Origin of the sequence: Rickettsia tamurae (genome assembly GCF_000751075.1) — a bacterium.
GTDB lineage: Bacteria > Pseudomonadota > Alphaproteobacteria > Rickettsiales > Rickettsiaceae > Rickettsia > Rickettsia tamurae.
The window spans coordinates 57672-115342 of the sequence record NZ_CCMG01000015.1 but is presented as its reverse complement, the minus strand read 5'-3'; the positions used below and the strand labels follow the sequence as shown (position 1 = coordinate 115342).

The following is a 57671-nucleotide window of genomic DNA, read 5'->3' as shown; positions in this document are numbered from 1 at the left end:
AGCAAGCGGCACACAACCTAAATGCGTGCAGATTCCGATAGTCACCAACCAATTATCATGCCCTACTTTCACACGTGCTTCATCAGTCTCAGGATCAATAAGTTCCGACATTTTTACGGCTCTTGCTTCAGCTATTTTATCAGGAGTACGGTTAGTGATAAAAACCGGTTTACCTTGCCATTTAACCGTAACTGTTTGACCTACCGCAATATTTGATAAATCAACCTCAATTGATGATAAAGCTAGCACGTCTGCAGAAGGGTTTAAAGAATCAATGAGAGGCCAAAGAGTACATGCTGCCCCAACCGCTGCAACACTACTAGCCGTTAGAACCATAAAATCACGACGTGTAGTTTGTTTGTTTTTATTATCTTCAGTATCCGACATATAATATTAAAGTGACATAAATTAACGATTATTATTACTACCGCTTGGGGTATTATTAAGATTATTTGGATTTTCTAGTTCTTCATAAGGATTTATTATAGGACGTTCAGCGTCTGCAGCACTATCTGCTTGTTTTGGCATAAGCTTATTTATTTCATCTTCTAACACTTTTGCTCCTGTCCCTTCTTCATGCTTATATTCTTCAGGATTACTTAAGCAATTCCAAAAACTAACTAAATGATTCCAATCAGGAGCGAGTTTTGTAGTACAATTTTGAGCAACTGCTTTAGTTGTATCTAATATCTCGACTGTAGTTTCAGTAAAATAATCTATAAACCCAATTTTTTTTAAGCCCAATACTGTATAATATAAAGTAATTAAGGAAGCAACTGCTATAATTAAATACCATTTAGTGATAATAGACCACAGAAAAAATCCCATAGGATTTGCTGCAATTAACCTTCGTAAAGCCTGCCACATATATTTTAAAAAAATTTATTAATAACATTCATCTTATTTTATATCACTACATTAGTAAAAATAAAGCAAAATCACATAATATTATAAATATTTTTAATTAAATAGGAACTCAAGAAGAATGAAATCGGTAAAAATACTAAATTAATTCCTATCATAATAAAAATTAATTGTAAGTTATTATCTTGTAATATTAAACCTATCATTATAATACTCGGAATTAATAACGGCATAATAAACGTACCGACAAAATTAGCATTCTTCTTAAAATAACATTGCACACTACCAGATAAAACTACTAAACTACTTGATAAAACTAATATCATCCATACACTAATGAAGAAAAATACTATCTCAAGCAAAGTTTGATCAAAAAAAACATAAATAATGGGTAAAACAAAAACAAGCCCTACCGTACTACTGATAAATATAGCAAAAAATTTAGCCAATATAATTTTTTCATGACTAACAATTGATAATAATAACTCTAAGCTTCCGTCTTCCAAATCAGATTTAAATATAACCGAAGAAAAACCAATTAATGAAATTAATAAACAAATTACCGAAAAAATTAAACCGAATTTGTTAATATCCCTTTCACTATTAATTAAAACAGTACTAATTATGCAAAATAAAAAAAATATAACTATATATTTAATTATATTATTAATGCGATTCTGCACTATAAATTCACGCTTAATTAATACAAATAGGTTATTCATAATTATTAAATACGTTGTAAATTAAGTACATAATAGCTGCGACAGTCAAACCTATACCAATTTCAACAATAACTATAGCAATATGCTGAGCAAGTAGCTTATCATTGATAAAATTTGTTAGTGAATAATAATTTAAATAATTATCATTAAAAAATAGTGATATTGTTCCTACAATTGCATATATTGCTACACCTAAAACAGCAATACAAATTAGCACATTAGGAGGAAAATACCGACTTAATTTTCGATTACCGTAAACTAAATCATAAGCAATAAGGCTAGATGCAAATATAACACCTGCTTGAAACCCACCACCCGGCGAAGACTCACCGTTAAGCTGAATATATATACTATATAAAATTATATAAGGTATTATAAAACTAGTGATATATTTTATTATTGGATTTGTCATACCGTGGCTTGACCACGGGATCTTGTATCGCTTGCTGTGTCCTGAGATACCGTGGTCAAGCCACGGTATGACACCCTCCTTTGAAAATACCAATAATACAGCAATTCCTGCAATTAAAATTACACTAGTTTCACCTAAAGTATCATATCCACGATAACTTGCAAGAATAGCCGCAACAAAAGAAGGTACACCTATATCTCTAGAGGTATTTTCGATATAATATTTACTTGAATGCATATGAATAGGAGCACTATCATCACCGTAATTCGGTAATTCTAGCCCCATATAAGCAAGAATTACTACAAACAATAAACATATTAAACTTGCTGGAATAATATTAGTTCTCTCAATATTCTTTAAATCCGAAGGTAATTTACGCAACAAATTCAAATATACGCATGTTGATAAGCAAGCTCCAAGTGCTGCTTCGGTCATTGCGACATCAGGAGCATCCATAATAAGATAAGATACACCGATTAATAAGCTAAATACAGAGGAAGCAATAACTGCATTTAGTAAATCTTTAGCAAAAATTATTTTTATGGATATTAAAATTAATAAAAAAGCAATTAAGTTAAGTAGGTAATTGCCGAGATCAAAATTTAAAGCTGTATTTACTGTCATATGGTTGTTAAAATTTAACGTCATTGCGAGGAGAAACGTAGTTTTGACGTGGCAATCTTATCAAGCATCCTGAGATTGCTTCGTCAATTATTTCGTAATTTTCCTTGCAATGACGGTACTATAAGCTCTAATTTTCATAAATAAAGATGCTTTACCAAGTGCATGAGTTGCTACCGGATTTAGTAGAAAAATCAATAAAGCCGCTAAAATTAATTTAATAGAGTTAACAATATTTGCTTCAATGCACGCAAAACCTATTAAGCAAATAGGCACTCCAAAACTCTCAATAACACTTGCAGCATGTAATTTAGTATAAAAATCAGGAAATCTAAAAAACCCGATTATCCCTGAAAATATAGCAAATAATCCAATAATTACTAATAATATTCCGATATAGTATAATGTCATTGTTTTTATTTCTTTGTTATTTCATTATGCACTTCTATGTCATTCCCGCGAGGCATTGTTGCGTGGATCGAAAAACGTGCTCGGTGTCATACCGTGGCTTGACCACGGTATCCAGTCTTTTTTAATTTTTTTCTGGACCCCGTGGTCAAGCCACGGGGTGACAATAATTCGTTCACTCACCCTGAGCCAAGCTATAACCTGCCACACCATCAAACTCAAATAAATTCTCTACTTTGATAAAGTCGATATTTGCTTTGCTTAAAGCTTCAAGCAATCTTGTTATATCTAAATGCTTTATTTCCATACCGTCTTTATTCATAAAACGACAACACCAATGATCGGAAACAGTTTCAAATCTTGCATCACGAGGCCATAATTTTAGCCCTTTGGAAGATATAGTTTTTAGCTCAAAATTACCAAGATCAAGCTTATTAACTTTATCTGCTATATCGTGAGCGGAAGATACATTTATATTCACAAAAATATCCGTACCAACCAATTTCTTAACTTCTTTGGTATCAATCTTACACTCTATATTATTTTCTTGTTTCTCTGCAATTAATGGATAATCTGCTTTAGGTAGTTTTGTCGGTATCTGTCCTAATCTTTTTGTTACTTCTTCGGCAAATTCTTTGGTACCGACTTTTTTACTAGAACTCTGCTCGTTATATATATCCGTCGTGTGAATTCCATCCTCTATAGTTCTTTTCCAAGCATTTTCGATTAATGTAGCGATATCACCCTGCCCTATATGTACTAGCATCATCATAGCAGCATTTAAAAGCCCTGACGGATTAGCAATATCTTTGCCTGCAATATCGGGAGCACTTCCATGTACCGCTTCAAACATAGCATAATGCTGCCCGATATTTGCAGAACCTGCAAGCCCTACCGAGCCTGAAATTTCAGCTGCTACATCAGAGATAATATCGCCGTATAAATTAGAAGTCACGATAACGTCAAATATTTCCGGTTTGGTAGCAAGCCTTGCCGTACCGATATCGATAATATAATGCTCATTATTAATTTGCGGATATTCTTTTGCAATCTCATTAAATACTTTATGAAAAACCCCATCGGAAAATTTCATAATATTATCTTTGCTTAAACACGTGACTTTTTTACGGTTATTTTTTACCGCATATTCAAAAGCATATCTAATAATTTTTTCACAACCGGTACGGCTAATTAACTTAACCGACTCATACATATTATGCGTTTGACGGTATTCTATACCTGCGTATAAATCTTCTTCATTTTCACGTATAATAGTTAGGTTTAGATTTGGATGCAGTGTTTTAGTAAAAGGATGAAACGAAACAGAAGGACGAATATTAGCAAAAAGCTGTAATGTTTTACGAATCGTGACGTTTAAACTTTTATATCCTCCACCTTGCTGAGTAGTAATCGGAGCCTTAAGTATAATACCGGTACGTTGTATTGATTCCCAACTTTCCTCACTTATGCCTGAAGTATAATGCTTCTTGTAAAGCTTTTCACCTACTTCAATGGTTTCTAAACGAATACGAGCTTCGGCTTTACGTAATATATAAAGCACTGCCTCCATTATTTCAGGCCCTATACCGTCCCCGTATGCAATTGTAATCGGTGTAAATTCTGCCATATTAAATATTCTCGTTAAATAATAGCACTGCTCGTGTGGATACCACCACGTCATTGCGAGCAGCCGTAGGCTGCGTGGCAATCTCGTCAAATATCCTGAAATTGCTTCGTCAATTACTTCGTAATTTTCCTCGCAATGACGTTAAAACTAAACCATACAACAACGCCATTAATAGTTTATAGTTACCTCTTTTAACCTTTCATTCAACATAAAAGTCACTTCGGAAGTTATATTCAAATTATTTTTGGCATATAAGACTTGAGCACTTGGAATTACCAAATTAAGGTTATATTTCTCAGCAAGTTCACTAATTATTGTAATAGTTGTTTCATGTATTCTACTCATAGCCTCAGCGTGGGCTTGTTCAAGCTTTGTTTTCTTAATCTGAATTTCTTTTCTAACGTGGCTAACTTTTGCATTAAATTCGTTTACTTTATGCTCAAATTCGGTTTCACTTAAATTAGAACGCTCATTTAGCAGCTTCTCTTCCAGCGGTTTAAATTTTGCTTCTTTTGCAGCAATATCCTCTTGAATTTTATGATTAAGCTTTTCGATTTTATTACGCAAATCTTTTATAGCTATCGAACCTTCCAATATAGATTGTACATCAGCAACAGCTACTCTAACTTTAAAATTATCTTCTTTAATCGGCACGTTTTGTGCCTCCGTGATCATTGAGAAATTTATTATGAATATGCATAAACATAATACTCGGTATATCATCCTTGATCCTATAATCTAGACTTAAGTGTTATATTTAAGGATGTCATTCCCGCCTACGCGGGAATGACATTGGAGCAACACCCCTATTAATCTAAGAATAAATAACATCAGGTGATTTGTCTATAATTAAAAACTTAACCTTTACCTAACATTGGCACATTCCCGCCTCCCCATGGTGTATATTCACTATCCAAATAATCCTCCCTTGAAATTGGATCAAACGGAATAGCTGTTATTGCTCCAGGACTTAAACAGGTATTCTCTTCATCACTCAGCGGTTCAGTAGCAGGTTCTTCTAGTTCAACATAAATTTCATGCTGTTCATTAAATTCATATAAAAAATTAAAAGCTTTATGAATATGCTCAGTTCCCTTGTTCTTAACCAAAACTGCTGCAATACCATAGTCTTTTGCAGCATTGACATGTTTAATATCATCATCCATGAAAAATATGTTTTTTTTATTAGTTATTTCGGTATTATTCATTATTTCTCTTATATATTCTTTTTTAGTACAATTTTGTATTTCTTCAAAATTATTAGAAGGTAAAGCTGATTTTATATAAATTTTTGCTACATCTTCCTTTTCTAGTAACCTTTCTAATGCATATTTTACAGCATGAGGATAACCATTAAATGATGCTATAGCTATTTTATGACCGGATATATATAATATTCTTAAAAAGGCGTGCTATTTGCTCTTCATTTTTCCAACCTAAATTTTCATTATCTAGGAACCTCTCCATCAGCTCTATAGAAAATTTTTGCTCAAGCCTAGCTATTTCCTTAGCACGTTCATTATCTGATCTAAAAAAGCGATTTTGTATATTACGTACTATTAAACCTCCTAACCTCTCCCCGATATAATTATGCGAATGTCCAACTAAAGTATTGTCAAAATCAAATATAAATAAAGCTGTATTATCGTTCATTAATTTCTCTTATTTTTAAGTTTAAAAATTCTTAGTAATTTTTATTCTGCGGTTAAATCAATTTCTTTTTCAAGAACTTTATTCCAATTTTTGGTATTTTAGTGTATAATACGGAAGACTATTGTAAACTTGTGAGAATTTTTAAAGATGACATCTATTCGTAATATAGCAATTATTGCCCACGTTGATCATGGAAAAACTACGCTTGTTGATAACATGCTTAAACAAAGCGGAACACTTAGAGCTAACCAAGCAGTAGCCGAGCGTGCTATGGACTCTAACGATCTTGAGCGTGAACGCGGTATTACCATACTAGCCAAATGCACTGCTCTTATGTGGAACGATATCCGTATTAATATCGTCGATACGCCGGGACATGCTGATTTTGGCGGTGAAGTAGAACGCATATTAAGCATGGTTGACGGTGTTGTGTTACTTGTCGACGCTTCTGAAGGACCGATGCCGCAAACAAAATTTGTGCTTTCTAAAGCGTTAAATCTCGGCTTAAAACCTATTGTCGTTATTAATAAAATAGATAGGGATGACCAAAGAATTAAAGAAGTTATCGACGAAGTATTCGAGCTATTTTTAGCGTTAGAGGCCAATAACGATCAGCTTGACTTCCCTATAGTTTATGCATCAGGTAGAGCAGGGAGAGCATCTTTAAACTTTGATGATAAAATTAATCCTTTAGACAATTTAGCAGATGATTTAGCACCGCTTTTCGACCTTATAGTAACACATGTACCTACGCCCGCAGCCGATGATAAAGCCCCATTTTCTATGCTTGTTACTACTAGAGAATATAATTCTTTCTTCGGTAGGGTTTTAACGGGACGTGTACAAAGCGGCACTGTTAAAATCAACCAAAACGTAAAAGTATTAAATCGTGAGAATAAAGTACTTGAAACCGGACGTATCACTAAAATATTAGCATTTAGAGGCTTAGAAAGAATAGCTATAGACGAGGCTACAGCCGGTGATATTATTGCTGTAGCAGGCGTTGAAAATGCCAACGTTACCGATACTATATGTTCACCTGAAGTAACTGAGGCCGTACCGTCTCTACCTATCGATCCGCCGACTTTATCCATGACTTTTAGCGTTAATGACTCACCGCTTGCAGGAAGCGAAGGGACAAAAGTAACATCGAGCTTGATTGGAGCTAGGTTAATGCGTGAGCTTGAGAGTAACGTTGCATTAAAAGTTACCGAAGCAGCTGAAAAAAATGCTTTCCAAGTTGCAGGACGAGGAGAATTACAGCTTGGTATCTTAATCGAAACTATGCGTCGTGAAGGATTTGAGTTATCTATCAGTAGACCGGAAGTATTATTCCAAACCGATGAGAAAGGTAATAAGCAAGAGCCAATGGAAGAAATTCAAGTTAACGTTGATGACGATTATGTTGGAGTAGTCGTAAAATCTTTAGCACTTAGAAAAGCCGAAATGACTGATATGAGGCCGTCAGGCGTAGGTAAAAGCCGTGTTACGTTTATTGGACCGTCTAGAGGATTAATCGGCTATCACAGCCAATTTCTAACCGAAACACGTGGTACAGGAATTATGAACCGTATTTTTCACGGATACGCTGATTATAAAGGAAATATCGAGGGAAGACGTAACGGCGTGCTTATCTCTAACGGTGACGGGGCAGCTGTCGCATATGCTCTATGGAATCTAGAAGAAAGGGGGAAAATGTTTATAAACCCTAGCGATAAAGTATATAGAGGTATGATTATCGGCGAACATAATCGTGATAATGATTTAGAGGTAAACCCACTAAAAGCGAAGCAATTAAGCAATGTTAGAGCAGCAGGTAAAGACGAAGCCATAAGACTAACTCCGCTGATGCTTTTAACGTTAGAGCAGGCAATCAGCTATATACAGGATGACGAGCGAGTTGAAGTAACACCGAAATCTATTCGTCTGCGTAAAGCTATGCTTGACCCTAACGACCGTAAAAGAGCTGCAAAGTAAAGAATTTTAATGCTGCATTTTTAAATTTTTTCTGTTATTATTAAAATATACTAAAAATATCTAAAGGTTGTTATGAAAACAAATTATGTAGCTATAACTAACAGAGGACAGATAACAATTCCTATTTATATCAGGGAAAAATTAAATTTATCTACCGGCAGTAAGCTAGAAGTAATAATACAAGATAATTCTTTTGTGGTAATACCTATAAATAAATCTCTTAAAAACTTGAAGAATATTTTACCTAAACCGAAACATACTCTTACAATAGAAGAAATGAACCAAATTATTAAAGGTTCATATGATAGGAATTGATACAAATATTTTGGTTCGTTACTTAACAGAAGACGATCTTGTACAAAGTGTTAAAGCTACAAAATTAATTAAAAAATACTTCGGTCAAGAAAATTCAATATTCATAAATAATATAGTTATATGTGAATTAGTTTGGGTATTAGAAAAAGGGTATAAATATTCAAAAGAACAAATAATTATGGTATTAAAAGAAATATTTAGCACAGTTGAATTTAGTTTTGAGAACCAACAAATCTTATGGCTATCTATTTTAGAGTATGAAACTCATAAGGTGGATTTTTCTGATATTTTAATAGGAAAGTTAAATATATTTAGCGGCTGTAATTACACTATTACTTTTGATAAAGCCACTAGTCAACTAACAATGTTTAGATATTGTTTATAATATTTAAATTTGCTATTTTTCTTTTATAATATGGAATCAAACACTATAATAACAAACCTTTTTAACGGCTTCTATTACATCGATCTCGCTCGGCAAAGCTAATTTTTCTAAATTAACGGCATAAGGAAGAGGAACATCTTTGCCGCTGACAATCTCTATCGGAGCATCTAAATAATCAAATGCTTCTTTCATAACAATAGAGGCTATACTTGCACCGACACCGGCAAAAAACCACCCTTCTTCGACTATAACTAAACGATTAGTTTTTTTCACTGATTCTATTATCGTCTCAGTATCAAGAGGCTTAATAGTACGTAAATCAATAACCTCGCAATCAATATTATCATTCTGCAAAATATTTGCAGCATCTAGGGCAAGTTTTACTTGAATTGAGAAAGTTACTATAGTGACGCTACTACCTTCTTTTAAAATTTTTGCCTGACCAAAGGGTATAGGCTCGATTGTTTCCGGTACGTCAAAACTATGACCGTATAAAACCTCATTTTCCAAAAAAATAACCGGATTATCGTCTCTAATAGCCGTGAGCATAAGCCCTTTATGATCTTCGGCACTATAAGGAACTACTACTTTTAACCCTGGAATATGAGAATAACAAGCTGTATAATTTTGGCTATGCTGAGCTGCTACTCTACTTGCTGCTCCGTTTGGTCCTCTAAACACTATCGGACATTTTACCTGCCCGCCTGACATGTAATGCGTTTTTGCAGCAGAATTAACTATATGATCGAATGCTTGCATAGCAAAGTTAAAGGTCATAAACTCCACGATTGGGCGAAGTCCTGCAAAAGCTGCCCCGACTGCAAGCCCTGCAAAACCATACTCCGTTATTGGCGTGTCAATTACTCTCTTAGGACCAAACTGCTCTAATAATCCTTGCGTTACCTTATAAGCTCCTTGATATTCTGCAACTTCCTCGCCTATGACAAAAACCTTGTCGTCTCTTATCATCTCTTCTTGCATCGCATCACGCAATGCTTCACGTACCGTTATTTGCATTTTTCTTTTTATTTGATTAAATGTTCTATGTCATTCCTATAGTACTTATGTCATTCCCGCGAAAGCGGGAATCCAGAAAAACAATAAAAAATACTAATATTTTTACCGGACCCCATGGTCAAGCCACGGTATGACAAATATTCGTATACAACCCCCTCTCATCAGGTAGAGGTGAATTTTCTGAGAATTCTACTGCTTCTTTCACAATTTCTTTTACCGACTGTTCTATTTCTTTTAAATCTGCTTCGGTTGCATATTTATTGTCGAGTATCGTTTTTCTTATTATTACCAACGGATCACGCTCCTTATATTGCTCAACTTCTTCTTTACTGCGATATTTTGCCGGATCGGACATCGAATGCCCACGATAACGATAAGTTTTCACCTCTAATATCAGCGGAAAGCTATTTTCTCTAACATACTCGGCTGCTTGCTTAGAGCCGTCATACATTTCTTCAAAATCCATACCGTCTAGCTGAAATCCTTTAATCCCAAACGATTCCCCTTTCTTATATAAATCACGCATAAAGGTAGAACGTGCTACAGACGTCCCCATCGAATATTCGTTATTTTCAATAATATAAACTACAGGTAAACCCCATAAAGCAGCCATATTAAAGGCTTCATATACTTGACCTTGATTAACCGCACCATCACCTAAAAAAGTAAAGCAAATATTATTCGTACCATTATATTTCTCGGCAAAAGCAAGCCCTGTACCTATAGGTACTTGGGCTCCGACTATACCGTGTCCACCGTAAAATTTGTTCGGTACGTCAAATAAATGCATCGAACCGCCCTTACCTTTCGAGCAGCCTGTAGCTCGTCCCATAAGCTCGGCAAGAACGTATTTAGGCTCTGTTCCCGCTAAAATAATATGAGCATGGTCACGATAGCTAGTAATTGTACTATCTCCTTTTTGTTTAACCATATCTACCGCAGAAATTACTGCTTCCTGCCCGATATATAAATGACAAAAACCGCCTATTTCTCCCATACCGTATAGCTGCCCGCATTTTTCTTCAAAACGACGCAGTAGGAGCATATCTTTAACGCTTTTTATATATTCTTCTTTTGTCGGCTTATATTTTCCTAACTTAATATCCACTAATTACTCCTTAAGACTATTGTCATCCCGTGGCTTGACCACGGGATCCAGGCTTTTTAAATTTTTTTCTGGATTCCCGCTTTCGCGGGAATGACATAAAACTAAAAATCATCAAAATTAAAATTCACAAAATACGGTACATGATCCGAAGGTGGCGGCCAATCACGTGTTTCTGGTAGTAAATGCATAGAAAATAATGCATCTTTTAAATTATCGCTAACCCAAATATGATCAAGCCTTCTACCTCTGTTAGATTTTTTCCAATCTATATTTCTATAGCTCCACCAAGTATAAAACTTTTCGTCAAACGGAACAAAATGCCTACTACTATCGATAAAACCTAACGAGTTTTGTAGCTCTACCAATAACGAGCGTTCAATATCGGTATGGCTGATAACATTTCGCAGCTGCTTACTAGACCATACATCATGTTCATGCGGAGCAATGTTCAAGTCCCCGACAATAATAATTTTATCGTTTTTAGTACGGTTAGTAGTTAACCATTCCTGCATTAACCTTACATATTCGAGCTTATGCTTAAATTTTGCATTTACCTCGATATCAGGTATATCACCACCGGCAGGAACATAAAAATTATGTATTTCTATATCATTAACTATAGCGGCTATATGCCTTTTATCACTATTATATAACTCCAATGAAAAAGCATTATTCAAAGGAAATTTTGAAATAATAGCAACACCGTTATATGATTTCTGCCCTGCATATATTACATGTTCATAGCCTATATTTTTAATAACTTCAAGAGGAAATAATGAATCAGCTACCTTTGTTTCTTGAAGTAAAATAATATCCGGCTGATGTTCATGTGCTAATTTTCTTAATAAATCGATCCGTAGACGCAATGAATTGATATTCCAAGTAACTATCTTCATTAGACTTCTTGTATAACCTCCTTCTAAAGGTAATTTGTATGTCAATCCGGTACTCGCATCCTCACAAGTGTACGCTGCGGTGCTGCGTTCCGTGTTTCCTTCAAATTCCTCTTTATAAGATAGGTTATACAAGAAGTCTATTTAATTTTTTATAGCTGCTCCTATTATTGCATCTCTGAAATAAATTATTCCAAGTTGATTTAAAGGATTTTTCATGTCAATTTTATCTTTTTCTTCTTCAGGAATTTTAATCATAGTATTACTTAACATAGCAAAATAAAGATTATCAGGCAAAACATATCCTGCTTCACTTTGTATTCCAAGGGCTTTTCCCGTATAATGAATCATTAAATGCTTAGAATCAAGATCAGTAAGGAAAATACCGTAACCCATATAAGACTTACGCCCTTCTATATCTTTTGCTAAAAAATACTTAGTAGTCATAAGTTTATACGACTTCTTAGAAAGAATTTTCCCCTCATTCAATGCCCTATACCATTTAATAAGATCAACCGGTGTTGATATTATACCGCCGTCAGCACAAGGAACTGCTAAAAAATCAGCAGTTACAGGAGTAAATATAGGTTTATTACTATTATTAGGCGTTAAAAAATATCTTACCGGATAATTAGAACTAATAACATTTTTTTGAATTCTAGCGGCTTCACTATATGAAGCAAAACTAGTAGATTTCATATTAAGAGGTTTAAAAAATTCCTCATAAAAAAAGTTAGCTAAATCTTTTTTAGCCACCTTTTCGATAATCATACCGAGTATAACAAAATTAGTATTACTATATTTAAATTTTTTCCCTATAGATATTTCTAAAGGCTTAGAAGAAACAAATTGTAATATTTTCTTATGAATCTCTTTCTTAGGCATATTTAAATCAAGTTTAACAAAACTAAAATATTCAGCAATACCGCTACTATGCGTTAATAAATTATGGATAGATATTTTATATGCCCAATCCGGCACTTTTCCTCCCCACATTTCCGGATCAAGATATTTATAGATTTTATCGTTAATATTTAATAATTCCTGCTCTTGTAATTTTAAAATTCCTGCAGCTGTAAAAGGCTTTGTAGCAAAAGCAATAGGCATCATTTCATTTGCTTTTAATTGCTCACCGTTTAAAGCAAAGATTCCTTTAGCACCGGTTAATAAAGTTTTATAATCATCGGCAAACATAAAAACGGCATTTAAAAATCTATTACTTATATATTCTTTTTCTGCTTCATTGATTCTTTGCTGTATATCTGCAAAACAATCAACACAATTAGTAATTAAAAAAAGCAGCAATAAAAAATATCTACGAATCATAACTTCAACACTCCACAAACTTATCAGTAGACGTCTACATAACGCAGCTAATAAAGAGGAATTTGAAGGAGACACGGAACGTAGAACCGCAGCGTACACTTAGTACGTGAGGATTCGAGTACCGGATCGACGTACAAACTACCTTTAGAAGCAAGTTATGTAAGACGTCTAGTAAAATAAAACGGTAATTTTGCTTCTAACTTAATCTCTTTACCAAAAATTTTTTCAGATAAACATATATTATTAGCATGCAAGAACATATATTTACTATACGGCATTATTTCTTTATTACCATATTTATCATCTCCAAGTATCGGGCAACCTAATAATTTAGAATGCAACCTTAATTGATGCATTCTACCTGTAACCGGCGTAAATTCAATTAAAAATAAGTTATTATCAAGCGATTTAAGTAATTTATAATAAGTAATGGCAAGTTTACCATTTTCACTATCAATATCAGTAATTTTAGGTGTACTTCCTTTACTCTTTTCTATATTACTTCTAACTTCACCTACATTTTTAATTGGCTTTCCATAGGTTACAGCAAAATATGTTTTTACAACCAATTTTTCTTTAAAAGCATCATGAAGTTTTACACTACTTAAATAATTTTTGGCTATTAAGAGTAAACCGCTTGTTTCTTTATCTAACCTATGTACTAGCTTAAAATCAGCACCTTTATAATTCAAATATTTTAATGCAGAGTCAATAGATAAATTTATTTTACTGCCACCTTGAGTAGCAAGACCTGCAGGTTTATTTATAGCTATTAAATTATCATCTTCATATATCAGATAATCGGTAGTAATTTTCTTCGCTAGCTTAATTTCAGCATCGGTAAAAACTAATTTTTCGGGTTGCTTAACAGGTAAATTAAACTTATCGTTAATAAAAATTTTATCGCCGCCCTTTACTCTTAAACTCGCTTCTACTTTCTGAGAATTAACGGTAATTTGTTTTTGACGTAATGCTTTCTCTATTACTCCTTGAGTCAATAACGGATATAGACGTTTTAAATATTTATCTAATCTAGAAGAAATAGGAGTATTGACATCGATGATCATTTAGAGCTTTTTATTGTGTTATTGCATGGCATTGGCACTATTGCATGGATCGAAAAACCTACTCGATGTCATCCCCGCGTAGGCGGGGATCCAGAAAAATAACTTCAAATATTGATATAGAAGTTATTTATTTAAAAAATAAACCTATAAAGTTTTTTATAGGTTTTACTAGATTCCCGCCTAGGCGGGAATGACATAAAACGATCCGCACAATAACGCCGACTGACCACGGTAATATTTTTAACTACTTTTTATTAAAAAATAGCACCAAATTATTATAGATAAAAGGATTATAGCAAAAAGCTGATGTATAGAGGCAATTATTATAGGTACAGAGTATAAAAGAGTAATTATTCCGGTAGATATCTGCATCAATAATGTAATCATTAGAAAATACGCTATCTTATTTAATTTTGGATGTTCTATTTTTAACAAGCAAATTACCAAAACCACAACAACCAAAAATACGTTATAGCCGCCTAAACGATGTATGAATTGTATAAAAACCGGATCATACCAATTTTTAAGATCAAAGAAATTATCTTTTACCTCCATCGGAACAAAACTATCACCCATTAGCGGAAAACTATTATATACCAGCCCTGCATCAAGCCCTGCAACTAAAGCACCTAAAAAAATTTGCACATATATTACAGTAATAGCAATACCGGAAAATATTAATGGTAATTTTAAATCTGTTTGTGACGGTATTAACAAAATATCACAACGATTTTTTATTAATTGATAAAAAAGTATGTGATAAATAATTACGGCGATAATTAAATGAAAAGCAAGTCGAAAATGACTAACAGACGGGCTATTCAACAAGCCGCTTTTAACCATATACCATCCCATAAAGCCTTGTACGCAAAACAACAACAAAGCAATTATATAAGGTAGCATTTCACGATTTTTTATAACATCTTTAAAATAAAAATATATTAAAGGTACAATATATATTAAAGCTGTAATTCTACCGAGTAATCGATGTATAAACTCTAACAGATAAATAAACTTAAACTGCGATAAAGTCATTCCGTAATTAACAGAGTTATATTCAGGGAAAGCTTTATATTTAGCAAATTCCGCTTGCCAGCTTTCAAAACTAAAAGGCGGCAAAATACCGGTTACCGGACGCCACTCAACTATAGATAAACCAGAACCAGTAAGTCTTGTTATCCCCCCTATAACAATCATCGCTATGACCATTATACAACTTATACACAACCATTTTGTAATAGACATCTTCCCAAATTCTACTTCTAGAGGTAATTTGTACGTCAATCCGGTACTCACATCCTCACGTACTTTTTCGTACGCTGCGGTGCTGCGTTCCGTGTTTCCTTCAAATTCCTCTCTATAAGCGAATTTGAAAAGATGTCTAATTAAACTTTTCTGCACTTTTATTTTAAGTTTATGTTTTTTTGCTTCATCATTGCGAGAAGAATTACAACGTAATTCGACGAAGCAATCTTATGAGTTTCTTATTATTTCATGAGATTGCCACGCAGCTTATGGCTGCTCGCAATGACGATTGAGGAGTCATACAACAATAACCTACCCACCCCTCAAATCAAGACTCTACATTCTTTTCCGTATCTTCGGCGGTATTAGCAGGACGTTTCTTATTTGATTTTTTATTACGATATCTACGTTTTGTCTTTTTTGGAGCAGCTTGTGCTTCTTCTAAGCCGGTATTACTTTCTACAACTTTCACCTCTTCCACAACGCTTACGGTTTGCTCTACCGGTTCTTTTGCCTCTAAACTCTTATCTTTTACTTCATTAGCAATATTATTACTATTATTAGCTGTTTTCCATTTATGTTTATTTTTGCGTAACTGTTCTTTTTTCGGCTCTTCTTCAGTATAATCGGCACTATGATTCTGAATTACCGGCTTAACAGGATTAACATTATCGTTATTTTTCTTCAACAGCTTCACTTTTTCAATCGAATAACTATCTGATGTAGCATTAGGATCGGAATAAAAATTAAGCTTTATATTATATTTTTCTTCAATAAATTTTATCTCAGCACGTTTATTATTAAGTAGATAAATAACTGAAACGATATTGGTAAAAACATTTATTACATCAATTCTTTCTTCAAAAATTTCATTCTCTATAGTACGTAAAATTAACATAGCATTAGCGTCACTCGCTCTAATGACTCCTTTACCATTACAATGAGAACAAATTGCCGAATTAGTTTCTAAGAAAGAAGAACGTAATCTCTGCCTTGAGAATTCAAGTAGTCCAAACTGACTAATATTACCGGTTTGTATACGAGCACGATCACGACTTAAAAACTCTTTAAAGGATCGTTCAATAATTTTACGATTCTTAGCTTCGCTCATGTCTATAAAATCAACAACTATCAAACCTGATAGATCTCTAAGCTTTACTTGCTTTGCTACTTCTTTGGCTGCTTCTAAATTAGTTTTTAGTGCCGTTTCTTCAATATTTTTTTCAGAAGTTGATTTACCGGAATTTACATCAATTGAAATAAGAGCTTCCGTAGGATTAATAACGATATATCCCCCTGAAGGTAGTGTCACGACAGGCTGATATAATTTAACTAATTGCTCTTCTACTTGAAACTTAGTAAATATAGGAGTTTTATTTTTATGTTCTTTAAGTTTTGAAAGCTCTGAAGATAATAAATCCTGCATAAATTTTGAAGCATCTTCATAGGCTTCCTGTCCTTGAATCACTACTTCTTTAACATTGTGATCACACATATCACGTATGGTTTTACGTATTATACTATCTTCCTCATGAATAAAACACGGAGCTGGAAATTTAATAGTACTTTTACGAATTTTATTCCATAACCTTGCTAAATAATTATAGTCTTTCTTTAAATCTAAGGTGCTACTTCCTCTACCTGCGGTTCTAACAATGACACTATAAGCATTTTTGTCACCACTTACTATTTTATTTAAAATATCTTTCAGTCTTTTTCTTTCTTCCCCGTTTGATATTTTACGCGATATGCCGTTTTGTGAACCTTTATTAGGCATTAAAACACAATATTTACCAGCCAAGGATATATAAGTAGTAAAAGCGGCGCACTTATTTCCTCGTTCTTCCTTAGTAACCTGCACCAATAATATTTGGTTTTTTCTTATTGCTTCTTGAACTTTATATTGTTTATATTGCGGAATATTTGACTCAGAGGTGCCGCTTTGAATAATTTCAATATCATCAGCTGCTTCTAAATTAAGTTCTGAATGGAATTTACTCTCTACTAAATCTTCTATGGTTTTTAGGTCAATTTCTTCACTATCAACCAAAGAATCATATATAGCTGCCGGTTTCTCTTTATCATCCTCAACCGTAATATTTGAAAGAGCTATTTCAGGAAAAGCATTAACCGGAAAATTTCTCTCCGAGGCAGGCAAATTGTAATAGTTAGGATGAATTTCACTAAATGGTAAAAATCCACTTTTATCCATTCCATACTCTATAAAAACAGCTTGTAGCGACGGCTCTATTCTTGTGACTTTTGCTAAATAAACATTACCTTTATTTTGTTGTCTTACGGTTGTTCGAAATTCAATATCTTCTATATTGTTGCTTTGTCCTAATAAAACTACTCTTGTTTCGCTTGGAAAATTAGCATCAATTATAATCTTTTTATTCATTTATCTTGCTCACTAACTTGAAGAACAAATAATTAATATAATGCTTGTATCTTAAGAAAAATCATTGCTTATCTTGTATTAATTTATTTAAATAGATAATTTATCTATGATTAAAGAGCAAAAATGAAATTCTAGATAAACTTCAAATAACACCTCTTTAAAATACTAAAAAATATATTATTATTTTTCTTACATTAAAATATTTTCATATTATTTAATTCATTAATTTTTTTAAAATTAAACAATAATTATATACAAATTATAAATAAGACTACCATACTTGATTAAAAGCTGATAATCTAATAACTATCCATATATACTTAAATAATGGAATTACGAATCTCTTTAATTTTTAAGATAATAATCTTAATCATTATAATTATGAGTTATATACCATGTATTTATTGTTTAGCAAACACTTAATTTATGACTTTAAAAAACGATTACAAAACTATTTTTTTCTCACTTTTGGGAATATTTATTTTTTCCTGTATCAATGCCATAAATTTTTATAATTTTAAAATCTTTTTACTGATAAATAAAAATCTAGGCGGAGAACAAATAAATCATATAAATCAAACTAAATTTATAGGTTCGATAATCGCAGGCTTTGCCTTAACACAGTTAATTAATAAGTTAAGTAATAAAAAAATTATTTTAATTAGCTTATCTTTATTAATTATTTGTACAATAAACCTAATTTTATTAAATAATTATACTTTAATTAAAATTAATTTTATTTTAATTAATTTTGGAACATTTTCATATTTCACTTCTATAACATTAGACATTATTGAGAGTAGCAAAGAAAAGAAATATTTTTTTTTAGCTTGTATAATGTTGTTATGGGCGGGTGGAAACTTAATGGTAGATTTATTAAATCCATTTATAAAACCGACAAATAATACTATAGTAATTTGTGCATTGTTATACTGTATCAATATACTAACCGAATTTCTGCATTATAATCCTACATCTCATAAATTAAATTTAAATTCAAAATTTTCATCCTTAATAAAAAATGTCGAATTACAATTATTGACAGGCTTAGTAGTTGCTTATGTCACCTTGGATATATTATGGTATTATGAAGCTTTTGCATTAAAGAAAGAATTAGCATTAATTAATTTAAGACTTATACTAAAATATATTTTCCTAGCAATATGTTTTTCTATAATTCCTATATGCTATATATTAAGCAAAGTAAATAAATATTTGGCTAATTTATCACTAACTATAATTCTACTAGTCTGCTTTATTTTACTACCGCTTCATGGAACTAATAAAAACCTTAATATATTATATATAATACTAATCGGTAGTTGTTTAGGATCCATTTATATTTGCAATATTTTAATACTAATTGATAAATTTAGGGATTACGAACTTAGAACAGCTTTATTTTCGTATTTTTCAATGTGCAGCATCGGTATATATGCCGGAGCTTTATCATCTCATGTACCTTACGGCACTATTAACGGCAGTGATTTCTTATTTTCCGTTTTTGCCGTAGTCGGTAGTTTTGTAGCTTATCATTTTTGGTATTTTATTAAGTATAAATTATATAGATTTTAACGTCATACCGTGGACAAGCCACGGGGTGACACCGAGCCGGCTTCTCGAGCCATGCAACAATGCTTTCAGTCGCTCGCAATGACGATTATGTAATATTTTGTAACATAATATAACTTGTATAATTCGGCATTAAATATTAGTATTTAAATATATTTTTACAATGCCTAAAATGCAGCAAAGTACATTATTAAAACCGGTTAGTTGTTACGGGATCGGGGTTCACTCAGGAAAACGCACCCAGTTAACTATAGAACCCGCTAAAGAAAATACCGGAATTATATTCATTAGAACCGATATATCTTCTGAAAATAATTATATTGAAGCTAGCTATTTCAATGTTTCCGATACCTTGTTATCTACCACTATAAGTAATGATCATAAAGTTCAAATTTCAACAATTGAACATTTAATGGCAGCGCTTTGGGGATGTGGCATTGATAACGCAATTATTAAAATTGACGGTCCTGAAGTACCAATTATGGACGGCAGTAGTAAACCTTTTGTGTTTATGATTGAATGTGCAGGTAAAAAATTACAAAATGCTCCTAAAAAATATCTAAAAATTTTAAAAGATATAAAAGTAGTTCATAAAGATTGTGAATTATATTGCACTCCTTCCGATCACATGACTGTAGATTTAACCATTGATTTTAGCAGTAAAGCTATAGGCAGACAAAATCTAAGTTTTAGGGATCAAGAATCTTTTACTAAAAATATTGCGGATGCTAGAACTTTTGGCTTTATAAGAGATGTTAATTATTTGAAAAGCAAAGGGCTTGCCCAAGGTGCCTCATTTGAGAATGCTATAGGAATAGATGAGCAGGATAAAATCTTAAACCCAAACGGCTTACGTTATGAAGATGAATTCGTTCGCCATAAACTATTAGATTTATTCGGTGATTTATATACCAGCGGCACTAACGTTGTAAGTGCAATCAAAGGCTACAAAACCAGCCATGCTCTTAATAATGAATTATTGCATAAAATATTTAGCGATACTACCTCTTACAAATTTGTAACTAGCAGTGAGTTATAATAATCATTTCATATTGTTAAATTTCGCTTTCTTTTTTGCATCCTTCTTAAATTTTCACTTTTCGTCCTTTTTATTTCAGCATTATTAACTTTATCTTTATCCATAGCTTTAGTTAAAGGACTATATCCTTCGGCTTTACTAGGATTTTCATAAAATGGATTCATTACATTTTTAATATCTTTAACATAACTCTCTTTTCTATTATCCATTGTTATTTTATTTTCTCTAAAAAATTCTTCTAAACCGTTTCTTTTTATTTCAGAATTAAAACTGCCTCTTATTTCTCGAAATTTTTGTATTTTTTGGTCTTTATTCATACTCCAATAATTCTTATCCTTTATTAATTTTTTTAAAGCTAATGTTTGCAATACTTGATTCTTAGTATAATCCTCTAATTGTTCTAAATTTTCATATATAGGAGTGTATTGTTTTTTATATTCTTCATTTATATTTAATTTAAATATTGCTTTTATTTCTATTTTTTCCTTTTCAGTAAGACCGTCGATAATTAATGATGCGGTCGTAACTACACCGTAACCCGTAGCTTTTAATATATCAAGCACATTACCACTAGCACCTTTAATAATAGAGGCAGCCAAATTTGCGGCTCCACCTAGATTATTTCCAAATATTCGTCCTGTACTTTTCAATTTATTTACATTTAACTCATACTTATCTTGAGTAGTATCCTTACCTGCCGTTTGCGGCGTATATAATTCATTTTTTAAAATATCTTTTAAGCTCGGTTCTAATGATAATATATAATCTTGCTGACTTTTAGCATTTCTGTTATGTACTAATAAATTATTCTCTTTATGAAGTTTACACAAACTATGCACTTTTAAAGTCTCATTTATAGCCTGAATTCCTACGCTAACTCCTGAAACAACACCTACAGCTATAATTATCGGTGATATAGGAGTAAAAAGTCCGGAAACCGCAATTACTATAGAAGCTACGGAAACTGCATAACTTAAACTATTGCTAAATAATATTTTACCGATTTTACTTTGTCTAAAACTAGTCCAATAAGATTTTAACTTATTAAATATTTTTCTAACCCTTGATTTTTTTGAATCAGACATTTATTTTTCTCTCCAAAGAACAATATTTTTATAAATTTTTCTTTTATTTATTTAATTAACTTCTCTTACAACTTAAATTATAGTATAAATTCTAATAAAAAAAATAAAATAAATGTCTGGAAAAGAATTAAATAAAATTGTTGCAGCCATCTTATTTGCTAGTTTAATTGCTATGATGGTTGGATTTGTTGCAAATATATTATACAAACCAAACTTACAAGTTTTACATCGCGGTTATAGCATTGCAGTTCAGGAATCCACAGAAAATCAAGATACTACGACAATAGAGCAAGCACCGGTAAATATACCGGAATTGATGAAAACCGCTAATGCCGATAATGGTCAACAGATAGCCAAGAAATGTTTAATGTGTCATTCCCTTGATAAAGACGGTCCAAATAAACTAGGACCTCATTTGTGGGATGTAGCAGGCAGACCAAAAGCAAGCATAGCAGACTATAAATATTCCCCTGCTCTATCAAAACTTGGCGGCGTATGGGATGATGATAGTTTATTTGCTTTCTTACATAAACCAAGTAGCTATGCACCAGGAACTAAAATGTCCTTTGCCGGTATCTCAAAACCACAAGACATAGCTGACGTAATATTATTTTTAAAAACTTATGTTCATGATAAATAATTATCTCACCGAAATATGGTTAATAATCGGTATAATTTGCGTAGTTGTTGAATTCTTTGCAGTTCCAAGTATTGGATTCTTATTCTTTGGGCTTGGAGCATTATCAAATACTCTTGTGGTATATAACTACCCCCTAGTTAGCTTAACAAATCAAATAACATTTTTTGGTATATTATCGCTTATTTGGTTTTGTATATTATATTATCCTCTTAAAAAATATGTTTATAATAAAACTGATAAAACAGAAAATTACTCGGATATGATAGGCAAAACGGTAGAGGTTTATAGTTCTACCGTCTCTTCTGATACTGTAGGACAAGTAAGATGGTCCGGTGCTATTATGAATGCTTATCTTGCACCAAACGAAATCGATGCAAAAACAGGCGACCGACTTTTTATTATCGAAGTTAAAGGGAATGTACTAATTTGTTCTAAGCATAGACCTAAAACATAGAATCAAACCCTATATAATTTATGCCAAGATTAATAACGCATCATGGATTAACTAAATCTACTTTTGATGCTTCGCAACTCAAAAAAGAGTTAGAAAACAAGCATACTACTTCTTTGCCGTTAGATGAATAGCTTACCTTACTTGATCAATTACGTGAATTTGAGTTAGGTCGTTTTTTGTTGGCAAATAAAGGACTTAATGGTTATTGGACATCTTATATAATAATTCATGGTCTTAAAAAAGAAAAGCTCTACCCTTTAGAAAGATGGATTTTGTATCATGCTCCTTCTGTTAAAGCTACCCAAGAACGCTTTAAAATATTTCAGGATAAGTTAGAAGACGGAATGAAATTTATTTCTGTTCCTTGCGGTACTATGGACGATTTGCTTACATTAGATTACAGCAAAATAAAAGAAATTCATCTGACGGGGATTGATTTAGATGCTATTTCTTTAGAACTAGCACAAGAAAATGCTAAAAAGCATCATCTTACGCATGTTAACTTTTTGCAACAAGATGCTTGGAACCTTGATATTCACGAGGAATATGATATCCTTACGAGTAATGGTCTTAATATTTATGAATTTGATGATGATAAAGTTACTGATCTATATAAACAATTTAGTAAAGTGCTTAAACCTAGCGGCATACTAATTGCAAGCTTTTTAACGCCTCCTCCAACATTATCAAAGGAATCTACATGGAAAAATGTTAATATTGAGGATGCTTTAAAACAAAAGGTTATTTTTAGCGATATTATTAATGCTGCATGGCAAGTTTTTCATACAGAAGCCGAAACACGTAAACAGCTAGAAAAAGCAGGATTTCAAATCCTCGAAATTATATATGATTCTCAAGGTATTTTTCCGACAGTAGTAGCAAGAAAAAAATAATAATCAAATTCAAACATTTTCCTTAAACCAATCAAAAGCTTTTTTAAAGAAGCTGCTATTTTCATCAAGTCTAATATGAGCGAATTCTTTTTGCTGTTTTAGAGCATGAATTTTTAGCATTCCTATAGTTGCTGAATACATAGCCGGATTATAGTCTTCTGTAAAACCGGCAATAATCTCCGGTTTACCGATTCTACTCTGTTTTTCAAAAATTTTATTTGAAAGTTCTTTAAGTCCTCTAAGCTGAGACCCACCGCCGGTAATTACAACTCTAAAAACTTCAACCTGCCCTTTTGTTGCTTTATCATATTCGGCTTTTACCATTGATAATATTTCTTCGGCTCTTGCTCTTATTACCTCAGCCAATTTATAAATTGTTACGGAAATATTTAAATTATGATGAGTATCAACCTGAAAATCATCCATATTTATAATACTATCTTTCTCAAATAAAGGTATAATTGCATTACCGTATAAAATTTTTAATTTCTCTGCCGTAACAAGATCAATACCAAAGACTTTAGCAATATCCGAGCTAATATGAAAACTACCTATATTTACATGCCACGTATATATTAATTTACCGGCAAAAAAAATGCCGAAAGAGGTAGTTTTATCCCCCATATCTATAATAAGCGAGCCTAGATTTTTTTCATCATTCGTAAGACAGCTAATAGCAGAAGCATAAATTGCTAGAGTAATATTTGTGACTTCAACATGACATTTAGCGAAACATTGTACAATATTTGATAGCATATTTGAACTAGCTGCAATAATATGTAATTCACAACTAAGCTCTCTACCGTACATACCGATAGGATTCTCGACTGAATTATTATCAAGGGTAAATTCAAGAGGAAAATAATGAATAATTTCTTGGTTTTTAACTTTAAATTCAAGTAATGCTTTTTGTAGTAACTTTTTAATATCTTGCTGCGTTACGGTTTGCCCGTTAACTTTAATTGTATAATTTATGTAATAAGATTTAGTGTCAGCACCCGATAATGATAATATAACTTTTTTTATATTTTTACCGCAATCTTTTTCAAGTGCGTAAATTGCCGAAACAATGCTAGTTTCAGCATTTTTTAAATCTGATATAACTCCTGATTTAATACCTTTAGAATGGTGCAAATTTTGGCTAGCTACTTTAATTTCACCTTTTTTACTAATATAGGCAGCAATTAAGGCAATCTTACTACTGCCGAAATCAAGTGTTACAAAATTTGATATTTTCTCTTTCATTTTTTTATGCTTGTTATTCCAAAAACGTCATTGCGAGAAGAATTACAAAGTAATTCGACGAAGCAATCTCAGGATGCTTGACAAGATTGCCACGTCGAAACTACGTTTCTCCTCGCAATGACGATTCTCAGTACTTCTCTATATAGTACTTACTCTTATCCCTTAAATCCAAAGCCTTATAATTTTGGTTAAATAGCTTGTTAGCTTTATTTAGTGCATCGACATATTTTAATGCTTCTTCAAACTCTTTTTCAGGTAACTTAATACTTATATTACCTTTAAGATTTAAATCCCACCTTCTATCTCCGAGTCTTACGGCAGCTGAAGTTTTATTCATTAATGCCGGATATTTCTGTAGCTCTAGTACTAATTTACCTGCATAGATATTTGCCCCTTCCCCTACAACATGTAATAAATGAGGAAAAGGCTGAATATTTTTACTAATTTCATAACCTTCTTCATCGACTAAGAAAAGCTGATTATTAATTTGCCAAATAGCAATAGGTTCTCTTTCAAATAATTTTATATATACCGTATTTGGTAATCTTCTACTGACATATACTTCCTTGATCCATTTATTTTTCTTTAAATTATTTCTAATTTCGTCTAATTTAAGAGCAAAAATAGGACTACCTTTACTTGCATTTAAAACCTTTAATATTGTAGGCTCATCGACATTTTGCTGTCCTTCAATGATAACATTCTCAAGTTTAAACCCAAGCTTTGTTGTTGTTTGGTATATATTTGTTGTTAAGTAGGTTTTTATGTCGGCAAAATATTTTGTAAAAACAAATAGACATACAAAGATAATTAAAGCAATCTTAAGCCCTAATATTGCTTTTTTGTAAATTAATCCTAATTTTCGGCGTAATGAGATATTATTAGTTTTTTTTGTTTGTTTTTTTTTATTGGAGCTTGTTTTTTTTCTCATGATTCAAAGCTTGCCGTCTTTATAATTTCTTCAATTAAGTTAGTAAAATTTATCCCTGCATAAGCTGCAATTTCCGGCACTATTGATAAAGGTGCCATACCTGGGTGAGTATTCATCTCCAAAGCATATAATTTGTTTGTCTGCTCTTCTAAAATAAACTCTGCTCTAGCAGGACCTTTACAATTCATTGTTTTATAAATTTTTTCTGATTCTATAAGTAATTTTTCATATAAATTAGCAGGTAGCGGAGCAGGACAAAGATGCTCAGCAAATCCTTCAGTATATTTAGTCTCATAATCATAAAAACGATTTTTCAATAATTTAATCTCTAAAGCTCCAAGAGCTTTACCGTTTAATACCGCTACTTGCAATTCTCGCCCTTTTATATATTGCTCTATTATTACCTGATCACCGTAAGGAAAATCATAATCGGCAAAGTTAAAATTATCTTCCTCAAATATCACCTCAACACCAATACTTGAGCCTTGCTTAAGAGGTTTAATAACGTACGGTCGTTTCATAGGATCGTTTCTTACATCATTGCTTTTATTTACAACAATACTTTCTGCCATATTAATATTATTCGTTAAAAACCAGCTCCTAGAACGTATTTTATCGAATGCTAAAGCTGAAGATAACACGCCGCTATGAGTATAAGGAATCCGCATTATATTAAGTAATCCTGGTAAACAACCGTCTTCACCGTATGTACCGTGCAGGCAATTAAAAACAATATCAGGTTTTATTTCCTGTAATCTAACTGCAATATCTGCTCCCATATCAATAAAGGTAACTCTATATCCTAATTCAATTAAGGCTTTACGAACCCCTTCACTTGACACTAACGATACTTCACACTCGGCAGACATACCGCCTGCTACTAACGCTACATGTTTTTTACTGGTAGTGCTTAATATTTTGACTTCAGAATGTTCCACCCAATGTGTTTGATATTTATGCATATACTCCTTATATTAATGTCATACCATGGTTGCTACGTTCCGTGTCATCCCGTGGCTTGTCCACGGGATCCAGTAAAAAAATTATAAAATAATTTTTTCATATAAATCATGCCACTCTGGATTTTGAGATTCAATTAAATTTAATTTCCTAATGTCTTTTATATTAACTTTTCACGATTAATTGCAGCTATAATATTGTCATATTACTCAAAATAAACTAATTTATTTATGTTATACTTAGAAGAAAATCCTTTGATTATTTTATGCTTATGCTCATAAGTACGTTTTATAATACTTGAAGTTACTCCAATATATAATGTACCATTACGCCCGCTAGCTAATATATATACATAATATTGTTCATTATATTATTAAATTTCTGGATCCCGTGGACAAGCCACGGGATGACATCCGATTCTCTTAATCTCCCACTCTAACTTAACACCGCTATTTTCAAATACTTTTTGCCGGACAAAATCACCTAAATCTTCTAAATCCTTAGCGGTAGCATCACCGTTATTTATCATAAAATTACAATGAAGCTCCGACATTGAAGCACCGCCTATTCTATAACCTCTAAGCCCCGCTTTGTAAATAAGTTCCCAAGATTTAAGCCCTTCAGGATTTGCAAAAGTACTACCGCCCGTACGCTCTTTAATAGGCTGCGTAGATGATCTTGCGTTATTTATTTCATTCATCCGTAATAATATATTTTCACTATCGCCTTTATTTATTTTAAAAACAGCTTTGAGAATAATTAAATCCTTCGGTAAATTATTACTGCGATATTTAAAACCGATTTCTTCATTTGTGAATGCTCGAAAATTTCCTGCAAAGTCAATCGCTTCAATCTTCACTATAATATCTTTAAATTCAGAGTCGTAAGCACCGGCATTCATAGCAACACCGCCGCCGATAGTCCCTGGAATACCTACTAAAAACTCAAAACCGGAAATAGCATTTACTTGACAGAATTTTGCTAAATTATAATTAAGGCAGCTGCTGCCTACTACTAAATGATTATCATCTATAAACTCAATATTGCTAAAATTCTGACCAAGTTTTATAACGACCCCTTCTATGCCGCCGTCTCTTATAATAATATTTGAGCCTGCTCCAAAAGTAGTTATAGGTAATTTTTGCTTATTTTGTATTAAGAAACTTGCTAAATCTTCGCTATCTAAAGGTTTAAAGAAAATTTCGGCATTACCGCCTACTTTAAACCATGTTAAGTGTTTTAAATTATAATCTTTTTTATACTCGCCTTTTACTATCGGTAAAATTAACATATTTAGTCCTGCTATTCGCTTTACTGTTATCTTCACTCTTTTGTCACCCCGTGGCTTGACCCTATGTTGTACGAACGGATATCATTCCTAGCTAAAAGTGCATGAGTGTCAACTTAAGACTCGATGTCATTACCGCGAAAGCGGGAATGACATAAGTGCCATGCAACAAGACCGGTCAAGCCACGGGATGACAGCTTAAGTCGCCCGGGATGACAATCTCCCATCTAATTCATTAGCAAAACTTGAAATATTACCTGCTCCCATCATAATTATCATATCACCAGAAGCTGCATTATCTATAATAACCCCAACCGCATCATCTAGCTGTGCTAGAAAATTTGCTTTATCGTGATGCTTATTCTTAGTAATCTTATCAACTAAACTTTGTCCTGTAATTCCTTCTATAGGGCTTTCACCTGCAGCATATATATCGGTAATATAGAGTATATCGGCATCAGCAAAGCAAAGCATAAAATCATCAAATAAATGCTGCATTCTTGAATATCTGTGAGGCTGAAAAATAGCAATAACTTTACCGTTTTGTTTATTTGCTATATTTTTAGCCGTCGCAAGTGTTGCTTTGATTTCCTCAGGATGATGAGCGTAATCATCGATAATTGAAGCCTTATTATATTCAGCTACTTTAGTAAATCTCCTCTTTACTCCTTTAAAATTATTAAAGCCATTTTTAATAGCTTTAATACCAAAATCTAATTCTATGCCAACGGCAATTGCAGCAAGACTATTTAAAATATTATGTCTTCCGGGCGTTGGAATAGTAATTTTTTCAATAATCGTTGTACCTAGTACATTTGGTAGACTAATTTTTATGTCAAAAGTAGAGGAGGCAATATCAGTGTTAATATTAAACGCTATAATATGAGCATATTCCGAATCGATTCCATAAGTAACAATCTTTCTTTCAGTAATATCGTCTACTAACTTACGAACTATTTTATGATCGATACAACAAACGGCAAAACCGTAAAACGGCAAATTAGTAATAAAGCTTCTAAAAGCACCAATTAATGTTTCAAAATCTTTATAATAATCTAAATGTTCGGGATCAATGTTAGTTATTATCGCAATAGTTGATGGAATATGAATAAACGTCGCATCCGATTCATCGGCCTCCGCAATTAAATAATTACTTGAACCAAGATATGCATTAGTCGATTTATTATTTATGATCCCACCGTTAATAACCGTAGGACATAAACCGGCTGCCTCAAATAAACAAGCAACTAAAGAAGTAGTAGTGGTTTTACCGTGCGATCCCGAAACTGCTACTGAACATTTTAATCTCATAAGTTCAGCAAGCATTTCCGCACGTCTAATAATTGGAATTTTACGCTCTAATGCCTCTTTTATTTCAGGATTATTTGGATTAATTGCCGACGAAATAACAACATACGAAACATTGGTAATGTTCTGCTCGGCGTGTCCTAAAAATATTTTAATGCCGTATGACTCAAGCCTTTTAGTATTATAATTTTCTACTAAATCGGAACCTTGTATTTTATAACCTAGATTATGTAATATCTCGGCAATACCGCTCATTCCAACGCCGCCGATACCTATAAAATGTATAGTTTCTAAGATTTGATTAGTTTTTTTTAATTCAAGTAACAGCATCTAAGTTTAATCATTTAAAGTTGAGTTCTGCATATAGGTTTTTATGTAGGTTGTCAAGCACTATAATTTATGTCATTGCGAGCGGGCATTGGCCTTGTTGCATGGCTCGGTTTATGCCATTCCCGCGAAAGCGGGAATCCAGTAAAACATATAAAAAAACAAGTTTTTTATATGTTTATTTTATCAAATGATGTAACCTCTGTATCAATATTGAAGTTATTTTTCTGGATTCCCGCTTTCGCGGGAATGACATCGAGCAGATTTCTCGAACCATGCAACAAGACCCTTCGCTCCTCGCAATGACGATTTTGGTATCCATGCAATAAAGCCGGCGAGGTCGCAGTATGACAATAATTAAACCTCATCCACCCTATCAAACTTTGCTTCGGAATAAAAGTTCCCTTGTAGCCCGCCAACTTTTAGATCAATTAAAAATTTAGCTATTTCTCCGTTTTCTACGAATTCAGCTACCGTTTCAATACCTAAATCTTCTGAAATTTTAATTAATCTTTCTACGAAATACCTACTTTGTACGTCACTTGTAATACTACGCACATATTTACCGTCAATTTTAATAATATCAATTGGTAAGCTTTGAAGTTGTTTAAAAGAAGTAAAACCCGAACCAAAATCGTCTAATGCAAATTTACATCCGTACTTACGTAGTTTATTAATAAATAAAGTTATTTTATCGTAATTCTCATTGAAAGAAGTTTCCGTAATTTCAATAATTAAACGATCCCAAACATTATGAGCTTTTAATAAGTTTTCTGCTATTTCCCATAAAGCTTCATCGCTTGTTCCTATATTTGAAATGTTAACAGCTAACATTAAGTTTGGGTTGCGGGCAAGTTCGTTAACAGTCATTTCCAAAACAATTTGATCAATTATAAAAATTAATCCTTTATTTTCAGCAATAGAAATTATAGGACCTACGGAAATATAAACGCCGTTCTCGTCAGGTATACGAAGCAGACATTCATAATAATGAATCTTCATAGTATTGCGATCTATTATAGGCTGATAAGCAAATCGCATAGTCTTTTTTGCTAAGGCTTGTCGTAGTAAGTTAAGCTGAAGATTAGATTTTCTTATATTTTCCAAATCATGTTCTGTACTGCTATATTCACGGTAATAATAATTATTATTATTTTGTGAAAGTAACATATTTAATGTTTTTTCAATTTCTTTAGCATTATTACTTACTTTTGGAAACTTAATACTAGCAATATAACAATTCATATAAATTGCCGGCTTCTGTTCATTAATATAAAGCTGCGAAAATAAATATAATTTTCTAGCAAAATTTTTAATTAAGTCAGAATCAGTAGTATTTAGGATAAATAATATTCTATCTTTCTTTATTTTCTTAAACTTTGAAAAAATATTAAGTTCTTTGCTTACATCTTCAATGATTTGATCTAAAGCTTCAATTATAAAATGCTTATCCTGCTCTATAAATTCTATTTCATCATAATTAACTAATCTACAAGCAAAACATACGCCTTTTTCCAGTTTATCTATCTCATCTTGTAAATCTTTATAATCCGTTATTAATTCCGACATTGCCATTTTTATCATAAAATTATATACTTAAGAATACTAGGACATTTTTACTGTAAATGAAATAAAAATATGAGCCGCATAGAAAGGATACAAGAAAAATTAAGTGTGTTAAAACCACATTTTCAAGAAATAATAGATGAAAGCTATAAACATACTAGTCATTATGACGGAATTCACAGCCATATAAAAATAAGAATTGTTGCAGAAACATTACAGGGAAAAAGCCTAATTGCCAATCATCGCACTATTAATAACTTACTTGCCGATGAATTTAATAGCGGTCTGCATGCTTTATCTATAGAGGTACTATGAAAACAAATAATATTTTAAAAGTTGCAGTAGGAGCTAGTAGCGTAGCACAAAAAGTCTTAAACAGTATAGCGGATAAAAGCTGTGGTATAATTGAGGATAAAATACTTAAAGGTAATTACGTCACTCGCGAAGAATTTGAAAAATTACAAACTTTAGTAATAAAACTAAAAAAAGAATTAGCAGAGTTAAGGGGTAAATAATTAATCAACTAGTTTCAGGAATCCTCTATTTCTGCTTTTAGCTTTTCTATTTCTTCTGTAGATAATTCAGTAATCTCGTGAATTTCTGCTATAGGTCTTTGTTTGATTAGCATTTTCTATTTTTATACTTTTTACTACTTCTCCCTCAACTTTCCCTTTTTCAAAATTTTCAGACAAAGCTATTTCTTCAGCATCTTCCATTAATTTTGCTCTTATATAGGCGTCATATTCTTCGGGAGTTAGGTTATGCATTTCTATTACATTATACGCATCTAATACTTTCTCGCTCTTTATATTTGCAGGCGGACTAGTTTCATTTTCTGCACACTTAAATAAATGTAGCCACTCATCTATAGTATTATCAAACTTATCTTTATCAAACTTCTTAAGCTCTATAAATACAAATAAATATTGCTTATTTGTTTTAGTTTCAAGCATTTTATGAAGACTTATACAAGGTACTTCATCATCAAACATTTTAGTCTTAATAAGTGAAATAACTATTACCGGTAATAAATCTTTATGCTTTATTCCTTGTGTAAGTTGCTGTACATAAGAATGAGCAGAATAATATTGCACTCTTTTTAAGTAATCGCTTTCATTTCTTTTTTGCATCTCGATTATATACCAGCTACCGGCTTCATCTTTAACCTTTAAATCAAATATGCTTTTTTCCCTTTATCGATAATAGGTGTTTGCTCTACAGGTATAAATTCTATTTCTTTGATTCTAAGCCCCTCAGGTAGTTCAAGAACCGCATTAATAAATTCCTTTAACCTTCCTAAATCACGAAAGATTTTTTTAAATAAACTATCATTAGTGGGATCTAAATATCTTTGCATATTAATTATTACTTTTGGTATTACTCATATTATATAGCTTTTTAAGTAATAAGTAAATAATACTAGAATATATACTTTTAATAGAATAATTATTGCTATTTTTCAACAAAAATTACGTACTTTGATCTGTTCTAATGGATACGATTGCTGACATGCCGGGGACTAGATTAGCATTTGGGGATTCAAAATCTATTAAAACAGGTACACGTTGTACGATTTTAGTAAAATTACCGGTAGCATTATCGGACGGGATCAAACTAAATTTAGAGCCGGTAGCAGGAGCGATATTACGAATCTTCCCGTAAATTACCTTTTTAGGCAAAGCATCAAATTCAATTTTGACTTTCATGCCGGACTTAAATTTCTTAATTTGTGTTTCTTTAAAATTAGCCTGAATATACATAGTATTATCTTGAACTATAGAAAACAATGCCCTACCCGGTACTATGTAATTTCCGACTTCTAAACTACTATTACCGAATATACCGGGTACCATAGCAATAAGTTTAGTATTTTGTAAGCTCCTTAAGGTTACTTTTTTATTTTCTGTTAGCTCTTTAAGTTTTTCCTGTTCTGCTGCTTTTTCAAGCTCAAGAAGCTGTAAATTTTGCTTATATATATCTAAATCTAACTGTGCTTGTTTATAATCCGTTTTGGCTTTTTGATATGCGTTTTTAGAATCATCTAGCGTTTTAGAGCTAGCAAATTTTGCCTTATTTAATTCCTGCACTCTACTAAAATCTGTTGAAACAATATCAAAGCTTATTTTAGTAAGCTTTAATTTTTCAGCTGCTTGCTCTAGACTAATCTGCCCTATTGAGATTTTTTGCTCTATAATTTCTATATTTTTTATGCAAGCTTCAATAGATGCTTCAAGTGCTGCAAGCTTTGCCTTATAATCTCTATCGTCAATTTCACCTATCAGATCGCCTTTATTAACTTTAGTATTATCGGTAACAAATAACTTTGTTAAAACACCGCTAACTTCAGCACTAACATTTGAAATATCTGCATCTATGTAAGCATTATCCGTGGATTGTGTATTTGCCCAAACATAAATTCTATATCCTAAATAAATAAATATTATTAAGGCTATAATAATTACATATTTAGTAAATGGATGATGTTTATATTTGTCGATAGCTTGTTGTAATACACTCGGCATAATTAACTTTACCAATACCCTCTATGTTTAAAAAAATAACAAATTGGTATAGAAAGAATATATATAACTGCAATTAACGGCAGTGAATACCATGGATATATGATAAGATTTATAATAACAATAGCAACTAAAATCATTGCAAGCGATAAATATTCAGGTTTAATACTTAAATTTTTTGTTGAGATTGTAGGAAGCCTACTAGCAAGTAGAAAAGCTATAATAGCTAAATATATATTAATTGTTATAGTGTGAGTACGTGTATTGATATTTAATAACGTACCGATTTCAAAATCTATCATTACAGGCGTTAAAGCAAGTAAAGCACCACATGGAGCAGGTACACCGGTAAAAAAATATTCAGTTTTTTTATCTTGTTTCGGTTGATAAATACCAACATTAAAGCGAGCTAAACGTAGTGCCATACACACTATAAATAATAGCATTACTGCTGATGAAAATACCTTATATTCATATTGTTGAAAAGACCATAAATATATTAAATAAGCAGGAGCTATACCAAAATTAGCAAAATCGCACAATGAATCAAGCTCTGCCCCAAATGGGCTAGCTGCATTTAGCATCCTTGCTATTCTACCATCGATACCGTCAATAATTGCCGCTACTATAATGCAATATACCGCAAGTTCCCATCTGCTATCCAAAGCAAATTTTATAGAACTCATACCGGTTACTAAACCAAGCAACGTAATAAAGTTGGGAATTAATTTTATTAGAGGTACAGGCTTAGTTATTATAGATTTACGAATTTTTAACAATTTTTATACTCAAAATGTATTTATAACGTCATTGCGAGGAAAAACTGTAAGTTTTGACGAAGCAATCTCAGGAGTTTGTTATTATTTCATGAGATTGCCACGCAGCCTACGGCTGCTCTCGCAATAACGGGGTTTTAAAGTTATGAGACTACTTCCTCTCAAACTTAAATTCTGCTGTCTTTTTACGTCCAAAATCAGCAATGATAGTTTCACCGCCTATAGCAGTCTGCCCTTTACTCACTAATAAAGCTGTTTTCAACGGTAGATAAACATCTACTCTGCTACCGAAACGAATTATACCGTATCGCTCGCCCGTTTTAACTTCATTACCCTCTTCTAAATCACAAACTATACGCCTTGCTATAAGTCCGGCTATTTGAACAAAAACAATTTTCTGCCCTTGATCAGTTTCCATTAATACTGATTGACGCTCATTATAAATACTAGCTTTATCGAGTGAAGCATTAAAAAATTTTCCCGGATTATAATGAAGTGCTAAAATTTTTCCGTTTGCTGGGATTCTATTAACATGGACATTAAAAATATTTAGAAAAATACTAACTCTAATCATTTCCACATCACCAAGCCCTAATTCCGGAGGCGGCAATGCTTCCTTAATTTCTTGAATTATTCCATCTGCAGGACTTATTACCAGATCATCACTTATAGGTACAAAGCGATCAGGATTACGGAAAAAATAAATACACCAAGCAGTAGCAATAAATCCAATACAGCCAAGTTTTTCATTAAATGATGCTAATAAAAAACTTACTAATGCAAAGCTAGCAATAAATATATATCCTTCGCGGTGAATAATTTTAAATAAATCATTATATTGTTTCATTTTAATCTCTATGAATCTCCTTATTATTTTTAACTATGCCTGCTTTATCCTCTTGGTTCTCACTCTCATCTTCATCTTCTTCTTCTTCTTGAGGGGTAGCTTGGGCTTCTTGAGCAGAACCAAGAGCATATACGCATAAATCCGGAAGTGGAACACCGTTTTTTTTGGCAAGATCATTTAGCTGTGATATTGCTTTCATAACCTCATCAGGAATAGTACCGCCTCTTTCGTCAGATAACCATTTTGCTTGAAATTGTAGCGGATGATGCCCTTCTTGAGGCGTACCTATATAAAACTTAAACTTGGCTCTTTGTCCACCAAAATCGCAGTCAAATTCAAACTCTTTATAATGTACCATAACTTTATGAATTAATAATTATATTAACATTATTATTATATTCTAACAATAAAAATGCAAATCTAAAATAATTTCTTGTCTAATATTTTTTAAGTTTCTTAGCAATATAACGATTTGAATATATAAATTTATCGCTAGAATCTATAATTATCCCGCCTGCTTCCTTAATAAGAAGCTCAAATGCATAATATAATGTAAAATTTAATAATGATAAACATATTAAATCCGCTTTACCTGAAGCTACAAGCGTAGCCCCGTAGCAAGGAGAGCCAAAAGATCTAATATTATTTATACTCGATGAACTTGAAAAATTGGCTACGTCATCTTTGTAAGTCCTCGAATGCTCACATACTTCTGTACGCTCCGCTCCTCGGCTTACAGATTCCTTGCTCTTTTCCAAGTTGATCTTCGTATACTCACTCCTCATTTCACAGGAGTATATTTCCTCCAAATCATTATGATTTACATCTTCAATAATTGCTAAACAGTTCTTTAAATCTGCATTATCGGAAACTCTAAGTCTTAATCCTTGATAATTAGAGTTTAAATTATTTTTTTCTATCCAAGCTCCTTTACCTTTTTCAGCATAATAAATTTCATTAAGAGCAGGGAAATATATTACTGTAGAAGTAGGAGTTAAAACTTCTTGATTCCTTTTTAAATAAGTTACGGATATCGCAAAAAAAGGTATACTTCTAGCGAAATTATTTGGGCTATCTATAGGATTAATTAAAAAGACACTCTCATAATTATTATTTAAATCGAATTGATCATCTGGAAAAAATAAATATTGTGTATGTTTTTGTAATTCTTCACATAATAAAGTTTTTAATCTTAAATAAGATCGCTTACAAAATTCTTCGTTTCTTACAGAATTTTTTTGCAACATTTCGAGTTCTAAAAAATCTCTATGCAAAAACTTAACTGCTTTACGCAGGGCATTAATTAATAAATTAGTTATAGGTTGCATAATGGAAATTTATTTAGCTCGCTCGACATATGTTATATCATCGGTTTTAACAACAATTTTTTCTCCTATTTCTAAATATTGCGGGACCTTAATTTTAATACCGTTTTCTAAAATTGCCGGTTTATAAGAAGCGGTAGCGGTTGCTCCTTTTATTACCGGATCAGTTTCACTAATTTCAAGTATAACAGTTGGAGGAAGCTCAATATTTAAAGGCTTTTCATTATAAAATTCGACTTTAACAATCATATTTTCAGTTAAGAAAGGTAATTTTTCTTCTAAAATTTCCTTTGGAACATTTATTTGATCAAAATGTTTGGTATCCATCAATACCAAATCATCACCTTCAAAATATAAAAATTGATAATCTTTTTGTTCAAGTTCGGCTTTTTCTAAATAATCGGAAGAACTGAATCTTTCGTTACGCTTTGTCCCTGTTTTTAAATTTTTCATCTCAACTTGTACATAAGCCCCACCTTTCCCTGGTTGAGTATGTTCCGGTGTTTTGCTTACAACCCATAAATCATTATTATAAACTAATATGTTACCTGTTCTAATTGAATTTGCTGAAATTTTCATATATATTACATTTAAGACTTAAAATTAAAGTATAAGTATACAAATTATTTCCTTTAAAAACAAGAATTTAATCTTATGACCACAATATTAGTAATAGATGATATAGAAACCAATATTAAGTTACTGACAGCCAAACTTTTAAAAGAGTATTATACGGTTCTTACTGCAAATAGCGGCAAAGAAGCATTAGCAATTCTTAAAAAGGGAAAAATTGATATTATACTACTTGATGTTATGATGCCGGAAATGGATGGATTTGAGGTATGTAAAACGATAAAAACCGATCCGGAAACTACTCATATACCGGTTGTAATGGTAACTGCACTTTCCGATATTGATGATCGAGTTAAAGGTCTTGAGGCAGGAGCTGATGAGTTTTTAACAAAGCCGATTAACGATACCGCTCTATTTGTAAGACTTAAATCGCTATCTAGAATGAAAAGCTTAATTGATGAGTTAAAGCTTCGTAATAGCACTAATGCATTATTAGGCGTAACAAATATCGAAATGCATGACACTTTTGCAGATAAAAAAATATTACTAATTAATGATGATGTGGTACAAACTAAAAATATAAAACAAATGTTACTTAAGATTACCCAAAACGTAAAGGTAATAAGTAATTCCGATGAATTAGATATTATAAATGAATATACCCCCGATTTAGTAATTATCAGTAGTATGCTCGAAAATGACGATCCTTTGAGGATCAGTGTTATTTTAAGAGGTAAAGCAGAAATAAGCGGCGTGGTAATAATTTTACAAATTGATGAAGACGGTATGCCTTTGGTTGTGAAAGGTATTGAACTCGGTATTAATGATTATTTCGTTTATCCTATAGAGGAAAGCGAGTTGCTTGCTAGAATTAGAACACAATTAAGGCGTAAGCAATATCAAGATAATTTACGTAATGATCTTGAACAAAGTGTTAATTTAGCAGCTAAAGACGGTCTAACCGGCTTATTTAATCGTCGCTATTTCGATATACATCTCAAACAAATGATTGAGAAAGCTAATAAAGAAAGTATTAAATTATATTTACTTATGTGCGATATCGACAATTTTAAACATGTAAACGATACTTACGGTCATCAAGCAGGCGATAAGGTTTTAACAATTGTATCCCGTATTTTGAAGAATACTCTCAGAGTAACAGACTTAATAGCAAGATTCGGCGGTGAAGAATTTACTATACTCTTAACGGATATAGATATTTCTAAAGCAATTGAAACTGCGGAGAGAGTTAGAGTTAAAATAGAATATATGGATTTTCATATTGAAGATCAAATTGAACCTTTAAAAAAAACTATTTCAATCGGAGTTACGGAATATAAAAAAGAAGAATCAATAGAATCTTTCATTGAACGTGCTGACAAAGCTATGTATGAAGCTAAAACAACGGGTAAAAATAAAATAGTAAAATTATAATTGATTTTTTAAAGTAAAAAAATAATGAGAAATTCTTCCAAAAAACATCTTGATTTACCATATAGACCAGGGGTCGGCATGATGATATTAAATGCTGATAACCATATATTCGTCGGTAAAAGAATAGATACAAAAATATCTGCATGGCAAATGCCGCAAGGTGGGATAGTTCCCGGCGAAACACCAAGTATTGCAGCAATGCGTGAGATGTTAGAAGAAATAGGAAGCGATAAAGGATATATTATTGCCGAAAGCAAATGCTGGTATAGTTATGATGTACCAAGCTTTTTAATACCTAAATTGTGGAACGGTAATTTTCGTGGACAAAAACAACGCTGGTTTTTAATTAGGTTTACCGGAAATAACGAAGATATTAATATAAATACCTCTAATCCGGAATTTGACCAATGGCGTTGGGCATCACTTGACGAGCTATTATCTATTATAATTCCTTTCAAACGGAAACTTTATCAAGCCGTTGTAAAAGAATTTGAATCATTAATTCAGTAAAAATTTTATATAAATAGTACTTGTAGCAGCACTATTTACCTCTCTATCACCTTCAATTAATTCATTTATAGCACTAAATAATGAAGTATCCGTATCATTTACCTAAAGTAAATACAGCACACTCATTTGTTCCTCTAGACAATAAACTAATATCTTTATCGCAACTAGATTCAATCATATAATATGTACTATCATTCTTTATTAAGTTATAATTATTATCACCGATTATATGTGCAGTAAATGCATTTGCTAGATTAGATATAGTTATATTAGCAATAAAATCTTTTACTTCTCTTATATGAAATAAATTTATAATAAAATTACTTAGGCAGTGATTTGTTGTTGTTTCAGCTTCCCAATTAACCGTATCAATTTGAGCTTCTGGCATTAAAAACCATGAATTTATATCTTCAAACGCAAATTTTAGCTCTCTAACCAATCCACATAAAATATATTTTTTATCAGCAATATGTACAAAGGTATGATCAGGATGCTCATCTAAAAAATATGTATAGGTATTAGAAAAAGGTTTTAAATGTACAGAATATACCTTATTTCTATCAAGGCTTTGGTCATAACTATTTTCACTAGAATCAGCTGGTATTAAATTTGGTAATAAAATAAGTCTACAAAAATAACCGATTAAATTAACTATATTTGGTAAAAATTTAATATGATAATTTGGCATAACGTTACTTTATGTTTATTACAAACATGTCTTATTATTAAATATTATTAAAATTATTGTTATAATTCAATTAATTTAATAAGAAACCATCGTTTAGCTGTTGATACTTGTGTGATTTTTGCTAATATTCTTTTCACTTAAGTAATTAATTATTACAACCTGAAAATAATTAGATTTTACTTTCTATCTTTGCAACCAATATAAAGTCGTTTTCCGTAAGACCGCCGATTTTATGAGTCCATATTCCACACTACATGCTCCCCAAGATATAGTTAAATCGGGATGATGTGCTTCCTGCTCTGCAATTTCAGTTATCTTATTTGCAAATTCCATAGCTTTTATAAAATTAGAAAATTTATATTTTTTATAAAGATGCCCTAATTCATTCACTTACCACTCATTTTGTAATTCAGTCAATAATTTATCAATTTCTTTTTTCTCAAGTGGCGGAACTCCACCCTCACATGGTATGCATCTTTTCTCGCTTAATACTGTCATAGTTTTTTATTCTATATCAAAGTTAAAATATTGATCTTTATAAGACTCATCTTCAAGTGTATAATGCCACCACTCAATTTGACATGCTTTAAAATTATGTTTTTGCATCTTAGAACGTAAATAATTACGTTTTACTAAATATTGCTTATCAATTAATTTACTATCATGATGTGAAGCTTTATCAAATAAGTCAAACGAAGTATACATGTCTACCGTATTGTCATCTAAATAGGATATAACACGCTCGTCTTTCAATTTTCTCTTAATGACTTCAGGATTATTATTAACTTCCTTCTGAAGCTTTATTATTGATAAATCTACAGTACTACCCCTACTATGCTGGATCTTTCAGCTATATAACCTAGTGTAAAACATTTAGACTTATCTATATATGGGTAAAAGCTTTCCTTATTTTTTTGATCAATATTATCTTTGCTCCATCTTTAAAAATGTTGTACAGCTTTTTGTGGTCTATATGCATCATATATAATAAGTGAATAACCATCTTTTTTTATCTCAGCTTGTACTGCTTTAAGGGCCTTCGCAGCTTCTATGGTTAAAATTGCTTCCGGTGCTTTATAACAATCTACCTTTTTACCAACAAAATTTTCATCTGAATAATAACGCATATTTTGAATAATTGTAGGGTCGATATCTTTCAGATACACGAACCCTTTAGCATATATTGGAAGAAAGCTCATAAATAATAAATATAAGAATTAAACATTTATTATATATTTATCTTATACAAAATTTTATTAAAAACTATAGAACTGTTAACAAAATAATTTTAATTGATAATTAAAAAGAATTTTTAGCAAAAATTATAAGATTTTTGCAGGAATAGTTAATCCTATTTCAAAAAAATCTTATAATTTGCAGCAAAAAGTAATTTAATTAGCTTTAAAATTTATTTTGTTAACAGTTCTATAGTAAACTCAACCCCATTTTGTGACAGGCATGAGGATAGAACCTATATATTAATAGGCAAGACGATAAACAACGAAGCACAGAGTTCAAATCAGTTTACCATAGAACTTTCAAAAAGACGAATGAATGGTAGCGAGGGAGGGATTTGAACCCCCGACACACGGATTATGATTCCGTCGCTCTAACCAGCTGAGCTACCCCGCCAGGGGAAGAGTGTTTATATAATTTGTTAAGAAGTGTCATTCTAGATAAAAATAGTGCATTATTGCATGGATCGAAAAATGCACTTAGTGTCATACCGTGGCTTGACCACGGTATCCAAAAAAAATAACTTAAAATACTAATAATTTAAATATTTTAAGCGATCCTGCGATCAAGTCGCGGGATGACAATAAAAAAAATTGATTCATGCAACAATTGACTAGCAACTTCTCAAATTTTATCTTAACGCTTAGAGAATTGTGTTTTCTTACGTGCTTTACATTGTCCGTATTTCTTACGCTCTACTACCCTAGAATCACGTGTTAAAAGACCGCCTTTACGCAAAATAGCATGAAAATCCGGAGCAGATTTATCTAAAGCTTTAGAAATTCCATGTAAAATAGCACCTTTTTGTCCTGAAATTCCTCCACCTCTAACAGTACAAATTACATCATACTGATCAATAGTTTTTGTTAAGACAAAAGGCTGTAAGATAGTTTTCACATAGGTTTCAGAAGGAAAATACTGGTCTATTGTTTTTTTATTAACAACTATTTTTCCTTTTCCTACTTTAAGCCATACTCGTGCTATAGCATTTTTTCTTTTACCTGTAGCATAAAACTTGCCTGAATTATCTATTTTCTCTTTAGGAGTTTTTAATACCGGTTTTAAAGGTTCTTTAGTTAACTGCTTTTCTACTTTTTCTGTTTTAATTTTTAACTCGGTCATATTCTATTACTTTTTATTTTTTGGATTTTGGCTTGCAAAATCATAAACAGTAGGTTGCTGTACCATATGAGGATGATCACCATTTGCATAAACATACAAATTACTCATTTGCTTAGCACCTAAAGCATTTCTTGTAATCATTCTTTTTACGGCCATTTTAATAACTCTCTCAGGGTGTTTACCACTTAAGATTTTACCTGCCGTAGTATCTTTTATCCCACCTGGAAATCCTGTATGCCTGTAATATATTTTTCCGTCTTTGTGATTCGCTTTTTTACCTGTTAATTTTACATGCTCCGCATTTATTATGATTATATTATCACCACAATCTAAATGAGGCGTAAAGCTAGGTTTATGCTTACCACGTAGCATATTAGCAACTCTGCTAGCGAGTCGCCCTAGTACAATATTTTTTGCGTCTATGACCCACCATTTCTTTTCAATTTCCGATGGCTTTGCCGAGTAAGTTTTCACAATAGTATCTTTTTAATTAGAATTTAAAATTAAAGAATCAAGAAACATATTTAATAGCATTAATACCTGCCATTTGTCAAGTTAAATATAATCTATTTACTGGTATTGCAGATAAATTAGTTAATAAATTAACGTTACTGCGAGGATAAATTGAAAATTTTGATGAAGCAATCCAGTTTAAAAATGCTAGTTTATAGCATTTTTATTATCTTTTCTGGATTGCCGACCTCACTTTGACCGCTCGCAACGACGATATTATCACTAGTTAGCAATCCCTATTTACTTCCGAATATTATCTTTCTATCGGTAGAAAAATATAAATTATTATTTGCTCTTAGCCCATAATAATGAATATTCTTTATAATTTTGACAATATGAGGCATCATGTTTAATCCATTATTATCAACATCAAAACTATATAAAACACCGTTAACGGAAATAACATTTAAACTTCGCTTATTGTTATTATCAACTCCAACAAAAGGTACTAAAAAAGTAGCAGATTTTAGTTTCTTAGGATCTTTTCCATCATTTAAATCAGCTACAAACTTTACTTTCCCTGTTTCAGGATTAAATGCCGCTATTTGTCTAGCGTTATTTGTTACAAATAGGCTATTACCGATTAAAGACATTGATTGAATATCCTCGGCATTTACCTGCCAAATCACACTGCCGGTTGCTACATTAAGCTTAATAAGCTTGCCAAGACCGGTCGCTATATACAGATTCATATTATCATGAACGGGGGTACATAAAATACTTGATTCGTCAAAATTCGGTATAGCTGTACGATCATTAAGATCTGCGAACTCAAAATTCCATCTTACTTCACCGTTTTTTATATTTAATGCAAGTACTTGCCCGGAATTATAAGTTACTATTACATTGTCATACTGTACTATGGGCGTCATAAAATAACTAGCCGATAAAACTTCCGCTAGGCTTTCATGTTCCCATACGGTTTTTAAAGTTTCTGCATTTAAAGCAATAGTTTGATTACTGATAGTTTGCACTAAGACAGTATTATCATTTAGCACAATAGGCTTAATTCTAATAATATCCGGAAGTTCTTTTCTAATTATTTCATAACCTGATTTTGCATCTAGCACTACTAACAACCTTGAACCGTATGTTACGTATAATTTTCCGTTATGGTGTAAAATTCCACCACCTATATAATTATCTTTTTTATGTCTACTTAAATTATAAGACCAAATAATCTTATTTTTCTCTATAGAAAATGCAGAAATATTCGATCTAATATCTAATGCATAAATCATATCGCCTATAAAAATCGGCTCAGTAATTGTTTTGCTTCTAGCGAAACTATACTGTTTATTCTTAAGCATATTTGCATTAAACGCATATATATTTGCATTAGAATCTAAATATATAGGCTCATTAGTCTGAATTGCTAATTTAGGAGTCAACTCAACAATATTTTTTACCCTTTTTGGTCCAAGCCCGTTACATGAAATTAAAATAAACGGTAATAACAGAAGTGCTATTTTTTTTGTCATATTTTTCCTTAAGTACGAATTATTATTTATTTAAATTTACCAGCAATGCTTTAGCCTGATCTTTTATTAGATCAGATACATTATTTGAAATTAATAAATTTTTTAGATTTTTTTCTGCTTGCGGTTTCATATTATTCTTAATATCCCACATAGCCTTTATAATAGTTGCCGTAGCCCAAAAAGGTTTTTTCTCGTCATCAAAATAGTTTAAATATTTTGTCAATTTTTCTTTATCTTGAATATCTAGATTTTGATCATCAATAACAAGACCACACCATGAAATACGTGCATAAGAAGTAGAAATTTCGGAATATTCTTTATTTTCAATAATTTTATTAAGCAGATCTTTCGCTTCTGAATATTTTTTTCCCGAAATCTTTATGGCTACTTGTTCTAATGCAGCTATTTCTTTTATTTTAGTATTACTAGTAGTAACCAAATTCTCTAAAGTATTAAAAGCTAATTCTTCATTATCTTTTGTTGTTTCCAAACCAACAGCCTTAATAAGAATATCACCGTTTTTTTGGTTATTTTTAATTCTTTTATCTTTATTATTATTAATAACAACCATTATAGTAATAGCTATTATAGAAATGATTATTATTATAGGTAAAAGCTTTTTGAAAAAAATTAACCTTTTTTCTTCATTTTGATCACTCAGTACTTCATCCAAAATATCAATCATATCTTATTATTTTTATTTTTACAGCCAAATTTGATCTTAGCATCCTCTGCCATTTTCTTGGATGCAGTAGTTCTATTAGTTGGAAATTCCTTATCAAGCTTAGCAAGCATATTACATGCTTCCTGAGTTTTTTTTAGTTCACCTAAGGAAAGTGCTAACTTCAATAATCCATCAGAAGATTTTGCCCCTTTCGGTAACTCTTTATAGCCTTTTAAATAGTTAACCGCTGCTCCGTTATAGTCTTTTTGTTTAAAAAAGCATTCCCCATACCAGAAATAAGCATTACTAATCAGCGAACTGTTAGGATATTTTTGGATAAAATTTTTAAATTTATCTTTTGCTTCAGTAAGTTTATTATCTTTATAAGCAGCAAGAGCCAAATCGTAAGCTTGCTTATCGGGAGCTATATCCTTATTAACCGCAATAGGTTTTTTAGGAGCATTATCCGGCATGTCTTTAAGCAAAGCTATATCAAAAACATCTTGTTTTTTTGAATCACCGGCTTCTAAAACTTCAGTATTTTCTTCTTGATTTGGAATATTTGAGTTCTGCGTTAGCATATCAATTTTATGCTGTAAAACCTCAACTTTACCGATTAATCTTCTGATTTCTTGTTCCTGTTCATCTAATCTATTTTCAAAATCATTATTTGCTGCATATTTTAAAGGCTTTCCTTTAATAGTTTCGCTTTCTCCGAAAGAAACCATAGAAAATAAAAAAGTAAATAATAAGACAATCAGTTTCATATATTTTTTAAAGATTTATAATTTTTTTTATAATATACTCTGAATAAACGAAGAGTAAGTAGACGAAGTTTTATTTGGAAAAGAGCAAGGAGTTTATAAGGCGAGGTGTGCTGCGTATACTTAATACGTGAGAACCGCAGATCTTATAAAACGACGTAGCCAATTTTTCAAATAAAACAAGTATACCGAAAAATTTTTAATATTCCACACAATTTTTTATATTTCAATACTACCGTCATATGTAAAAGTTATTGTTATGGTGGTACCTTCATTTATCTTACTTTGCAAATCAAACTTACCGTTCATAAGCTCAACCAGTTTTTTAGTAAGCGGCAACCCAAGACCGGTACCCTCATATTTTCGACTAAGCTCACTATCAATTTGACCGAACGCCGATAAAGTTTTTGGGATATCTTTTTCCTCAATACCGATGCCGGTATCTATAACTTTTATATATACTAATTTTGCTAACTCATCTTTTTCAAGTGCAATAGTAACACTTCCTCCAGAATTTGTAAATTTCACGGCATTTGATAAAAGATTTAAGAATACTTGTTTTAGCCTTTTTGGATCAGCCTTTATAACCACATGCTCTTTCGGTAATCTACTAATTAAAGCCACTTCGGCTTGATTGGCACGAGGCTTAACAAGTATCAGCGAAGAACTAATTAATTTATTTAAATCAAGATCTATACTATCTACTTTTAATTTATCGGCAGAAGCTTTAGAAAGATCTAAAATATCATTAATCATACTAAGCAAATGTTTACCGGCATCATTTATATCTTTAATATAATTTTTACTTTTTTCTGCATCTCTTTCCGACATAAGAATTTCCGAAAAGCCTATTATAGCATTAAGTGGTGTACGCAATTCATGACTAATATTAGCAAAAAACTTTGTATTTGAAGAGCTGGTTTTTTCTACTTTTACTATTTGAGCTTTTAAATTTCTATTTGTTTCAAGCTGCTCCTCAATAATTTGTCTAGCATAGTTAGTATTACTAATAATTATAGTGCAGAATATTATAAAAATAATGATAAAAGTTATAAAAACCTTTTGCTCAAGAGAGGTTATATTTTGCCACTGGCTGGTAATATTAGTGTTAATCTCAAATACTACATCTACGGGAAAATCTAAATTATTATCTATAACAGGGATATAGCTAGTAACAAAAGAAGCTTTTTCCACTGTTAAATCACTTTCATTTTCTATTACTACCCTTGGTAATAATATATGACTTGTAATACCTTCAAAAGCATCTTGAAGCGGAGCTTTTGAAGTAAAAGACTTTAAAAAAAATTTATCGATTTTTGCGGTAACTATCTCAACCAAACTATCATCTTTATAATTGTCTACACTATACATATGTAACATATTACTAGTGATGAATTTATTACCTTTGAGATCGTAGAGAGAAATATTAATATTAAGATTGGTGAACCATTGAGCGGTAATCTTTGCAAAATTAATAAAATCTTGATCTTGTAATAGTTTTAAATAATCGAATTTATGTAATTTACTGATTACGTTCTGATGAGTATTCCAAATATTATCAGTGTAAAGTTCTACAATTTTAGTATGTTCCAAAGCCACTAGTTTTACTATCATTTCTTTTATCATAAAATAACGATAAAACATCATATTTATGACAATATTAAGAAACAATATAATGAATGACAATCTTACTATATACTTATTATGGTTCATTACGAGACCTAGTAGTTATTTTTAGCTCAACTGATGTCATCCCTGCGGAAGGCTTGCTTGCATACCAAATCGTCATTGCGAGCAGCCGTAGGCTGCGTGGCAATCTCATAAAGCAGGGCTCCTGAGATTGCGTACGTACAAAACTTACAGTTTTTCCGTAGCTTATGAAGAAGAATCTATCCATGCAGCAAAACCGAGAATGACATTATCCTCTCTACTTATCTTCTTGTTTAACTTTCTCTTTTGTTTCCAGCTTCTTATTAATAATCAACCCTGTAATTACATCATAAGCACGAGCAAATTGATAATCTTTTTTGTATAATTCCGATAATTCATTCTCTTCTTGTTTATTATTTTTGGCTTTTGTTTCTTTTTTGCTATCTTTGTTTTTAGATGAATTATCTTTATTTTTTTCATTATCATTCTTCAAATAATTTTTTAAAGAACTCTCAGAAAAACGCTTATCTATTTTTTTCACTTCTGGATACTCAACTTTCGCCGGCTCAATTAAAATATCAGGCTCTATTCCTTCTGCTTGAATAGAACGACCGCTTGGGGTGTAATATTTAGATATAGTCAGTTTTACGGCAGCCCTAGAATTGATTTGCGTTAAAGCCTGAACTGATCCTTTACCGAAAGACTTAGTGCCAAGTATTATTGCTCTTTTATGATCTTGCAAAGCTCCGGCAACTATTTCCGAGGCAGAGGCAGAATTACCGTTTATTAAAACTATCATAGGTACTTTGGGAGCTTTTAACGAAAACTCATTTGCTTTAGTTTCGCTATTACTTGATGTAGTTCTACCTTTTGTTGTTACAATTACACCGGAATCAATAAAATAATCACTAACGGCAATAGCTTGATCGAGTATACCTCCGGCATTATTACGTAAATCTAGAATTATACCTTTAAGGTCATCTTTACTTTCAGTTTTTAACTTCTTTACTGCTGCCTTCAGCTCAGAAATTGTTGACTCATTAAAAGTAGTTATACGTATATATGCAATATTATTTTTTTCTAAATGTGCTTTTATCGGCTTGATTTTTACTATTTCGCGAGTAAGCTCTAGCTCTTGCGGTTTTGCCTCTTCTTCCTCAATTATCAACAATTTAACCTTAGTACCAGGCGGACCACGCATCTCTTTTATAGCTTTATTAGGACCAAGCGTAGAGACTAACTCGTCATTCACGCCTACTATATAATCCCCGCCTTTAAGCCCTGCTTTGAAAGCCGGCAAATCGTCAATAGGCGATATTATCTTAATTGCTCCGCTATCATACATTATTTCAACACCGATTCCGCCAAATTCACCTTTTGTAAAAGTAAAAATATCTTCTAAATCCTCATCGGTATAATAGCTTGAATGAGGATCAAGCGAGTTTAACATACCGTTAATTGCTTCATCTATCATTTTTTGCCTATCGGGTACTCGTACGTAATCCTTTTCAATACGTTCAAATACGTCTTGAAATTGCTTATAAGCTTCCTGATTTGATATTTTATTTTCAGTTTCTTTTTCTCCTTCTGCAAATGCACAAATAGAATTTATAATAAAAAATAGTGTTATAATTAAACGTAATAACATAATACTCCAAATATGTGTGTTTTTTAAGCAAAGCGTCATTGTGAGAAAAATTACAAAGTAATTTGACGAAGCAATCTCAGGATATTTGACGAGATTGCCGCGTCGCCTACGGCTCCTCGCAATGACGATTAAATATCCAGCTCACTAATAATTTTATCCATTTTAACTAAAGCCTGTTCATAAATAAATTGAAATCTTTTTTCCGGCTTTTTACCCATTAAATCATCTACTATTTTATCGACATTTTGAAAATCTTCTAAAGTTACCTTTAAAAGCGATCTTTTTTCCGGATGCATAGTAGTTTCCTTTAATTGTGCAGGCATCATTTCACCGAGACCTTTAAACCTACCTACTTCAATTTTAGCTTTACTAGCTTTTGATAATTTATCCGTTAACTTAGCTTTTTCCTCTTCATCGCCTGCATAATAAGTTTTATTAGACTGCGTTAAACGATAAAGCGGAGGCTTAGCTAGATATAAATGCCCCTCTTCTACCAATTTCGGCATTCGTAAAAAAAAGAAAGTCATTAATAGCGAAGCTATATGAGCACCGTCAACATCTGCATCAGTCATAATAATTATTTTTTCGTAACGCAGATTTTCTTTTTTATAATTCTTTAAACTACCGCAGGCAAGAGCTATTTCTAAATCTTGTATCGCTTGATTATTAACGATTTTTTCAAGCGTAGAACTCGCAACATTTAGAACTTTACCCCATAGCGGTAATACTGCTTGCGTTTCTCTATTACGTGCTTGTTTTGCAGAGCCTCCTGCCGAATCACCTTCTACAATAAATAATTCCGTCCCTTCAGGTGAAGTTCGTGTGCAATCGGCAAGTTTACCAGGTAAACGTAATTTTTGAGTGGCATTTTTACGGGAAATATTTTTTTCGTTTTTCTTACTTATTCTAAATTCGGCAATGCTAATTACATGCTCAAGTAAATTAGTAGCTAAAGCTTTATCGCTACTAAGAAAATGGTCAAAATGATCTTTTATTATATTCTCGACCGGTTTACTTACACCGTTTGATACTAATTTTTCCTTAGTTTGTCCTTGAAAAGACGGCTCAGCTATAAAAATAGAAAGTACGACACTTGCGGTTTCTAAAATATCTTCAATAGTTAGATTGGCAGCTTTTTTATTCCCTATCATTTCACCGTATGCTTTAAGCCCACGTAAAATAGCTGACTTAAGTCCTTGCTCATGCGTTCCTCCTTGTGGAGTCGGAACGGTATTACAATATGATTGAATAAACACCGAGCTATCGTTATTTTGCCAGCAGATTGCCCATTCAAGTTTTATCCCGTCCAGCGTAGACTCTATATTGCCTGAAAAAATTTCCGGAATAACTAAATTATCTAAAGTTACTTTTGAACTTAAATAATCTTTTAAACCGTTTGGGAAATTTATTAATGCCTTTTTAGGTATATCTGACGGTACTTCTACTTCGCATTCCCATTCTATAGTAACACCGCGATATAAATAAGCTTTTGACCTTGCAAGCTCATAAATCTTTTTAGGATTAAAATGTAATTTTCCACTAAAAATTTCCGGATCGGGAGTGAAATTTATTGATGTACCTCTTAGCCTTTTAGATACTTCTTCACATATTAAATCAGTTAACTTTTCTCCTTTAGAATAACTTTGACTATATAATTTACCTTGTTTATAAACCTTTATTTCTAAATGTTTAGATAAAGCATTTACTACCGATATTCCAACACCATGCAATCCGCCTGCAGTATGATAAACATTATTTGAGAATTTACCTCCTGAATGAAGAGTAGTTAAAATTACTTCTAAAGCTGATTTATCAGGAAATTTAGGATGATTATCAATAGGGATACCGCGACCGTTATCAAATATAGTAATACTATGATCCTGATGCATTTTTATCGTGATGATACTTGCAAAACCGGCGACTGCTTCGTCCATAGCATTATCCAGCACTTCAGATACTAAATGATGCATAGCATTTGAATCAGTGCCACCGATATACATACCCGGTCTTTTACGAACAGGCTCAAGCCCCTCTAATACTTCAATATCTTTTGCACTGTAGTTATTATCGACTAGCTTATTTTTTTTTTCTTTGTTAAAGCTGAATAAATCATTCATATATGTAGGAGAGGAATTAATTGTTTTCTTTCCTAAATTAAACTATTTAACCTAGAAAAGCAATTAAGCTTTAAAGAAATTGTTTGAAAATTCTACGTCATTGCGAGGAAAAACTGTAAGTTTTGACGAAGCAATCTCAGGATTTTATACTATTTCATGAGATTGCCACGCTCCTTGCAGTCGCTCGCAATGACGATAAAAATAATCTTATTAGTAACCCTTAGCTTTGATTAACATGCAAGCTATGTTAGCGTTTCCTTGAGCTAATGCAATATCTAATGGATATTGGCACTCATCATTTAGAGTAGAAATTTTAATACCTCGTATGACCAAAAATTTTGCTAAATAGTAATTATCATTATAAATAGCAGCAGTTAGTAATGTTTCACCTAATCTGCTCTTTTCTTGCAACATCGGATAAACATCAAGTAACGCACGCAGCCCAAAAAGATTATTTCTATCAACTGCTCTAAAAGCATTATCTACTGCACTACAATAAGACAGATTGGCATAAATATCTTTCTTTTTATTTATATCATTATCATATTTAATAAAACTCTCTACAGCTTTTCTTCTTTCGGCACTTGCTATCCATTCTTCTTTCTTTTGGAACAGCTCTATATATGCATACATATCCATCTGCTCTAAAGTCGCTTGCTCTGTTAGTTTACCAAGAACTATATCATCATCAGGTAAAAGTAACATTTGCGTTTCATCTTTAACGAATTTTGTTGTCGATTCCGAGGTTTCATTATTCACCTTATCATCCTGTTTTTGAATCATGATATTTGGAGAGCTTATCGGCGGTGATTTCTCTTGATTATTTGTAGTTTGATTATTCTTAATTTGCTTCTCTAAAGGCTGAGATTGAGGTTGATTCGGCTTCACTACAACAACGGGGATAAGCGGAGTATTCCAATCTTGTTTTTTTGGGACATCTGAAACAGCAACAAATGTCTCTTGCGAGTTATTGATTTCCGCTGAAGAATCGGTTGTAGGAACTACTTTAGGCGGAGTAGTAACGGGTGTATTTGGGCTAGCCGGTGTTATAGGCTGTGTAGATTGTTGATTTGTAGGCATTACCAGCGGTGCAGGTGCATTACTAGGTACTACCGGAGTTTCTGCAGGAGGTACTGTTGTCGGCATAGTACTTGGTATAGTATCTTGGGTTACCGGCGGGCTAACCACAGGCGGAGAAACGGCAGGCATATTAGGTATAGACGGCAGTGCTATCGGTGCTACGCTTTCTTCCTCTTTATTAGCATCAGGAGGTGGATTAAGCGGAATAGGCTTATGCACGGGCGGCAAATTGGTCGGTTTATATATTTGCACCGGTCGCTGCGGGGGCACTACATAACTTCCTGCTTGAGCCGGAGGCATAGATACTATAGGTCTCGGTACTTTAGGAGTTATAATATTAGAAGCTAAATTTGTATCTTTATGCTCATTAGAATCAACTTCTTCTTCATGCATTTCATTACTTGTAGCACTAGGTAACTTTGCACTACCAATATCTATAAAAGGTTCAGATGTTTCCGATTCATTAGGTTCTTGTTGTGTAACTTGTTTATCCGGTGTGTTATCATGAAAAGCTAAATTTACACTACTTTCATGTTCATTACTTGCGGTGGCACTAGGCAATGCTGTATTACCGACATCTATAAACGGCTCAGCTTGTTCATTTTCATTAGGCTCTTGGGAAGCTAGCTTTGGTTCTTCTTTATGGGCTGCTTTAGTTTGTTCATTTACCTGTTTAGGGGGTATATTTTTCTTTTTTGATTTACTAAAAAATTGCTTAAATTTATCAAAAAAAGAAATATCGGAATTAGAGCTAACATCCTTATCTTTAGTATCTACTTCGGCAGCCGGTAATGATGGAGGTGAAGCATAACTTTGCACTGCAACCAATAACAGATTGATAAAAAATAATATCTTACATAATTTATTTAACATATAATTCCTTATTAAATAATTATCCTAAAACGTCATTGCGAACGACTGTAGGCATTGTTGCTATGTCATTCCCGCGAAAGCGGGAATCCAGAATAAACAAGACTAACCTAGCACAAAATTACAAGCTTTGATGAAATAAAAATATGTTTTTTGTATTTTTTTACTGGATTCCCGCTTTCGCAGGAATGACATAAAGAGCCGTACAATGACATTTACTCCTCTACCTCTTACTATTCTGCACCAATTTCTTTATTTCAATCTCTACTAACTCTTTAACAAGTAAAGGTAGATTTTTATCAAGCCAAGCTTTAAGTTCCGGTTTTAACATCTCAACAACTAATTCTTCCAGTGCATTTTTAGATGAGATATTATTATCCAACTTTTTATCTTCAATAGTATCGGTAAAACTTTTAAAAATATCACCTACCTCTTCAGCAGATTTAGTTGATATTAACTTTTCTTCTTCATCTTGATTTACTATTTCCGTTAGCTCTAATATATCTTCATCTTCACTATCATTTTCGTGAATAGGATTTTTACGTTCGTTAATTACTCCTTTAATCGATTTTAATATGTCTTCTATCGACATATCTTGTTTTTTTTTATTTTCCTTACTCACGTTAGAAACCTATAAACATTTTCTTTTTAATAGTCTTAAACTCTTCTTCAGGACTAAAATATTTTACTTTAAGTTTTAAACTTTGAGCCGTTAGCTCGCCGGTTAACAATTTCATTTGATATGCTGCAAGTACTGAAGATTTATACGCATCCACACGAGTTATTTTTGCTTCGTATAATTTTTCTTCAGCAGTTAAAACATCTAATATTGTTTTAGACCCTACTATTTCTTCTTGTACAGTACCGTCATATGATATTTGAGCAGCATCTACTCCTTGATTAGCTGCAACAATACGAGATTTTGCTGCTTCAAATCCCTCCCATACGCTTACAACCCCTGCTTGGGTCTGCTTTATCGTACTATCAAGTTGAACTGCACTATTTCTTGTTTGATTTTTAGCCGATCTGATTCTTGAATATTGAGCTCCTCCCTCAGGATAAATAGGAATATTTACCGAAAGAGTAGTAGTATAGCTTCTATTATTTATAGCATTTACATTTCTAGCATTTATATCATCTTGTGGATTGTAGTGCGTTCTACCGGATTGCAGTTGCACGCTTACTTGCGGTAATAATTTCCCTTTTTCTGCCATTTCTAAGGCTTTAGCCGAAGTTACATTATGCCTTGCCGAATCAATATCAGGATTGAGCTTAGCAGCTCTTCCTGTTAACTCATCTAATGAAGCAGGTAACATTTTAGGTAACTCAGGCATAGTTATATTAGTCGGCTCTATTCCAAATACTCTAATAAAATTTGCTTTTTTTCCTTGAAAATCAGCATAGGCAGCTAGTTTATTCGTTTCTGCCGCTGCAAGTCCTGCTCTTGCGGTTGCTATATCTATTTCCGTTGCTTCTCCAAGTCTTAATTTCTCCTCAACGGTGTTAACTTGTTGTATGTTAGTGCGAACCCTACTTTCGGAAATATCATATTTCTCTTTGCTCTCAAAACAATCAAGATACGCAGTTATTAAATTTAATAATATTTTTTGTTCACCGGCATAATATGCACCCCGTGCGGCTCTAAATCCTGCTTGAGCAGCTTTAAGAGCCGCAACGCTAGAACCACCATTAAATAGAGACTGTTGAATTGTTAATGTACCTTGATCACTATCTGTTTCCCTTGGAGCAAGACCAAGCCTATCTGCATATTTTTTATTATATTTGGTTTTACTATTACTTCTTTCAATCTTCATTCCAGCACTAGGCATAAACCCCGAAAAAGCTCGTGGAAACTGCTCAATCGAGTCTAAAAACTTAATTCTAGCAGCTTTCAGCTCCTCATTACTCTTATACCCTTCAGTTAAAGCTTCCTGCAAATCAACAGCGGCAACCGAACTAGTTAGCAATAACGTAACAATAAATGTAGTTAATTTACGCATAAATTTTTTGAATAATTGATAATATATTAGTTAGATTAGTTTAATCTTTCAAGAATATACCTATATCCCAATAAAACAATATAAATCTATTGTAGCAATGTTAGCACGTAATATAACAAAAATTAATCTCAAGGGCAATGATAACTATTTTACATTTTATTTTACGGTTATAAAGCTTTAAGATTAATTAATATTTGATAACAAAATAATAAATTTTATGTCTATAATTGATTTTTCTAGTTTCAGCGGATTAAACAAAGAACAACAAGAAGAACTACAAAGACTTTTAATAAAATTAAAAGGTTTTACAAAATCTTTGAAAATGAATGTAAAAGATTTAGAAGATCATTTATTTTATATTATACAAAATTCTTTAAATGAATTATCTCACACTGAAAATATCGATGTAGAGAAAATAGAAAAACTTTTTAATAGGACAATCCAAGAATCTCTAACTACTTTATCTGAAGCACTTGAGAAAGCATATCAAGAACAGCTAAAAACAAAAGATACCTTTTTATTTGACGGGGTTATTGTAGAAAAATGTTTAAACGTTTTAGAACAAGTTTTAAAATTTCAGCAAGAATTAGATAAACTCTATCCTGGAGCTTCTAAAAAAATTATAGAATCATTAGAAAATATATTAGTCGGGGTTATATCCACTCAAATACCGATGCTTGGAATATTTATACAAACAAGCGGAATACTTGAAAAAGTAAATAATTTTATTGACTCTGAAAAATTATTGCCAAAAATAACAAAATTGCATAACGATATAAAAGAAATAAGAGAAGAGACTAAATCTAATGAGAAGCTTGAAAACATCTATGAAAAAGCCAAAAAAGTTGCCGCAATTTCAGAAATATCAAAAGAACCGCCTCGAAAAATTATTGAAATAGCAAATAAAAACCCTAATAATCAAGCTTCACTAGAGAATGTTGCAAAAGCTGCTAAAGCTATACCAAAAAGCAAAGATGAAGTAGAAGAAAAAATAGCAGAACTAAAAAGTAATATTGAAAGTGCAATTCCACAAGATATAAATATTGACAAATTAAACTCTGTAAAGAATACTATTTCGGGTAATCTAAATGAAGCTAAAACAGAATTATTAAAAGTATTAAATCCGGAATCTTCTTTTGGCGAAAAGATAGAATCCTTATGTAAAGCAACAGAAAAAGCTACGGAAATTGCAAGCGACATAAAAAAAATAGTAGGAGTAATACCAGGAAGTAAAGAACTCGGAAATGTTATAAGTCTAACAATAAAAACTAACTTATTACCGCCTCCGGTCTTAGCAGTTGCAAAGCTAGCTCCTGATATAGCTAACTTAGTTAATATAGGTAAAGCAGTGGTTACGATGCTTTCTAAAACACAAAACTTAACTCAACAACAAGGAAGAGCAAAATAGTGTCTAATTCTAATACTCATATTTTAATTGCCGTAGGTTGCTTAGCATTATTATTAATATTTTTAATGTATAAGAAAATAGCAGCACGTAAAAAAAATATATTACCTGCTGAAGGAGGTAATATTGACGATTCACCAAATATTGCCCTTAATAGTCAAAAACCGGAAAATAAAAAGCTGACATTACAAGAAAGAATAGAATTATCTTGGAAATTCCTTTATGACATCACGGAAGTTATTTTAAATAAATTCTCTAAAGAAGATGTTATTCAAGTGAATAAATGCGGTCAAGTTTTATTTGAAAACGGCGTTAGATATGAACATGTAGTCGATCTTGCAATCCCTCAAGTCAAATCTCATACTCAAGCAGTTGAACAAGAACAATCTAAAGGTAAAAAAGCCTTAGGGGTGTAACTCTTTTCTTTGAAAAGTAGTATTTTATACTTCTTATTTAAAGTAGGTTTAAAATCAATACTAATATTACTATTTAGGAACTTATTCCTAAATAGTAAGCTTTTTTAGGAATAAACTCCGATTAAGTTAGATTATAAAAGGCAGCATTCTTAGCTAAATAGGTAAATTTTATTTATGTCTAGCATATATCTTGTTACTATATCGTTTAATAAAAGTAAGCAATTCTTACTAAAGGATTATGGAAAGGCTTGGCATTTACTTTGTAGTTTTACCGGTTCTTTATATCAAAACGGTAATATATTAAATAATGGAGAATTTTTTAGTCCTACAAAAAATAAATTGGTTTTTTATACAGTAATTCCTAATAAAGATGCTTTGCATGCTTCACATTTAAGCTATCATGCATTGAAAGATAAAGATGAATTAGAGCAATTGGGCGTAATAATTAGTTATAAAATAACAGCAGACTATGTTAGTGAAACTCCTATTGATATTGAAGAAAATATTGAAAATGCAAAATTTCTCTATTTATATCCTATTTCCTGGTCAAAAGCTTATGAAGAGCAGCTTGTATTACGTACAGATGAAGGGAAATATCTACCTTTATATATAATAAATGATAAAGACCGATATCTCGGAGGAACAATTACTTTTTGGAGAGAGGACTATGCTGCGGCTCGCAGA

Annotated in this window: 61 protein-coding genes, 1 tRNA gene and 6 pseudogenes (2 of these 68 cut by a window edge); 17 read left to right on the top strand and 51 right to left on the bottom strand. The window is 32.0% G+C overall.

Annotated features, from left to right (window positions below; translation table 11 throughout):
• The 10 genes from petA to MB29_RS06120 all read right to left on the bottom strand — a co-directional run.
• Positions 1 to 387, bottom strand: the 5' portion of a protein-coding gene (petA, locus tag MB29_RS06155) for a ubiquinol-cytochrome c reductase iron-sulfur subunit (RefSeq protein WP_023507693.1). Its footprint begins 147 nt before the window's first position; 387 of the gene's 534 nt are visible here — the first part of the coding sequence; its start codon is at positions 385 to 387; the stop codon falls past the left edge of the window.
• A 21-nt stretch (positions 388 to 408) separates the two neighbouring features.
• A complete protein-coding gene (locus MB29_RS06150) occupies positions 409 to 867 on the bottom strand; it encodes a DUF2670 domain-containing protein (RefSeq protein WP_032139477.1) in 459 nt (152 codons plus the stop codon).
• 71 nt (positions 868 to 938) lie between these two features.
• Positions 939 to 1586 (bottom strand): heme exporter protein CcmB, encoded by a 648-nt coding sequence (locus tag MB29_RS06145; RefSeq protein ID WP_032139476.1) that lies wholly within the window; start codon positions 1584 to 1586, stop codon positions 939 to 941.
• The gene (locus MB29_RS06140) at positions 1579 to 2646 is read right to left on the bottom strand and encodes a DUF4040 domain-containing protein (protein ID WP_032139475.1); all 1068 of its coding nucleotides are present in this window, start codon (positions 2644 to 2646) and stop codon (positions 1579 to 1581) included. The genes MB29_RS06145 and MB29_RS06140 overlap by 8 nt, the downstream gene beginning before the upstream one ends.
• Positions 2647 to 2709: 63 nt before the next feature.
• Positions 2710 to 3030, bottom strand: a complete 321-nt coding sequence (locus MB29_RS06135; protein WP_032139474.1) for a Na+/H+ antiporter subunit G — start codon at positions 3028 to 3030, stop codon at positions 2710 to 2712.
• Between the two features lie 39 nt (positions 3031 to 3069).
• Positions 3070 to 3210 (bottom strand): PH domain-containing protein, encoded by a 141-nt coding sequence (locus MB29_RS14500; RefSeq protein ID WP_410528033.1) that lies wholly within the window; start codon positions 3208 to 3210, stop codon positions 3070 to 3072.
• The gene (locus MB29_RS06130; protein WP_032139473.1) at positions 3203 to 4654 is read right to left on the bottom strand and encodes an NADP-dependent isocitrate dehydrogenase; all 1452 of its coding nucleotides are present in this window, start codon (positions 4652 to 4654) and stop codon (positions 3203 to 3205) included. Before MB29_RS06130 ends, MB29_RS14500 begins: the two co-directional genes overlap by 8 nt.
• A 168-nt stretch (positions 4655 to 4822) precedes the next feature.
• Positions 4823 to 5377: an OmpH family outer membrane protein gene (locus tag MB29_RS06125; RefSeq protein ID WP_032139472.1), complete on the bottom strand. Its 555-nt coding sequence runs from the start codon at positions 5375 to 5377 to the stop codon at positions 4823 to 4825.
• Between the two features lie 134 nt (positions 5378 to 5511).
• The gene (locus MB29_RS12995) at positions 5512 to 5862 is read right to left on the bottom strand and encodes a hypothetical protein (protein WP_233418978.1); all 351 of its coding nucleotides are present in this window, start codon (positions 5860 to 5862) and stop codon (positions 5512 to 5514) included.
• Positions 5863 to 6028: 166 nt separating this feature from the next.
• Positions 6029 to 6307, bottom strand: a complete 279-nt coding sequence (locus tag MB29_RS06120; protein WP_051965326.1) for a hypothetical protein — start codon at positions 6305 to 6307, stop codon at positions 6029 to 6031.
• Positions 6308 to 6454: 147 nt separating this feature from the next.
• On the opposite strand from MB29_RS06120, the gene typA reads away from it, so the two are divergent.
• From typA to MB29_RS06105, 3 genes are all read left to right on the top strand, one after another.
• Positions 6455 to 8284, top strand: coding sequence for a translational GTPase TypA (gene typA / locus MB29_RS06115; protein WP_032139471.1), 1830 nt, complete (start codon positions 6455 to 6457; stop codon positions 8282 to 8284).
• A 72-nt stretch (positions 8285 to 8356) separates the two neighbouring features.
• On the top strand, positions 8357 to 8599 hold the full coding sequence (locus MB29_RS06110; RefSeq protein ID WP_032139470.1) for an AbrB/MazE/SpoVT family DNA-binding domain-containing protein: 243 nt from the start codon (positions 8357 to 8359) through the stop codon (positions 8597 to 8599).
• Positions 8586 to 8984 (top strand): PIN domain-containing protein, encoded by a 399-nt coding sequence (locus MB29_RS06105; RefSeq protein ID WP_032139469.1) that lies wholly within the window; start codon positions 8586 to 8588, stop codon positions 8982 to 8984. The genes MB29_RS06110 and MB29_RS06105 overlap by 14 nt, the downstream gene beginning before the upstream one ends.
• Positions 8985 to 9020: 36 nt before the next feature.
• Here the strand turns inward: MB29_RS06105 and MB29_RS06100 are convergent, their stop codons facing one another.
• The 4 genes from MB29_RS06100 to MB29_RS06085 all read right to left on the bottom strand — a co-directional run bounded on the left by MB29_RS06100 (position 9021) and on the right by MB29_RS06085 (position 13328).
• A complete protein-coding gene (locus MB29_RS06100) occupies positions 9021 to 10001 on the bottom strand; it encodes a pyruvate dehydrogenase complex E1 component subunit beta (RefSeq protein WP_032139468.1) in 981 nt (326 codons plus the stop codon).
• A 118-nt stretch (positions 10002 to 10119) separates the two neighbouring features.
• The gene (pdhA, locus tag MB29_RS06095) at positions 10120 to 11109 is read right to left on the bottom strand and encodes a pyruvate dehydrogenase (acetyl-transferring) E1 component subunit alpha (RefSeq protein WP_032139467.1); all 990 of its coding nucleotides are present in this window, start codon (positions 11107 to 11109) and stop codon (positions 10120 to 10122) included.
• 101 nt (positions 11110 to 11210) lie between these two features.
• Entirely contained in the window at positions 11211 to 12005 is a 795-nt protein-coding gene (gene xth / locus MB29_RS06090; RefSeq protein WP_032139499.1) for an exodeoxyribonuclease III, read from the bottom strand.
• Between the two features lie 141 nt (positions 12006 to 12146).
• On the bottom strand, positions 12147 to 13328 hold the full coding sequence (locus MB29_RS06085) for a serine hydrolase domain-containing protein (RefSeq protein WP_032139466.1): 1182 nt from the start codon (positions 13326 to 13328) through the stop codon (positions 12147 to 12149).
• Between MB29_RS06085 and MB29_RS10570 the strand changes: the two are divergent.
• Positions 13324 to 13493, top strand: a pseudogene (locus MB29_RS10570) (palindromic element RPE1 domain-containing protein); the annotation flags it as partial. The gene MB29_RS06085 and the pseudogene MB29_RS10570 sit on opposite strands and share 5 nt — an antisense overlap.
• Here the strand turns inward: MB29_RS10570 and MB29_RS06080 are convergent.
• The gene (locus MB29_RS06080) at positions 13484 to 14395 is read right to left on the bottom strand and encodes an RluA family pseudouridine synthase (protein WP_032139465.1); all 912 of its coding nucleotides are present in this window, start codon (positions 14393 to 14395) and stop codon (positions 13484 to 13486) included. The pseudogene MB29_RS10570 and the gene MB29_RS06080 sit on opposite strands and share 10 nt — an antisense overlap.
• A gap of 44 nt (positions 14396 to 14439) precedes the next feature.
• On the opposite strand from MB29_RS06080, the gene MB29_RS11795 reads away from it, so the two are divergent.
• The gene (locus MB29_RS11795; RefSeq protein WP_215426262.1) at positions 14440 to 14589 is read left to right on the top strand and encodes a hypothetical protein; all 150 of its coding nucleotides are present in this window, start codon (positions 14440 to 14442) and stop codon (positions 14587 to 14589) included.
• Between the two features lie 46 nt (positions 14590 to 14635).
• On the opposite strand, the gene MB29_RS06075 is transcribed toward MB29_RS11795, so the two are convergent.
• Together MB29_RS06075 and MB29_RS06070 are read right to left on the bottom strand one after the other, a co-directional pair.
• Positions 14636 to 15640 (bottom strand): COX15/CtaA family protein, encoded by a 1005-nt coding sequence (locus MB29_RS06075; RefSeq protein WP_032139498.1) that lies wholly within the window; start codon positions 15638 to 15640, stop codon positions 14636 to 14638.
• A 328-nt stretch (positions 15641 to 15968) separates the two neighbouring features.
• Positions 15969 to 18041, bottom strand: coding sequence for an Rne/Rng family ribonuclease (locus tag MB29_RS06070; RefSeq protein WP_032139464.1), 2073 nt, complete (start codon positions 18039 to 18041; stop codon positions 15969 to 15971).
• A gap of 426 nt (positions 18042 to 18467) precedes the next feature.
• Between MB29_RS06070 and MB29_RS06065 the strand changes: the two genes are divergently transcribed.
• Both MB29_RS06065 and lpxC read left to right on the top strand, forming a co-directional pair.
• On the top strand, positions 18468 to 19616 hold the full coding sequence (locus MB29_RS06065; protein ID WP_032139463.1) for an MFS transporter: 1149 nt from the start codon (positions 18468 to 18470) through the stop codon (positions 19614 to 19616).
• A gap of 169 nt (positions 19617 to 19785) precedes the next feature.
• Positions 19786 to 20652: a UDP-3-O-acyl-N-acetylglucosamine deacetylase gene (gene lpxC, locus MB29_RS06060; RefSeq protein ID WP_032139497.1), complete on the top strand. Its 867-nt coding sequence runs from the start codon at positions 19786 to 19788 to the stop codon at positions 20650 to 20652.
• An 8-nt stretch (positions 20653 to 20660) separates the two neighbouring features.
• On the opposite strand, the gene MB29_RS06055 is transcribed toward lpxC, so the two are convergent.
• Positions 20661 to 21737: a hypothetical protein gene (locus MB29_RS06055; protein WP_032139462.1), complete on the bottom strand. Its 1077-nt coding sequence runs from the start codon at positions 21735 to 21737 to the stop codon at positions 20661 to 20663.
• A gap of 112 nt (positions 21738 to 21849) precedes the next feature.
• On the opposite strand from MB29_RS06055, the gene MB29_RS06050 reads away from it, so the two are divergent.
• The 3 genes from MB29_RS06050 (at position 21850) to MB29_RS08710 (ending at position 23724) form a co-directional block, all read left to right on the top strand.
• Positions 21850 to 22377 carry a c-type cytochrome gene (locus MB29_RS06050; protein ID WP_032139461.1) on the top strand — a complete coding sequence of 176 codons (528 nt, stop codon included), beginning with the start codon at positions 21850 to 21852 and terminating at the stop codon, positions 22375 to 22377.
• A complete protein-coding gene (locus MB29_RS06045; protein ID WP_032139460.1) occupies positions 22361 to 22831 on the top strand; it encodes an NfeD family protein in 471 nt (156 codons plus the stop codon). Before MB29_RS06050 ends, MB29_RS06045 begins: the two co-directional genes overlap by 17 nt.
• Positions 22832 to 23007: 176 nt before the next feature.
• Positions 23008 to 23724 (top strand): methyltransferase domain-containing protein, encoded by a 717-nt coding sequence (locus MB29_RS08710; RefSeq protein WP_233418977.1) that lies wholly within the window; start codon positions 23008 to 23010, stop codon positions 23722 to 23724.
• Positions 23725 to 23733: 9 nt separating this feature from the next.
• Here the strand turns inward: MB29_RS08710 and ftsA are convergent, their stop codons facing one another.
• From ftsA to MB29_RS06010, 8 genes and pseudogenes are all read right to left on the bottom strand, one after another.
• Positions 23734 to 24969, bottom strand: coding sequence for a cell division protein FtsA (ftsA, locus tag MB29_RS06035; protein WP_032139459.1), 1236 nt, complete (start codon positions 24967 to 24969; stop codon positions 23734 to 23736).
• Between the two features lie 127 nt (positions 24970 to 25096).
• On the bottom strand, positions 25097 to 25900 hold the full coding sequence (locus tag MB29_RS06030; protein WP_032139458.1) for a cell division protein FtsQ/DivIB: 804 nt from the start codon (positions 25898 to 25900) through the stop codon (positions 25097 to 25099).
• Complete coding sequence (locus tag MB29_RS06025) at positions 25897 to 26862, bottom strand: D-alanine--D-alanine ligase (RefSeq protein WP_032139457.1); 966 nt, start codon at positions 26860 to 26862, stop codon at positions 25897 to 25899. Before MB29_RS06025 ends, MB29_RS06030 begins: the two co-directional genes overlap by 4 nt.
• Before the next feature lie 81 nt (positions 26863 to 26943).
• Positions 26944 to 27206 (bottom strand): annotated as a pseudogene (locus tag MB29_RS12990) (GIY-YIG nuclease family protein).
• A gap of 27 nt (positions 27207 to 27233) precedes the next feature.
• On the bottom strand, positions 27234 to 28151 hold the full coding sequence (murB, locus tag MB29_RS06020; protein WP_032139496.1) for a UDP-N-acetylmuramate dehydrogenase: 918 nt from the start codon (positions 28149 to 28151) through the stop codon (positions 27234 to 27236).
• Positions 28152 to 28346: 195 nt separating this feature from the next.
• Positions 28347 to 29786, bottom strand: a complete 1440-nt coding sequence (murC, locus tag MB29_RS06015; protein WP_032139456.1) for a UDP-N-acetylmuramate--L-alanine ligase — start codon at positions 29784 to 29786, stop codon at positions 28347 to 28349.
• A 216-nt stretch (positions 29787 to 30002) separates the two neighbouring features.
• Positions 30003 to 30137 (bottom strand): hypothetical protein, encoded by a 135-nt coding sequence (locus tag MB29_RS13510; RefSeq protein WP_267881754.1) that lies wholly within the window; start codon positions 30135 to 30137, stop codon positions 30003 to 30005.
• 3 nt (positions 30138 to 30140) lie between these two features.
• On the bottom strand, positions 30141 to 31367 hold the full coding sequence (locus tag MB29_RS06010; RefSeq protein ID WP_032139455.1) for an EAL domain-containing protein: 1227 nt from the start codon (positions 31365 to 31367) through the stop codon (positions 30141 to 30143).
• Between the two features lie 54 nt (positions 31368 to 31421).
• On the opposite strand from MB29_RS06010, the gene MB29_RS06005 reads away from it, so the two are divergent.
• Together MB29_RS06005 and MB29_RS06000 are read left to right on the top strand one after the other, a co-directional pair.
• A complete protein-coding gene (locus MB29_RS06005) occupies positions 31422 to 31664 on the top strand; it encodes a BolA family protein (RefSeq protein ID WP_032139454.1) in 243 nt (80 codons plus the stop codon).
• Positions 31661 to 31864 (top strand): hypothetical protein, encoded by a 204-nt coding sequence (locus MB29_RS06000; protein WP_032139453.1) that lies wholly within the window; start codon positions 31661 to 31663, stop codon positions 31862 to 31864. The genes MB29_RS06005 and MB29_RS06000 overlap by 4 nt, the downstream gene beginning before the upstream one ends.
• Positions 31865 to 31930: 66 nt before the next feature.
• On the opposite strand, the gene MB29_RS09180 is transcribed toward MB29_RS06000, so the two are convergent.
• The 8 genes from MB29_RS09180 to efp form a co-directional block, all read right to left on the bottom strand.
• On the bottom strand, positions 31931 to 32479 hold the full coding sequence (locus MB29_RS09180) for a PD-(D/E)XK nuclease family transposase (RefSeq protein WP_051965325.1): 549 nt from the start codon (positions 32477 to 32479) through the stop codon (positions 31931 to 31933).
• 38 nt (positions 32480 to 32517) lie between these two features.
• Positions 32518 to 32706 (bottom strand): hypothetical protein, encoded by a 189-nt coding sequence (locus MB29_RS05990; protein WP_008580313.1) that lies wholly within the window; start codon positions 32704 to 32706, stop codon positions 32518 to 32520.
• 112 nt (positions 32707 to 32818) lie between these two features.
• Positions 32819 to 33871, bottom strand: a complete 1053-nt coding sequence (locus tag MB29_RS05985) for an HlyD family secretion protein (protein ID WP_032139452.1) — start codon at positions 33869 to 33871, stop codon at positions 32819 to 32821.
• An 8-nt stretch (positions 33872 to 33879) separates the two neighbouring features.
• On the bottom strand, positions 33880 to 34647 hold the full coding sequence (locus MB29_RS05980) for a CDP-alcohol phosphatidyltransferase family protein (RefSeq protein WP_008580317.1): 768 nt from the start codon (positions 34645 to 34647) through the stop codon (positions 33880 to 33882).
• Positions 34648 to 34795: 148 nt separating this feature from the next.
• Complete coding sequence (locus MB29_RS05975) at positions 34796 to 35491, bottom strand: phosphatidylserine decarboxylase (protein ID WP_011271361.1); 696 nt, start codon at positions 35489 to 35491, stop codon at positions 34796 to 34798.
• A gap of 1 nt (position 35492) precedes the next feature.
• Entirely contained in the window at positions 35493 to 35849 is a 357-nt protein-coding gene (locus tag MB29_RS05970) for a DUF2610 domain-containing protein (RefSeq protein ID WP_051965324.1), read from the bottom strand.
• A gap of 79 nt (positions 35850 to 35928) precedes the next feature.
• Entirely contained in the window at positions 35929 to 36819 is an 891-nt protein-coding gene (locus tag MB29_RS05965; protein ID WP_032139451.1) for an inositol monophosphatase family protein, read from the bottom strand.
• 9 nt (positions 36820 to 36828) lie between these two features.
• Complete coding sequence (gene efp, locus MB29_RS05960; protein WP_032139450.1) at positions 36829 to 37395, bottom strand: elongation factor P; 567 nt, start codon at positions 37393 to 37395, stop codon at positions 36829 to 36831.
• A gap of 75 nt (positions 37396 to 37470) precedes the next feature.
• On the opposite strand from efp, the gene MB29_RS05955 reads away from it, so the two are divergent.
• Both MB29_RS05955 and MB29_RS05950 read left to right on the top strand, forming a co-directional pair.
• The gene (locus MB29_RS05955) at positions 37471 to 38823 is read left to right on the top strand and encodes a PleD family two-component system response regulator (protein WP_032139449.1); all 1353 of its coding nucleotides are present in this window, start codon (positions 37471 to 37473) and stop codon (positions 38821 to 38823) included.
• Positions 38824 to 38847: 24 nt separating this feature from the next.
• The gene (locus MB29_RS05950; protein ID WP_008580323.1) at positions 38848 to 39333 is read left to right on the top strand and encodes an RNA pyrophosphohydrolase; all 486 of its coding nucleotides are present in this window, start codon (positions 38848 to 38850) and stop codon (positions 39331 to 39333) included.
• A 169-nt stretch (positions 39334 to 39502) separates the two neighbouring features.
• Here the strand turns inward: MB29_RS05950 and MB29_RS13815 are convergent.
• The 17 genes and pseudogenes from MB29_RS13815 to MB29_RS05860 all read right to left on the bottom strand — a co-directional run.
• A pseudogene (locus MB29_RS13815) lies at positions 39503 to 39721 on the bottom strand (hypothetical protein); the annotation flags it as partial.
• Between the two features lie 9 nt (positions 39722 to 39730).
• Positions 39731 to 40021, bottom strand: a pseudogene (locus tag MB29_RS05940) (hypothetical protein); the annotation flags it as partial.
• Positions 40022 to 40190: 169 nt separating this feature from the next.
• Positions 40191 to 40519, bottom strand: a pseudogene (locus MB29_RS08700) (4a-hydroxytetrahydrobiopterin dehydratase).
• A 57-nt stretch (positions 40520 to 40576) separates the two neighbouring features.
• A pseudogene (locus MB29_RS05925) lies at positions 40577 to 40726 on the bottom strand (M15 family metallopeptidase); the annotation flags it as partial.
• Between the two features lie 236 nt (positions 40727 to 40962).
• Positions 40963 to 41220 (bottom strand): M15 family metallopeptidase, encoded by a 258-nt coding sequence (locus MB29_RS05920; RefSeq protein ID WP_051965323.1) that lies wholly within the window; start codon positions 41218 to 41220, stop codon positions 40963 to 40965.
• Positions 41221 to 41576: 356 nt separating this feature from the next.
• A tRNA-Met gene (locus MB29_RS05915) sits at positions 41577 to 41653 on the bottom strand.
• A gap of 240 nt (positions 41654 to 41893) precedes the next feature.
• Complete coding sequence (gene rpsI, locus MB29_RS05910; protein ID WP_032139447.1) at positions 41894 to 42379, bottom strand: 30S ribosomal protein S9; 486 nt, start codon at positions 42377 to 42379, stop codon at positions 41894 to 41896.
• A 6-nt stretch (positions 42380 to 42385) separates the two neighbouring features.
• Positions 42386 to 42853 (bottom strand): 50S ribosomal protein L13, encoded by a 468-nt coding sequence (gene rplM / locus MB29_RS05905; protein ID WP_032139446.1) that lies wholly within the window; start codon positions 42851 to 42853, stop codon positions 42386 to 42388.
• A gap of 275 nt (positions 42854 to 43128) precedes the next feature.
• Positions 43129 to 44373 (bottom strand): outer membrane protein assembly factor BamB, encoded by a 1245-nt coding sequence (locus MB29_RS05900; protein WP_032139445.1) that lies wholly within the window; start codon positions 44371 to 44373, stop codon positions 43129 to 43131.
• Between the two features lie 22 nt (positions 44374 to 44395).
• On the bottom strand, positions 44396 to 45058 hold the full coding sequence (locus MB29_RS05895; RefSeq protein ID WP_032139444.1) for a DUF2659 family protein: 663 nt from the start codon (positions 45056 to 45058) through the stop codon (positions 44396 to 44398).
• Positions 45055 to 45804, bottom strand: coding sequence for a tol-pal system protein YbgF (gene ybgF / locus MB29_RS05890; protein ID WP_032139443.1), 750 nt, complete (start codon positions 45802 to 45804; stop codon positions 45055 to 45057). The genes MB29_RS05895 and ybgF overlap by 4 nt, the downstream gene beginning before the upstream one ends.
• 216 nt (positions 45805 to 46020) lie before the next feature.
• Positions 46021 to 47514: a sensor histidine kinase gene (locus MB29_RS05885; RefSeq protein WP_032139442.1), complete on the bottom strand. Its 1494-nt coding sequence runs from the start codon at positions 47512 to 47514 to the stop codon at positions 46021 to 46023.
• 214 nt (positions 47515 to 47728) lie between these two features.
• Positions 47729 to 49099 carry a S41 family peptidase gene (locus MB29_RS05880; protein WP_032139441.1) on the bottom strand — a complete coding sequence of 457 codons (1371 nt, stop codon included), beginning with the start codon at positions 49097 to 49099 and terminating at the stop codon, positions 47729 to 47731.
• 128 nt (positions 49100 to 49227) lie between these two features.
• Positions 49228 to 51216 (bottom strand): DNA topoisomerase IV subunit B, encoded by a 1989-nt coding sequence (parE, locus tag MB29_RS05875; RefSeq protein WP_032139440.1) that lies wholly within the window; start codon positions 51214 to 51216, stop codon positions 49228 to 49230.
• Between the two features lie 210 nt (positions 51217 to 51426).
• Positions 51427 to 53169, bottom strand: a complete 1743-nt coding sequence (locus tag MB29_RS05870; protein ID WP_032139439.1) for an ankyrin repeat domain-containing protein — start codon at positions 53167 to 53169, stop codon at positions 51427 to 51429.
• A 220-nt stretch (positions 53170 to 53389) separates the two neighbouring features.
• A complete protein-coding gene (locus tag MB29_RS05865; RefSeq protein WP_008580336.1) occupies positions 53390 to 53788 on the bottom strand; it encodes a DUF2497 domain-containing protein in 399 nt (132 codons plus the stop codon).
• A gap of 1 nt (position 53789) precedes the next feature.
• Entirely contained in the window at positions 53790 to 55166 is a 1377-nt protein-coding gene (locus tag MB29_RS05860; RefSeq protein ID WP_032139438.1) for a TolC family protein, read from the bottom strand.
• A 217-nt stretch (positions 55167 to 55383) separates the two neighbouring features.
• On the opposite strand from MB29_RS05860, the gene MB29_RS11770 reads away from it, so the two are divergent.
• The 3 genes from MB29_RS11770 to MB29_RS10535 all read left to right on the top strand — a co-directional run.
• Positions 55384 to 56574 carry a hypothetical protein gene (locus tag MB29_RS11770; RefSeq protein WP_032139437.1) on the top strand — a complete coding sequence of 397 codons (1191 nt, stop codon included), beginning with the start codon at positions 55384 to 55386 and terminating at the stop codon, positions 56572 to 56574.
• Positions 56574 to 56987 (top strand): DUF2660 domain-containing protein, encoded by a 414-nt coding sequence (locus MB29_RS05850; RefSeq protein ID WP_032139436.1) that lies wholly within the window; start codon positions 56574 to 56576, stop codon positions 56985 to 56987. The genes MB29_RS11770 and MB29_RS05850 overlap by 1 nt, the downstream gene beginning before the upstream one ends.
• A gap of 174 nt (positions 56988 to 57161) precedes the next feature.
• On the top strand, positions 57162 to 57671 hold the 5' portion of the coding sequence (locus MB29_RS10535) for a DUF2310 family Zn-ribbon-containing protein (RefSeq protein ID WP_084686940.1). The gene runs 216 nt beyond the window's last position; 510 of the gene's 726 nt are visible here — the first part of the coding sequence; it begins with the start codon at positions 57162 to 57164; the stop codon falls past the right edge of the window.

What these genes read in the sequence shown, in the direction of transcription:
- MB29_RS06150 (WP_032139477.1), bottom strand. Translation starts at nt 867, where the DNA reads ATGTGGCAGGCTTTACGAAGGTTAATTGCAGCAAATCCTATGGGATTT.
- MB29_RS06145 (WP_032139476.1), bottom strand. Translation starts at nt 1,586, where the DNA reads ATGAATAACCTATTTGTATTAATTAAGCGTGAATTTATAGTGCAGAAT.
- MB29_RS06140 (WP_032139475.1), bottom strand. Translation starts at nt 2,646, where the DNA reads ATGACGTTAAATTTTAACAACCATATGACAGTAAATACAGCTTTAAAT.
- MB29_RS06135 (WP_032139474.1), bottom strand. Translation starts at nt 3,030, where the DNA reads ATGACATTATACTATATCGGAATATTATTAGTAATTATTGGATTATTT.
- MB29_RS06130 (WP_032139473.1), bottom strand. Translation starts at nt 4,654, where the DNA reads ATGGCAGAATTTACACCGATTACAATTGCATACGGGGACGGTATAGGG.
- MB29_RS06125 (WP_032139472.1), bottom strand. Translation starts at nt 5,377, where the DNA reads ATGATATACCGAGTATTATGTTTATGCATATTCATAATAAATTTCTCA.
- MB29_RS12995 (WP_233418978.1), bottom strand. Translation starts at nt 5,862, where the DNA reads ATGAATAATACCGAAATAACTAATAAAAAAAACATATTTTTCATGGAT.
- MB29_RS06120 (WP_051965326.1), bottom strand. Translation starts at nt 6,307, where the DNA reads ATGAACGATAATACAGCTTTATTTATATTTGATTTTGACAATACTTTA.
- typA (WP_032139471.1), top strand. Translation starts at nt 6,455, where the DNA reads ATGACATCTATTCGTAATATAGCAATTATTGCCCACGTTGATCATGGA.
- MB29_RS06110 (WP_032139470.1), top strand. Translation starts at nt 8,357, where the DNA reads ATGAAAACAAATTATGTAGCTATAACTAACAGAGGACAGATAACAATT.
- MB29_RS06105 (WP_032139469.1), top strand. Translation starts at nt 8,586, where the DNA reads ATGATAGGAATTGATACAAATATTTTGGTTCGTTACTTAACAGAAGAC.
- MB29_RS06100 (WP_032139468.1), bottom strand. Translation starts at nt 10,001, where the DNA reads ATGCAAATAACGGTACGTGAAGCATTGCGTGATGCGATGCAAGAAGAG.
- xth (WP_032139499.1), bottom strand. Translation starts at nt 12,005, where the DNA reads ATGAAGATAGTTACTTGGAATATCAATTCATTGCGTCTACGGATCGAT.
- MB29_RS06085 (WP_032139466.1), bottom strand. Translation starts at nt 13,328, where the DNA reads ATGATTCGTAGATATTTTTTATTGCTGCTTTTTTTAATTACTAATTGT.
- MB29_RS06080 (WP_032139465.1), bottom strand. Translation starts at nt 14,395, where the DNA reads ATGATCATCGATGTCAATACTCCTATTTCTTCTAGATTAGATAAATAT.
- MB29_RS11795 (WP_215426262.1), top strand. Translation starts at nt 14,440, where the DNA reads ATGGATCGAAAAACCTACTCGATGTCATCCCCGCGTAGGCGGGGATCC.
- MB29_RS06075 (WP_032139498.1), bottom strand. Translation starts at nt 15,640, where the DNA reads ATGTCTATTACAAAATGGTTGTGTATAAGTTGTATAATGGTCATAGCG.
- MB29_RS06070 (WP_032139464.1), bottom strand. Translation starts at nt 18,041, where the DNA reads ATGAATAAAAAGATTATAATTGATGCTAATTTTCCAAGCGAAACAAGA.
- MB29_RS06065 (WP_032139463.1), top strand. Translation starts at nt 18,468, where the DNA reads ATGACTTTAAAAAACGATTACAAAACTATTTTTTTCTCACTTTTGGGA.
- lpxC (WP_032139497.1), top strand. Translation starts at nt 19,786, where the DNA reads ATGCAGCAAAGTACATTATTAAAACCGGTTAGTTGTTACGGGATCGGG.
- MB29_RS06055 (WP_032139462.1), bottom strand. Translation starts at nt 21,737, where the DNA reads ATGTCTGATTCAAAAAAATCAAGGGTTAGAAAAATATTTAATAAGTTA.
- MB29_RS06050 (WP_032139461.1), top strand. Translation starts at nt 21,850, where the DNA reads ATGTCTGGAAAAGAATTAAATAAAATTGTTGCAGCCATCTTATTTGCT.
- MB29_RS06045 (WP_032139460.1), top strand. Translation starts at nt 22,361, where the DNA reads ATGTTCATGATAAATAATTATCTCACCGAAATATGGTTAATAATCGGT.
- ftsA (WP_032139459.1), bottom strand. Translation starts at nt 24,969, where the DNA reads ATGAAAGAGAAAATATCAAATTTTGTAACACTTGATTTCGGCAGTAGT.
- MB29_RS06030 (WP_032139458.1), bottom strand. Translation starts at nt 25,900, where the DNA reads ATGAGAAAAAAAACAAGCTCCAATAAAAAAAAACAAACAAAAAAAACT.
- MB29_RS06025 (WP_032139457.1), bottom strand. Translation starts at nt 26,862, where the DNA reads ATGCATAAATATCAAACACATTGGGTGGAACATTCTGAAGTCAAAATA.
- murB (WP_032139496.1), bottom strand. Translation starts at nt 28,151, where the DNA reads ATGTTAATTTTACCGATAGTAAAAGGCGAGTATAAAAAAGATTATAAT.
- murC (WP_032139456.1), bottom strand. Translation starts at nt 29,786, where the DNA reads ATGCTGTTACTTGAATTAAAAAAAACTAATCAAATCTTAGAAACTATA.
- MB29_RS06010 (WP_032139455.1), bottom strand. Translation starts at nt 31,367, where the DNA reads ATGATAAAAATGGCAATGTCGGAATTAATAACGGATTATAAAGATTTA.
- MB29_RS06005 (WP_032139454.1), top strand. Translation starts at nt 31,422, where the DNA reads ATGAGCCGCATAGAAAGGATACAAGAAAAATTAAGTGTGTTAAAACCA.
- MB29_RS06000 (WP_032139453.1), top strand. Translation starts at nt 31,661, where the DNA reads ATGAAAACAAATAATATTTTAAAAGTTGCAGTAGGAGCTAGTAGCGTA.
- MB29_RS09180 (WP_051965325.1), bottom strand. Translation starts at nt 32,479, where the DNA reads ATGCAAAAAAGAAATGAAAGCGATTACTTAAAAAGAGTGCAATATTAT.
- MB29_RS05990 (WP_008580313.1), bottom strand. Translation starts at nt 32,706, where the DNA reads ATGCAAAGATATTTAGATCCCACTAATGATAGTTTATTTAAAAAAATC.
- MB29_RS05985 (WP_032139452.1), bottom strand. Translation starts at nt 33,871, where the DNA reads ATGCCGAGTGTATTACAACAAGCTATCGACAAATATAAACATCATCCA.
- MB29_RS05975 (WP_011271361.1), bottom strand. Translation starts at nt 35,491, where the DNA reads ATGAAACAATATAATGATTTATTTAAAATTATTCACCGCGAAGGATAT.
- MB29_RS05970 (WP_051965324.1), bottom strand. Translation starts at nt 35,849, where the DNA reads ATGGTACATTATAAAGAGTTTGAATTTGACTGCGATTTTGGTGGACAA.
- MB29_RS05965 (WP_032139451.1), bottom strand. Translation starts at nt 36,819, where the DNA reads ATGCAACCTATAACTAATTTATTAATTAATGCCCTGCGTAAAGCAGTT.
- efp (WP_032139450.1), bottom strand. Translation starts at nt 37,395, where the DNA reads ATGAAAATTTCAGCAAATTCAATTAGAACAGGTAACATATTAGTTTAT.
- MB29_RS05955 (WP_032139449.1), top strand. Translation starts at nt 37,471, where the DNA reads ATGACCACAATATTAGTAATAGATGATATAGAAACCAATATTAAGTTA.
- MB29_RS05950 (WP_008580323.1), top strand. Translation starts at nt 38,848, where the DNA reads ATGAGAAATTCTTCCAAAAAACATCTTGATTTACCATATAGACCAGGG.
- MB29_RS05920 (WP_051965323.1), bottom strand. Translation starts at nt 41,220, where the DNA reads ATGAGCTTTCTTCCAATATATGCTAAAGGGTTCGTGTATCTGAAAGAT.
- rpsI (WP_032139447.1), bottom strand. Translation starts at nt 42,379, where the DNA reads ATGACCGAGTTAAAAATTAAAACAGAAAAAGTAGAAAAGCAGTTAACT.
- MB29_RS05900 (WP_032139445.1), bottom strand. Translation starts at nt 44,373, where the DNA reads ATGACAAAAAAAATAGCACTTCTGTTATTACCGTTTATTTTAATTTCA.
- MB29_RS05895 (WP_032139444.1), bottom strand. Translation starts at nt 45,058, where the DNA reads ATGATTGATATTTTGGATGAAGTACTGAGTGATCAAAATGAAGAAAAA.
- ybgF (WP_032139443.1), bottom strand. Translation starts at nt 45,804, where the DNA reads ATGAAACTGATTGTCTTATTATTTACTTTTTTATTTTCTATGGTTTCT.
- MB29_RS05885 (WP_032139442.1), bottom strand. Translation starts at nt 47,514, where the DNA reads ATGAACCATAATAAGTATATAGTAAGATTGTCATTCATTATATTGTTT.
- MB29_RS05880 (WP_032139441.1), bottom strand. Translation starts at nt 49,099, where the DNA reads ATGTTATTACGTTTAATTATAACACTATTTTTTATTATAAATTCTATT.
- parE (WP_032139440.1), bottom strand. Translation starts at nt 51,216, where the DNA reads ATGAATGATTTATTCAGCTTTAACAAAGAAAAAAAAAATAAGCTAGTC.
- MB29_RS05870 (WP_032139439.1), bottom strand. Translation starts at nt 53,169, where the DNA reads ATGTTAAATAAATTATGTAAGATATTATTTTTTATCAATCTGTTATTG.
- MB29_RS05860 (WP_032139438.1), bottom strand. Translation starts at nt 55,166, where the DNA reads ATGCGTAAATTAACTACATTTATTGTTACGTTATTGCTAACTAGTTCG.
- MB29_RS11770 (WP_032139437.1), top strand. Translation starts at nt 55,384, where the DNA reads ATGTCTATAATTGATTTTTCTAGTTTCAGCGGATTAAACAAAGAACAA.